The sequence below is a fragment of the Aliivibrio kagoshimensis genome (assembly GCF_050337105.1).
Taxonomy (GTDB): domain Bacteria; phylum Pseudomonadota; class Gammaproteobacteria; order Enterobacterales; family Vibrionaceae; genus Aliivibrio_A; species Aliivibrio_A kagoshimensis.
The window spans coordinates 1-57,671 of sequence record NZ_JAKJSQ010000011.1; the positions used below are offsets into that span (position 1 = coordinate 1).

At 43.0% G+C, this 57,671-nt stretch carries 52 protein-coding genes, 1 tRNA gene and 1 pseudogene (1 of these 54 running past the window's edge); 13 read left to right on the forward strand and 41 right to left on the reverse strand.

The annotated features are described in order from the left end of the window. Nucleotides 1–167: 167 nt before the first annotated feature. Complete coding sequence (locus L4C32_RS05705) at nucleotides 168–2,054, reverse strand: methyl-accepting chemotaxis protein (protein ID WP_428195899.1); 1,887 nt, start codon at nucleotides 2,052–2,054, stop codon at nucleotides 168–170. A gap of 277 nt (nucleotides 2,055–2,331) precedes the next feature. On the opposite strand from L4C32_RS05705, the gene L4C32_RS05710 reads away from it, so the two are divergent. After that, nucleotides 2,332–2,682 carry a putative quinol monooxygenase gene (locus L4C32_RS05710; RefSeq protein WP_428195900.1) on the forward strand — a complete coding sequence of 117 codons (351 nt, stop codon included), beginning with the start codon at nucleotides 2,332–2,334 and terminating at the stop codon, nucleotides 2,680–2,682. A gap of 74 nt (nucleotides 2,683–2,756) precedes the next feature. Here L4C32_RS05710 and L4C32_RS05715 read toward each other — a convergent pair whose 3' ends face one another. Beyond that, a complete protein-coding gene (locus tag L4C32_RS05715; protein ID WP_428195901.1) occupies nucleotides 2,757–3,776 on the reverse strand; it encodes an outer membrane beta-barrel protein in 1,020 nt (339 codons plus the stop codon). Between the two features lie 199 nt (nucleotides 3,777–3,975). Between L4C32_RS05715 and L4C32_RS05720 the strand changes: the two genes are divergently transcribed. Beyond that, the gene (locus tag L4C32_RS05720; protein WP_428195902.1) at nucleotides 3,976–5,862 is read left to right on the forward strand and encodes a DUF294 nucleotidyltransferase-like domain-containing protein; all 1,887 of its coding nucleotides are present in this window, start codon (nucleotides 3,976–3,978) and stop codon (nucleotides 5,860–5,862) included. Continuing rightward, entirely contained in the window at nucleotides 5,862–6,578 is a 717-nt protein-coding gene (locus tag L4C32_RS05725; protein ID WP_428195903.1) for a 3'-5' exonuclease, read from the forward strand. The genes L4C32_RS05720 and L4C32_RS05725 overlap by 1 nt, the downstream gene beginning before the upstream one ends. 73 nt (nucleotides 6,579–6,651) lie before the next feature. Here the strand turns inward: L4C32_RS05725 and L4C32_RS05730 are convergent, their stop codons facing one another. Further along, nucleotides 6,652–8,229 (reverse strand): BCCT family transporter, encoded by a 1,578-nt coding sequence (locus L4C32_RS05730; RefSeq protein ID WP_428195904.1) that lies wholly within the window; start codon nucleotides 8,227–8,229, stop codon nucleotides 6,652–6,654. A gap of 142 nt (nucleotides 8,230–8,371) precedes the next feature. On the opposite strand from L4C32_RS05730, the gene L4C32_RS05735 reads away from it, so the two are divergent. The 3 genes from L4C32_RS05735 (at nucleotide 8,372) to L4C32_RS05745 (ending at nucleotide 12,054) form a co-directional block, all read left to right on the forward strand. Continuing rightward, nucleotides 8,372–9,361, forward strand: a complete 990-nt coding sequence (locus L4C32_RS05735; RefSeq protein ID WP_428195905.1) for an AEC family transporter — start codon at nucleotides 8,372–8,374, stop codon at nucleotides 9,359–9,361. A gap of 292 nt (nucleotides 9,362–9,653) precedes the next feature. Next, nucleotides 9,654–11,177 (forward strand): YjjI family glycine radical enzyme, encoded by a 1,524-nt coding sequence (locus L4C32_RS05740; protein WP_428195906.1) that lies wholly within the window; start codon nucleotides 9,654–9,656, stop codon nucleotides 11,175–11,177. A gap of 1 nt (nucleotide 11,178) precedes the next feature. Then, the gene (locus tag L4C32_RS05745; RefSeq protein ID WP_428195907.1) at nucleotides 11,179–12,054 is read left to right on the forward strand and encodes a YjjW family glycine radical enzyme activase; all 876 of its coding nucleotides are present in this window, start codon (nucleotides 11,179–11,181) and stop codon (nucleotides 12,052–12,054) included. Here L4C32_RS05745 and L4C32_RS05750 read toward each other — a convergent pair. From L4C32_RS05750 to L4C32_RS05760, 3 genes and pseudogenes are all read right to left on the reverse strand, one after another. Then, nucleotides 12,051–12,980 (reverse strand): LysR family transcriptional regulator, encoded by a 930-nt coding sequence (locus L4C32_RS05750; protein WP_428195908.1) that lies wholly within the window; start codon nucleotides 12,978–12,980, stop codon nucleotides 12,051–12,053. The two genes, L4C32_RS05745 and L4C32_RS05750, sit on opposite strands and share 4 nt — an antisense overlap. Before the next feature lie 33 nt (nucleotides 12,981–13,013). Then, a pseudogene (locus tag L4C32_RS05755) lies at nucleotides 13,014–13,283 on the reverse strand (hypothetical protein); the annotation flags it as partial. Nucleotides 13,284–13,414: 131 nt separating this feature from the next. Further along, a complete protein-coding gene (locus tag L4C32_RS05760; protein ID WP_428195909.1) occupies nucleotides 13,415–16,573 on the reverse strand; it encodes a beta-galactosidase in 3,159 nt (1,052 codons plus the stop codon). A 267-nt stretch (nucleotides 16,574–16,840) separates the two neighbouring features. Between L4C32_RS05760 and L4C32_RS05765 the strand changes: the two genes are divergently transcribed. After that, a complete protein-coding gene (locus L4C32_RS05765) occupies nucleotides 16,841–17,926 on the forward strand; it encodes a LacI family DNA-binding transcriptional regulator (protein WP_428195910.1) in 1,086 nt (361 codons plus the stop codon). Here L4C32_RS05765 and L4C32_RS05770 read toward each other — a convergent pair. From L4C32_RS05770 to L4C32_RS05790, 5 genes are all read right to left on the reverse strand, one after another. Next, nucleotides 17,923–18,429, reverse strand: coding sequence for a GNAT family N-acetyltransferase (locus tag L4C32_RS05770; RefSeq protein WP_428195911.1), 507 nt, complete (start codon nucleotides 18,427–18,429; stop codon nucleotides 17,923–17,925). The two genes, L4C32_RS05765 and L4C32_RS05770, sit on opposite strands and share 4 nt — an antisense overlap. A 130-nt stretch (nucleotides 18,430–18,559) precedes the next feature. Then, on the reverse strand, nucleotides 18,560–20,560 hold the full coding sequence (locus L4C32_RS05775) for a methyl-accepting chemotaxis protein (protein WP_428195912.1): 2,001 nt from the start codon (nucleotides 20,558–20,560) through the stop codon (nucleotides 18,560–18,562). A gap of 205 nt (nucleotides 20,561–20,765) precedes the next feature. Then, nucleotides 20,766–21,239, reverse strand: coding sequence for a methylated-DNA--[protein]-cysteine S-methyltransferase (locus L4C32_RS05780; protein WP_428195913.1), 474 nt, complete (start codon nucleotides 21,237–21,239; stop codon nucleotides 20,766–20,768). A gap of 1 nt (nucleotide 21,240) precedes the next feature. Beyond that, the gene (locus L4C32_RS05785) at nucleotides 21,241–21,549 is read right to left on the reverse strand and encodes an ArsR/SmtB family transcription factor (RefSeq protein ID WP_428195914.1); all 309 of its coding nucleotides are present in this window, start codon (nucleotides 21,547–21,549) and stop codon (nucleotides 21,241–21,243) included. Nucleotides 21,550–21,621: 72 nt separating this feature from the next. Next, nucleotides 21,622–24,180 (reverse strand): DUF294 nucleotidyltransferase-like domain-containing protein, encoded by a 2,559-nt coding sequence (locus L4C32_RS05790; RefSeq protein ID WP_428195915.1) that lies wholly within the window; start codon nucleotides 24,178–24,180, stop codon nucleotides 21,622–21,624. Between the two features lie 363 nt (nucleotides 24,181–24,543). On the opposite strand from L4C32_RS05790, the gene L4C32_RS05795 reads away from it, so the two are divergent. From L4C32_RS05795 to L4C32_RS05805, 3 genes are all read left to right on the forward strand, one after another. Further along, nucleotides 24,544–26,004 (forward strand): DUF3360 family protein, encoded by a 1,461-nt coding sequence (locus L4C32_RS05795; RefSeq protein ID WP_428195916.1) that lies wholly within the window; start codon nucleotides 24,544–24,546, stop codon nucleotides 26,002–26,004. A 176-nt stretch (nucleotides 26,005–26,180) separates the two neighbouring features. Further along, a complete protein-coding gene (locus L4C32_RS05800; RefSeq protein ID WP_428195917.1) occupies nucleotides 26,181–27,101 on the forward strand; it encodes a permease in 921 nt (306 codons plus the stop codon). 143 nt (nucleotides 27,102–27,244) lie between these two features. Next, complete coding sequence (locus L4C32_RS05805) at nucleotides 27,245–28,258, forward strand: CNNM domain-containing protein (RefSeq protein ID WP_428195918.1); 1,014 nt, start codon at nucleotides 27,245–27,247, stop codon at nucleotides 28,256–28,258. A gap of 68 nt (nucleotides 28,259–28,326) precedes the next feature. Here L4C32_RS05805 and L4C32_RS05810 read toward each other — a convergent pair whose 3' ends face one another. From L4C32_RS05810 to L4C32_RS05880, 15 genes are all read right to left on the reverse strand, one after another. Beyond that, a complete protein-coding gene (locus L4C32_RS05810) occupies nucleotides 28,327–29,172 on the reverse strand; it encodes a DUF6279 family lipoprotein (protein ID WP_428195919.1) in 846 nt (281 codons plus the stop codon). A gap of 140 nt (nucleotides 29,173–29,312) precedes the next feature. After that, nucleotides 29,313–29,804 carry a fasciclin domain-containing protein gene (locus tag L4C32_RS05815; protein ID WP_428195920.1) on the reverse strand — a complete coding sequence of 164 codons (492 nt, stop codon included), beginning with the start codon at nucleotides 29,802–29,804 and terminating at the stop codon, nucleotides 29,313–29,315. 158 nt (nucleotides 29,805–29,962) lie between these two features. Beyond that, nucleotides 29,963–30,385 (reverse strand): helix-turn-helix domain-containing protein, encoded by a 423-nt coding sequence (locus tag L4C32_RS05820; protein WP_428195921.1) that lies wholly within the window; start codon nucleotides 30,383–30,385, stop codon nucleotides 29,963–29,965. A 4-nt stretch (nucleotides 30,386–30,389) separates the two neighbouring features. Continuing rightward, complete coding sequence (locus L4C32_RS05825; protein WP_428195922.1) at nucleotides 30,390–30,707, reverse strand: type II toxin-antitoxin system HigB family toxin; 318 nt, start codon at nucleotides 30,705–30,707, stop codon at nucleotides 30,390–30,392. A gap of 138 nt (nucleotides 30,708–30,845) precedes the next feature. Continuing rightward, nucleotides 30,846–30,933: transfer RNA gene (locus tag L4C32_RS05830), tRNA-Ser, on the reverse strand. An 88-nt stretch (nucleotides 30,934–31,021) separates the two neighbouring features. Next, nucleotides 31,022–31,576 (reverse strand): GNAT family N-acetyltransferase, encoded by a 555-nt coding sequence (locus L4C32_RS05835; protein WP_428195923.1) that lies wholly within the window; start codon nucleotides 31,574–31,576, stop codon nucleotides 31,022–31,024. Beyond that, nucleotides 31,576–32,010, reverse strand: coding sequence for an SRPBCC family protein (locus tag L4C32_RS05840; protein ID WP_428195924.1), 435 nt, complete (start codon nucleotides 32,008–32,010; stop codon nucleotides 31,576–31,578). The genes L4C32_RS05835 and L4C32_RS05840 overlap by 1 nt, the downstream gene beginning before the upstream one ends. 39 nt (nucleotides 32,011–32,049) lie before the next feature. Continuing rightward, nucleotides 32,050–33,087 carry a hypothetical protein gene (locus L4C32_RS05845; RefSeq protein ID WP_428195925.1) on the reverse strand — a complete coding sequence of 346 codons (1,038 nt, stop codon included), beginning with the start codon at nucleotides 33,085–33,087 and terminating at the stop codon, nucleotides 32,050–32,052. A gap of 74 nt (nucleotides 33,088–33,161) precedes the next feature. Next, a complete protein-coding gene (locus tag L4C32_RS05850) occupies nucleotides 33,162–36,164 on the reverse strand; it encodes a DUF3857 domain-containing protein (protein ID WP_428195926.1) in 3,003 nt (1,000 codons plus the stop codon). 110 nt (nucleotides 36,165–36,274) lie between these two features. Then, nucleotides 36,275–37,528 carry a tetratricopeptide repeat protein gene (locus L4C32_RS05855; protein WP_428195927.1) on the reverse strand — a complete coding sequence of 418 codons (1,254 nt, stop codon included), beginning with the start codon at nucleotides 37,526–37,528 and terminating at the stop codon, nucleotides 36,275–36,277. Next, nucleotides 37,525–38,151: an energy transducer TonB gene (locus L4C32_RS05860; protein WP_428195928.1), complete on the reverse strand. Its 627-nt coding sequence runs from the start codon at nucleotides 38,149–38,151 to the stop codon at nucleotides 37,525–37,527. The genes L4C32_RS05855 and L4C32_RS05860 overlap by 4 nt, the downstream gene beginning before the upstream one ends. Next, nucleotides 38,148–38,555, reverse strand: coding sequence for an ExbD/TolR family protein (locus L4C32_RS05865; protein WP_428195929.1), 408 nt, complete (start codon nucleotides 38,553–38,555; stop codon nucleotides 38,148–38,150). The genes L4C32_RS05860 and L4C32_RS05865 overlap by 4 nt, the downstream gene beginning before the upstream one ends. Next, entirely contained in the window at nucleotides 38,546–39,079 is a 534-nt protein-coding gene (locus tag L4C32_RS05870) for a MotA/TolQ/ExbB proton channel family protein (RefSeq protein WP_428195965.1), read from the reverse strand. The genes L4C32_RS05865 and L4C32_RS05870 overlap by 10 nt, the downstream gene beginning before the upstream one ends. A 2-nt stretch (nucleotides 39,080–39,081) precedes the next feature. Then, a complete protein-coding gene (locus tag L4C32_RS05875; protein ID WP_428195930.1) occupies nucleotides 39,082–40,422 on the reverse strand; it encodes a MotA/TolQ/ExbB proton channel family protein in 1,341 nt (446 codons plus the stop codon). Then, the gene (locus L4C32_RS05880; RefSeq protein ID WP_428195931.1) at nucleotides 40,422–41,210 is read right to left on the reverse strand and encodes a DUF3450 domain-containing protein; all 789 of its coding nucleotides are present in this window, start codon (nucleotides 41,208–41,210) and stop codon (nucleotides 40,422–40,424) included. Before L4C32_RS05880 ends, L4C32_RS05875 begins: the two co-directional genes overlap by 1 nt. Nucleotides 41,211–41,499: 289 nt before the next feature. On the opposite strand from L4C32_RS05880, the gene L4C32_RS05885 reads away from it, so the two are divergent. Beyond that, nucleotides 41,500–42,081: a UPF0149 family protein gene (locus L4C32_RS05885; RefSeq protein ID WP_428195966.1), complete on the forward strand. Its 582-nt coding sequence runs from the start codon at nucleotides 41,500–41,502 to the stop codon at nucleotides 42,079–42,081. A gap of 59 nt (nucleotides 42,082–42,140) precedes the next feature. Here the strand turns inward: L4C32_RS05885 and nadA are convergent, their stop codons facing one another. The 15 genes from nadA to aspS form a co-directional block, all read right to left on the reverse strand. Beyond that, entirely contained in the window at nucleotides 42,141–43,184 is a 1,044-nt protein-coding gene (gene nadA / locus L4C32_RS05890; protein ID WP_428195932.1) for a quinolinate synthase NadA, read from the reverse strand. A 117-nt stretch (nucleotides 43,185–43,301) separates the two neighbouring features. Then, nucleotides 43,302–44,108: a tol-pal system protein YbgF gene (gene ybgF, locus L4C32_RS05895; RefSeq protein WP_428195933.1), complete on the reverse strand. Its 807-nt coding sequence runs from the start codon at nucleotides 44,106–44,108 to the stop codon at nucleotides 43,302–43,304. Between the two features lie 24 nt (nucleotides 44,109–44,132). Then, on the reverse strand, nucleotides 44,133–44,678 hold the full coding sequence (gene pal, locus L4C32_RS05900) for a peptidoglycan-associated lipoprotein Pal (RefSeq protein WP_428195934.1): 546 nt from the start codon (nucleotides 44,676–44,678) through the stop codon (nucleotides 44,133–44,135). A gap of 35 nt (nucleotides 44,679–44,713) precedes the next feature. Continuing rightward, entirely contained in the window at nucleotides 44,714–46,069 is a 1,356-nt protein-coding gene (gene tolB / locus L4C32_RS05905; protein WP_428195935.1) for a Tol-Pal system beta propeller repeat protein TolB, read from the reverse strand. A 71-nt stretch (nucleotides 46,070–46,140) separates the two neighbouring features. Continuing rightward, a complete protein-coding gene (tolA, locus tag L4C32_RS05910) occupies nucleotides 46,141–47,208 on the reverse strand; it encodes a cell envelope integrity protein TolA (RefSeq protein ID WP_428195936.1) in 1,068 nt (355 codons plus the stop codon). An 18-nt stretch (nucleotides 47,209–47,226) separates the two neighbouring features. Then, the gene (locus tag L4C32_RS05915) at nucleotides 47,227–47,673 is read right to left on the reverse strand and encodes an ExbD/TolR family protein (protein ID WP_428195937.1); all 447 of its coding nucleotides are present in this window, start codon (nucleotides 47,671–47,673) and stop codon (nucleotides 47,227–47,229) included. 2 nt (nucleotides 47,674–47,675) lie between these two features. Further along, complete coding sequence (tolQ, locus tag L4C32_RS05920) at nucleotides 47,676–48,359, reverse strand: protein TolQ (RefSeq protein ID WP_428195938.1); 684 nt, start codon at nucleotides 48,357–48,359, stop codon at nucleotides 47,676–47,678. Next, on the reverse strand, nucleotides 48,349–48,771 hold the full coding sequence (gene ybgC / locus L4C32_RS05925; protein WP_428195939.1) for a tol-pal system-associated acyl-CoA thioesterase: 423 nt from the start codon (nucleotides 48,769–48,771) through the stop codon (nucleotides 48,349–48,351). Before ybgC ends, tolQ begins: the two co-directional genes overlap by 11 nt. Before the next feature lie 193 nt (nucleotides 48,772–48,964). After that, nucleotides 48,965–49,072, reverse strand: coding sequence for a cytochrome bd-I oxidase subunit CydX (cydX, locus tag L4C32_RS05930; RefSeq protein WP_428195940.1), 108 nt, complete (start codon nucleotides 49,070–49,072; stop codon nucleotides 48,965–48,967). Nucleotides 49,073–49,096: 24 nt separating this feature from the next. Continuing rightward, nucleotides 49,097–50,233 (reverse strand): cytochrome d ubiquinol oxidase subunit II, encoded by a 1,137-nt coding sequence (gene cydB / locus L4C32_RS05935; protein ID WP_428195941.1) that lies wholly within the window; start codon nucleotides 50,231–50,233, stop codon nucleotides 49,097–49,099. Between the two features lie 14 nt (nucleotides 50,234–50,247). Further along, nucleotides 50,248–51,837 carry a cytochrome ubiquinol oxidase subunit I gene (locus tag L4C32_RS05940; protein ID WP_428195942.1) on the reverse strand — a complete coding sequence of 530 codons (1,590 nt, stop codon included), beginning with the start codon at nucleotides 51,835–51,837 and terminating at the stop codon, nucleotides 50,248–50,250. Between the two features lie 425 nt (nucleotides 51,838–52,262). Then, the gene (ruvB, locus tag L4C32_RS05945) at nucleotides 52,263–53,267 is read right to left on the reverse strand and encodes a Holliday junction branch migration DNA helicase RuvB (protein WP_428195943.1); all 1,005 of its coding nucleotides are present in this window, start codon (nucleotides 53,265–53,267) and stop codon (nucleotides 52,263–52,265) included. Between the two features lie 12 nt (nucleotides 53,268–53,279). Continuing rightward, on the reverse strand, nucleotides 53,280–53,903 hold the full coding sequence (gene ruvA, locus L4C32_RS05950) for a Holliday junction branch migration protein RuvA (protein WP_428195967.1): 624 nt from the start codon (nucleotides 53,901–53,903) through the stop codon (nucleotides 53,280–53,282). Nucleotides 53,904–53,972: 69 nt separating this feature from the next. Further along, complete coding sequence (gene ruvC / locus L4C32_RS05955) at nucleotides 53,973–54,494, reverse strand: crossover junction endodeoxyribonuclease RuvC (protein WP_428195944.1); 522 nt, start codon at nucleotides 54,492–54,494, stop codon at nucleotides 53,973–53,975. 121 nt (nucleotides 54,495–54,615) lie between these two features. Continuing rightward, the gene (aspS, locus tag L4C32_RS05960) at nucleotides 54,616–56,382 is read right to left on the reverse strand and encodes an aspartate--tRNA ligase (protein WP_428195945.1); all 1,767 of its coding nucleotides are present in this window, start codon (nucleotides 56,380–56,382) and stop codon (nucleotides 54,616–54,618) included. A 282-nt stretch (nucleotides 56,383–56,664) separates the two neighbouring features. Between aspS and cmoA the strand changes: the two genes are divergently transcribed. Both cmoA and cmoB read left to right on the forward strand, forming a co-directional pair. Further along, nucleotides 56,665–57,393 (forward strand): carboxy-S-adenosyl-L-methionine synthase CmoA, encoded by a 729-nt coding sequence (cmoA, locus tag L4C32_RS05965; protein WP_428195946.1) that lies wholly within the window; start codon nucleotides 56,665–56,667, stop codon nucleotides 57,391–57,393. Nucleotides 57,394–57,480: 87 nt separating this feature from the next. Continuing rightward, nucleotides 57,481–57,671, forward strand: partial view of a tRNA 5-methoxyuridine(34)/uridine 5-oxyacetic acid(34) synthase CmoB gene (gene cmoB, locus L4C32_RS05970; protein ID WP_428195947.1) — the beginning only. Its footprint extends 781 nt past the window's final position; only the first 191 of its 972 coding nucleotides appear in the window; it begins with the start codon at nucleotides 57,481–57,483; its stop codon lies off the right edge, out of view.

Below are 57,671 nucleotides of genomic sequence, written 5' to 3' on the forward strand. Positions count from 1 at the left end.
ATTCTTTACTATTCAATTAATTAGATAACGTCATTTTATTTTACTCAATAAGAGCAATAAGTTAGGGCAGAAAAAATTATATTATCCCTACCCCATACTATGCTCACTGTTGCACTAGTGAATAATAATGCACATTCGAGTTAATTCAACATACTTGACCTTTTCGGTTAAATGGCAAAATGATTGACCCCCTCCTCAATGGTCTGACTGATTTTAGAAAGTGAGTCACTGGTTTTGACGTTCTTATTTGCCGATTCAAATGTGTGTTCTGTCGAGTCCGAGATATTGACTACATTACGTGACAACTCTTCAGAGACACTAGTCTGCTCTTCTGAAGCAGCCGCAATCTGCATGTTCATATCAGAGATTCGAGAGATTGCACAAGATATTTTAGCCAGTGATTCTCCCGCTTCTTCCGCTTTATTCACACTTTGAACGCTAATCATACGACTCTCTTTCATGGTCTGTACGGCGCGCTTTGCTCCCTCTTGCAAACTGGTTATTTTCGCGTTTATCTCTTCAGTACTTAATCGTGTTTTACCCGCTAGGTTTCGCACTTCATCAGCAACGACGGCAAAACCTCGTCCTTGTTCACCAGCTCGGGCAGCTTCAATCGCTGCATTAAGCGCCAGCAAGTTGGTCTGCTCAGCAATACCTGTGATCACCTCAAGCACAGAACTGATTTCAGTTACTTCATGCTCTAAATCATCAATCACTTTTTCTGCCGAATCTAAACTTTCTGCCAATCCTTTAATGGTTTGGACTGCTTGTCCCACTACATGATTAGTATGCTCACTCTCATCATCCGCCTCTTTTGCGGCATCTGACGCGCCTTGTGCATTTGTGGCAATCTCACTCGACGCTGAGCTCATTTGTGCAACGGCCGCCGCAACCTGTTCTGTCTCTTTTCGTTGTTTGTCCATCTCTTGCTGACTCCCAATGGAGTCTTGGTTAATAGTGCCGGCAATTACATTCATTTGATCTGAATTAATTTTGAACGCTTTCATCATCTGATGGATGTTTTCCACAAAAGAGTTAAAGCTTTCGGCTAACTGCCCAATTTCATCACGACTCTCTATCTCAAGCCGCTTGGTTAAATCTCTTTCGCCTTCTGCCACATTTTGCATTGCTATTTGTAATGTTCTTAATGGCTGGGTTAATTTCATCAATAACAACCACACTACAAGCATCGATATTAAAATGATGATTGGCGTGAAAAGTACCGAGAGATTAAATATGTCGGATATGGTGCTGTAAGCATGTTCTTTATCAATTTCAACGGCAATGTACCAATCGACTGTTGGTACCCCTTTGATAGGATAAAAGCCCACCAATAGCGGTTTGTTTTCTATGTTGACCTCTTGTAATTCTTCAGTGAAAGTGAGTTTCGTTTGGCCATATAAATCACTGATGCTTTTACCATTGAGGTTTGGATCGCTGTGCACTAAAACCACACCTGTTTTTGAGACAATATAGGCATGGCCACTGCCAGAAAAATCCAATGATGACAAGGTTTTTACTACGTGACCTAAGGAGAGATCTGCCGCTGCCACCCCGATAAATTGTTGACCATTTTTAACGGGAGTTGCCGTTGATATCAACACAGTATTGGTTGAAACATCCATATAGGGTTCAGTATATGATGAGGACATCGCTGCTTTCGTTTCAATGTACCAAGGGCGTTTCCTTGGATCGTAGTCGGCTGGCAGGAACTCTTCCGGATCATTCATTATCATATCCCCAGCCTCACTACCCAAATAGACCGACACAAAATCTCCTGCTTGATAGATCAGCTTCAAGCCATCAATATTCATCTCTACATCTATGTTATCTGTTTGCACAGCGATCGCTTCCATTGATCTGAGTTTGCCGTTTAACCAATTAGCAATATTGTTCGATGTCATTTGAGACATTTCATGTAAATTGGTCTGTAGACTTTGCTTAGTATGCTCCTTAACCACCTGATAATTGGCGACTGAAAGTGAGGCGAGTGCTAAAGCAACAATGAAGCAGGTGACTACTGTCATTTTTTGTGCAAAATTTAAACTTTTCATACTTATCCTTACTGTATAAAAGGTATTCACTATTACGCAGATAGATGACACTGCGCATTTCATAAAGAGAACAAATAGATTTATACCCTTACAAAAAGTAAGTCATTAGGGGTGTTCGGATTATGCGGCTTTGGTACAAATATGCATCAGGTTGAAATGTATGGGTAAATTTTATTGCTTTAGAGTGTGAGAGTGTTCAATTTTTAATTCATTACTTTAGCCATTTACTTYCCCATATTGGTTTACACTGTCTATTTATCGATAAAAGGTCTCTCCAATGTCTACACGTGTTTATGTTTTAGCTCAATTTCGCCCCAAGTTGGGCAAAGAGTCTGAGTTGTTTGAAGTATTGAAAGCGTTAGAACCTGATGCTTATCGTGAACAGGGGTGTATTCAATATATGCTGACTCGACAAATTTCGCACCCAAGTGCAACACAAACGGATTACCCTATCGTTTTTAATGAGATATGGACTGATGGTGAAAGCTGGGCAGCTCACGGTCGCCGTAAGCAGATTCAACATTTTTTTGAGACCCAAGTGGTCGCTGAAGATGGCTTAGTTGATGATGCTATTGTTACTGCTTATACCGATGAAGGTTATGACTACGATGCCCCTGTATTTATTTAACAACGCATAACCCAGGCAAAAAAAGAGCGCACACTCTGGTACGCTCCTATTGCTCGGTTTGCTTACTATTTTTCTTAGAATTCGAAACTTGGTACCGTGATCTCTACACGACGGTTCTGCTTACGACCCGTTAATGTTTCATTGGAGGCGATTGGATTATTTTCCCCTTCACCTCGGTAGGTCAGTTGATCCGCCTTTACGCCTTTCGAGATAAAGTAGTCCGCAATGGATTTAGCACGATTCTCTGAAAGTACCTGATTCTTCTCTTTATTACCTGACGTATCGGTATAACCAATGATGTCGGCTTTCGCATGACTGTGAGTTAACAGTAAGTTCAACATGTCGTCAAATACACTTTCTGCTGCCGGTGTAAGCTCGTAGCTGTTAACTGCGAATAAACCTGAATCAAACTTCTGTGTGACTGTAGTGATCGTCGCTTCATGAGGCGCTGGAACTACTGCAACGGCTTCTTCAACTTTTTCTTCCACGACTTTCGGAGCAGGCTCAGCAACCATCGGTTCTGGTTCACTCTGTACCGCAGCGGCAACTGGAGCTGCTGACTGACCGAACTTATAAGTGAAACCAATTGAAATTGTGTTAGCGTCCATGTCATCAACGGGGCCATCATCAATATTACTGTAATGTTGGTACTCCGCTCTAATAAACATGGCGTCATTAAGTGCAAACTCAGCCCCTAATCCCCCCATAAGTACTTCATCATCTGCACTGTCATAAGAGACGTGTGCCACACCCAATTTACCAAACAGTGCAATCTTATCAGTCAAAGGAAGAGTCAACTTTGGGGCGAGTGTAAAGGCGTGCATCTTATCGTCAATAACAGCGGTTGTGCCACTGTTTTTGAAGTTGGTTTCATAATCACCTAAGTAATCATAACCAAGCTCTAATGCTAGATATTCACTAAAATCGTAACCCGCGTAGAGGCCAGCACCGATTGAGTCATCGTCGCAGCTTGCACTGGTTTCACATGCGTCGTTTAACCAACCGTAGCTCAGCTTTCCCCCTACGTATGGGTCTGCATTAACCGCTGAAGATGACATAATGAGTGACGCAAGAAGCAGTTTGTTTATTTTCATGACACATTCCTTTGCATAATATAATGAATAGATTGTAGGGCATTTATAGCTGACAATGATACCAAGATACACGCAGACAAGTTAATTAAAAATGTATGAGTATTAATACTAAGAGTGTTAGAAAGGGGTTAGCTGCATATTGAGCAGGGATAACATATACTGTCTAACATCAGTTTATCTCATCAATATCGAGCGAATAATGGAAGTCGAACTACTGGAAATTCGAAACTTCATCAGTCAATACCCCCCTTTTGACCAACTGCCAGAAGATGCACTTATTGAAGTCGCTCAAAGCATTGAGATCTCCTATTATCGAGCTGACAGCATGGTGATAGAGTTTGGCGACAAAATTCATGATCTGTTTATGATACGAAGTGGTGTCGTAGAGATATATCGTCGTACGGGTGAACTCTATAATCGCCTCGATCAAGGAGGCCTGTTTGGTCAGATGGGTCTATTGACCAATAACAAAGTTCGCTTCCCAGCCAAAGCACTCAAAGATACGCTTTTATACTGCATTCCAGATAATATTTTTGAAGAGTATTGTGAGCGATATGAAACCTTTGCGGACTTTGTTGAAGTCGAAGGCAGTATTCGATTGCAACAGGCGGTAGAAGATAACAGTGATGACGCCAACTCATTGACAACATCAAAAGTCAAAACGCTACTGAGTGGAGAGCCTGTTTTGTTACCACCGTCCACCTCAATTAAAAATGTGGCGAAAATCATGTCAGAAGAGAATGTCTCTGCGGCACTGATCAATGACAGTAGCCTGATCAATGAGTTGGGTGACAGTTTTGTTGGCATTATCACAGAAAGAGATTTGTGCGCTAAGGTGATCGCTCAAGGCCTAGATGTTGATACCCAAGTTGCCGAGGTCATGTCAACCGAGCTGATCTCTCTTGATCACAACGCCTACATCTTTGAAGCGATGCTATTAATGCTTCGCTACAACGTTCATCACCTCCCAATTTTAAAAAACAAGCAGCCAATTGGGCTGATTGAAGTGAGTGATATCATTCGTTATGAGTCACAAAATAGCCTTCTATTTGTAAGCAGTATTTTCCAACAAAATAGCATTGAGGATCTCATCCTGCTCTCTAATCAATTAAAGAGCTGTTTTGTTCGTATGGTGAACGAAGACGCCAATTCTCACATGGTTGGCCGTGCGATGTCAGAGATTGGCCGCAGTTTTAAGCAACGCTTACTTGAATTGGCCGAAGAGAAGTTAGGCGCACCTCCTATCCCTTACTGTTTTTTAGCACTCGGTTCTATGGCCCGCGATGAACAGTTGATTGTTACCGATCAAGATAATGCGTTAATTCTCGATAATCAATATCAAGAATCGCTACATGGTGACTACTTTAAGGCACTCTCCGCCTTTGTTTGTGATGGTTTAGCGGCATGTGGTTACACCTATTGCAGCGGAGATATCATGGCGACGAATCCAGAGCATCGCAAAACACAATCACAATGGGAAGCTTGTTTTGCAGATTGGATAGACGACCCCAATCCACAAGCTCTGCTCAACTGCTCCATTTTCTTCGATCTTAATGGCGTCTATGGACGAACAAAATGGGCCGAACAGTTGAACGCTTTCATTCTTAGAAAAGCGAAAAAGAACAACCGTTTCTTAGCTTGCTTAGCCAGAAATGCACTGAACCGCACTCCGCCACTCGGTTTCTTCAAAGATTTTGTCATGGAAAAAGATGGCCGTCATAATAACTCCATCAATTTAAAACGTCGTGGAACGGCTCCGTTAGCGGATCTCATTCGTGTGCACGCATTGGCTATCGGTTCTCAATCCCAAAACTCATTCGACCGGTTAGAGGACATTATTGAAGCGGGAATTTTACCTTCATCAAAAGGCAAAGATCTGCAACATGCGATGGAGCTAATCTCATTAGTTCGTATTAGGCACCAATCGTTAGATATTGAGTCTGAACAGGAGCCTGATAACAACATTGAACCGGAGAACATGTCTGAATTTGAAAGGCGTAACCTCAAGGATGCTTTTCTTGTATTAAGCAGCGCGCAAAACTTCCTGAAATTTCGTTACACCGCCAATAGCATGCAGGCCAAATAATGCATAATTTCACTAACAAAGAGGTGTTGAATTGGAAGGCCTTTTTACAAATAAAAGCGCTGGAAAGCAAAGATAAACGCTTAGCCAATTTCTATAACACTGGCACCTATCAAGGGGAAACTCAACTCAAAGAGATCGAGTTTGTGGCGTTAGATTTTGAAACGACAGGTCTGGATGCGAATCAAAATAGTATCATCAGTATCGGTTTGGTCCCTTTCACCTTGCAGCGTATTGCGTGCAGGCAGGCCAAACATTGGTTTGTGACTCCGGAAGATAAGCTTAAAGAGGAGTCGATCATCATTCATGGCATTACCCATTCTGATTTGAAGGGGGCGCCGGATCTAATACGTATATTAGAACAGCTGTTGGATGAGCTTGCAGGGAAGGTTGTGGTGGTTCACTATCGACGTATCGAACGAGACTTTTTTGATGCAGCGCTTCGAAGTGTCATTAACGAAGGGATTGTCTTCCCCGTGATTGATACCATGCAAATTGAAGCCGATATTCGACAAGCCAAACCGAAGAGTATCTTGAATTGGATTCGAAATGCTCGCCCCGACTCCATTCGCCTTGCAAATAGTAGAACCCGCTATAACTTACCGCTCTACCCCCCTCACGATGCTCTTACCGATGCCATCGCCACTGCGGAACTGCTGCAAGCACAGATCCATCACCATTTCAGTCCTGACACTCCTATTAAGAAACTTTGGGTATAAAAAAACCGAGCGATAAGATTCGCTCGGCCTTTTAAAAGAGGCATCTATTCAATGCATCATCTCTATTCAACCATTAAACAGCACGTTTCTCTGTTCGTAGTCCTAAGAGCAAGCTAACACACATGACCAATAAGATAATGGTGAATGGCAAGGCCGTCGATATTGCGCCAGCTTGCAGCGCTTGAATGGCTTCTGTACCACCAACCCACACTAGAGCAGCGGCAATAGCGCCTTCAATAAAGGCCCAAAAAACACGCTGAGGAATCGGTGCATCCACCTTTCCACCCGACGTGATGCTATCAATAACCAGTGAGCCGGAATCTGATGACGTCACAAAGAACACCAACACCAATACAACGGCTAGTAGCGACAGAATATTACCCATAGGCAGAGAGTCAAACATTTGGAACATAGCAAGAGGCACTTCTGTTAGTCCTTTCTCGCCTAACGTCCCCACTTTATTCACCACTTGGTCAATCGCAACGCCACCAAATACTGACATCCACAACGTTGTAACTACCGTTGGAACAATCAACACTGCAGTTACAAATTCACGGATAGTACGACCACGTGAAATACGAGCAATGAACATACCCACAAAAGGAGACCATGAAATCCACCATGCCCAGTAGAACACAGTCCAACCGTGCATCCACGCTTGGTCTTCACGACCAATTGGGTTACTCAGTGGAATAATGTTTTCAATGTAACCCATCACTGTTGTCGGGATAGTGCCCATAGAAACTGCAAACGTAACCAACGCAACAAACACAACGAGCGCAAGCGCTAATAGCATGTTGACGTTACTGATTATTTTCACACCGCCATCAATACCGCGAACCACAGAAACAACGGCTAACAGCGTCACGAGGAAAATAATCGCAACTTGTAGTGATAAGCCGTTTTCAATGCCAAATACATGGTGGAATCCGCTGGCTGCTTGCTGTGCGCCAAGCCCAAGAGAAGTGGCTAGACCAAATAGAGTCGCAAGCACCGCTAAGATATCAACCACATGTCCAGGCCAACCCCAAGTGCGATCACCTAGAATTGGGTAGAACACTGAACGCATCGAAAGCGGTAAGCCTTTATTGAAAGCAAAAAAAGCAAGAGAGAGTGAAACCACACCGTATATTGCCCATGGGTGAAGTCCCCAGTGGAACATTGTCGCACCCAGTGCAAGTTTGGCTGCTTCTGGTGTATTTGCTGCCACATTAAGCGGTGTTTCGTACCAGCCTGTGAAGTAAGCAACCGGTTCTGCTACCCCCCAGAACATCAGTCCAATCCCCATGCCAGCAGCAAATAGCATTGCTATCCATGACATTAATGAGTAATCAGTTTTCGCTTCATCACCCCCTAAACGAATCTTACCGTATGGGGAAACAATCAGTGCCAAACAAAACACTACGAAAATATTCGCTGACCACATAAAGAGGCCGTCAAAGGCGCCGATGATTTGCCACTTAATTCCGTCTAATGTAGATTTTGAGGTTTCTGGGTCAACCAGCAAAATGGCAATTAAGAAGAGTCCAATTAAGGAAGCGCTGATGCCAAAAACAGGGTTATGAACATCGAATCCCCACTTTTGAATGTTATCTTGGCCGACCGTGTAGTCGGTATTATCAATACTGTATTTATCTTTTCTGGTATCCATTGGTCCTCATTTAGAACAATTTTCATTCAATTTTGTAAATTTATTTTATTTTACGCCAACAGGGTATCACTTATAGATCATAAAATCAGAGAGGGATGACTTTAGATAATAATAGACTCAAAAACAGCGAAATAGTGTATAAATGTTTCTGAACACATTTTTCAGGAACGGAATCGCTTTGAGCTTATACGAACAACTTCTTTTTTCTGCCTCGATTACTGGGCCTATCTGTTTAATGCTCTGTCTGGGCGTAGTATTAAAACGTATTGGTTTAATTAACGAGAACTTCATTGATGTGGCTTCAAAACTGGTTTTCCAAGTCTCATTACCCGCCATGCTTTTTCTCAGCATTATTCAATCTGAAAAGAGCTTCTCTAGTAGTGCCTCTCTTGTTCTTTATGGCCTGATCGCCAACTTTCTATTTTTTATGTTTACGCTTTTCTCAACCAAAATGGCGTTTACAAATAGCAGCAATAATGGCGTAATTTTGCAAGGGGGGTTTCGATCCAATACCGCCGTTATCGCGCTGGCTTATATGGCCAATGCCTATGGCGATCAAGGGGTTGCTTTAGCTGCCGTTTATGTCGCCTCCACCACTCTGCTTTATAACGTACAAGCCGTGATCGCCTTAACCCCCAAAGACTCCAGTAGTGAGGTTAATACCACCGCTCTGATTATAAAAACCTTAACCAAAAATCCGTTAATCATTGCGATTATGTGTGGGGTGATTGTGTATTATCTCTCCATCCCAATCCCAGAAATGGTCGTCGATGCGGGACAATACTTTGCCAATATGACCCTACCACTTGCACTGCTTTGCACCGGAGGATCACTCAATATTCATTCGTTAAAAGAGGACAAAACACCAACTTGGTTTGCTACCGGATTTAAACTGGTACTCTGTCCGATCCTGATCACAGGCGGCGCTTTACTGTTTGGCTTCACCGGAATAGAACTGGGATTGATATTCTTTATGAGTGCAGCGCCAACAGCTGCGGCAAGTTATGTCATGGCAAGAGCGATGGGAGGAAACTCTCTACTAGCAGCTAACATTATCGCATTAACCACCATTGGTTCATTAGTCACCTGCACATTGGGGTTGTTTATCCTTACCTATTTTTCACTTATCTAAGCACAAAAAAAAGGCCAAGCAGAACTTGGCCCAACGCAAAAATAAACGCTATAAAGGAAGTTTTCTCAGTACCAGACAGGTCGCACAACATAGGGGGAAGGCTCCTCTGTCTGACGGAGCATATATAAACATAGATATTCCATTGGGGCATAGAACAGTTCCATTAAAAAAACAGAGAACAGTTAAAAAATTCACTATTTCGATTATGGAAAAGAGTATTTTGTTTAATTTCACTAGTTGAAAAGAGTTAGGCTGAATTATGATTAGACCATATAAAAAATAGGGACTAATCATGAGTCAAGATCGCTTCTACAACATCATCACCGATGCACATCTATCTCCAAAGCAAAAATCTCAATATTTGGCGTTAGAAGCCGAAGCGAGTCTACCTTATCTCGACATTAACCCTACCACTCAACAAGCTATTGATGACGGTATACTGTGTGATATGTTTGAAGGTCATGCCCCTTTCAAACCTCGATATGTATTGCCGGATTACGCCAAGTTTTTAGCTCAAGGTTCTGAGTACCTCGAACTCGATCCTGCTACCAATTTAGACGACGCGATAAATCTGCTGACGATTCTTTATCATCACGTTCCATCTGTTACCTCCATTCCCGTTTATCTTGGTCAACTCGATACGGTGCTCATGCCGTATATCGGCGAATTGACTGATCAGCAGATTTATCAAAAGTTGAAACTGTTTTGGATCATGCTCGATCGCACGTTGCCTGACGCCTTTATGCACGTCAACATTGGCCCAACCGACAACATTATCTGCCGAACCATATTACGAGTGGATGCCGAGCTTAAACAGATCGCCCCTAATTTAACCTTTATGTACGATGCTGATGTCACTCCTGATGACCTGCTTCGCCAAGCGACGGCAAACATCTGCGAATGCAGTAAACCGCATATTGCTAACTACCCAGTCCATGCCAAAGCCTATGATCACAGCGGCTTTGGTATTGTTAGCTGTTACAACTCACTGCCTTTAGCGGGCGGTTCAAATACTCTGGCCCGTATGAATTTAAAAGAAGTGGCTAAAAAAGCCCAAGATAGTACGGACTTTATAACGAATGTATTACCTACATACTGCAACGTCATGTTTGGCTTAATGGAAGCTCGAAGTGCATTTCTGCATGAAAAGTCTAACTTTTTTTCTGGCTTTTTAACTCAAGAGGGATTGATTCACGAAGACAGATTTGCACCCATGTTTGGTATTTACGGCATGGCTGAGGCGGTCAATATGTTGATGGTCAAAGAGAACCTCATTGGTCTATATGGCCACAATGACAACGCAAACTTATTGGGACATCGTATCTCAAAACAACTATCAGAGATTGTCTCGACTACTCCAGTAAAGTATGGCTACCACGGCAGAGCTTTACTGCATGCTCAAGGTGGAATTAGTCTAGATACCGATGTCACCCCTGGTGTACGAATTCCTTATGGAACCGAACCCGACCCTGTCTCTTATGTACAAGCCACAGCAGCACACCATCAATATTATACCTCTGGCATCAGTGATATTTTGACCATAGATGAAACAGTGAAATCTAACCCAGAAGCGATGTTTAACTTAGCTAAAGGCGCTTTGCAGTTAGGCTATCGAGAATTTACCGCCAACGTCGCTTCAAACGATTTAGTTCGAGTGACTGGTTACATGGTTAAACTGTCTGACATCGCCAAATTTGATGAGCAAGGTTCTAGAACCAATACCACCTTTTTAGGGTCAGAAGCGAGTAAAAACACCGGTATTCTAGAGAGAAAGCCACGCGTGGTTGCCCAAGAAATGGCCCCAGTCTGTCAATAAGATGGCAACTGAGCTCAACAGAACAGCCGCGGTCAGCAAGATATTAACCTTCTCATGTGTTGATGGGCCGGGTAATCGAATGGTGCTGTTTTTACAAGGCTGTAATTACGATTGCATCACTTGCCACAATCCGCAAACCATCAATCATTGCGACCATTGCGGTGATTGTGTGGCACCCTGCCCAACGGGCGCACTCAGTGTCGTCAATAGTCACGTGGTGTGGGATGCCTCGCTGTGCAGTCAATGCGATCTCTGCTTGAGTGTCTGTCCCTCTAAATCCAGTCCTAAAATCAGTCACTATACGGTGCGACAGTTGATCGACTTGATCACTGTACACCAACCTTTTTTGAGTGGCATTACGGTATCTGGAGGCGAAGCTACCTTACAGTTGCCATTTATCATTGAGTTGTTTAAGGCGATTAAAGAGTCTGGAAAATTACAGCATTTGAGCTGCTTTATTGATAGTAACGGCAGTTTGTCGCAACAGGGGTGGCAGAGAGTACTCCCCTACCTCGATGGCGCAATGATCGATCTTAAAGCGTGGCAAAAAGAGAGACATCAATGGCTGGTAGGCAAAGAGAATCATCGTGTATTTCACTCTATTAAGCTTTTGGCTAAATACAACAAACTGTATGAGGTACGCCTACTCTATGTTCCTGAGAAAACCGATCTACTGCGCGAGGTTGATGCCGTTGCGGACTATTTGGCTGAATTGCCGAGTGATATTAAGATCCGTCTTAATGCCTTTCAACATCATGGTGTGGTTGGAGAGGCCCTATCGTGGGGAAAATGCAGTGAGCAGCAGATGGAGCAGTTACATGTTAAGTTGGTCAGCCGCTTGGGCCGAGAGGTCATCACCCCTTCTGTATATCTCTAGTTATTATTTGCATTTAGCTTCTGCTTAACTGTGCTCAGTAACCAACTCAACGCTTGTTCGTTCAGGCTCAATCGATTACACACCATGCTGTAGGCCACTTGCCCATAATCAAAAGGCAGAGGTTTCGCGATTAAACCTTGAGCCTGTTTGGCCACTTCAAACCACCTTTTTGAGCAAGTGAAGAGGAAGTCTGAATGTTCACAAATCGTCGCGGCGCTACCAAAATCGGCAACAGTAATCGCTTTCTCTCGAGGGTTATGTTGCTGTTTTAAAGTCTGTTCAAAATAGGGTTGATTCAGCTCTTTATCAATGATCCCAATGTGTTTATAACGTAAGTACGACTCAATCGTTAACGCTTGATCTGCCAGCGGATGAGTTGAAGACATTAAACAGATCATCTCATCTTCAATCACACTCTCCCACACCAACTGTTTCTCATTGGTTAACGGCTGGCTTTTATCATGGGGGAGCACAATCACATCGACCTGACCGCTAAGCAGAGCATCAAAACCGAATTGGTCTTTCGAGTGAATTTCAATCTGCGCTTGCGGAGCTTGTTTTGACACTATTTGACTAATAATCGGTGCGAAAATGTCTAAGGTACTCTCACGCATGGCAAAGGTGAAGGAGCCGGAAAACTCTGCCGGTACAAAGGTAGATTGATGCAATAGCTCATTCATATTGTTGAGAATAGCATGTATTGAAGGCCCAATTTTGACGGCATACGCTGTTGGGATCAGTTGAGTGCCGTCGCGATAGAATAGCTCGTCATTGAGTAGAACTCTTACCTGCGAGAGGGTTTTACTGACGGTGGATGGGCTGCTACACAGAACCTCAGCACTTTTGGTCACGCTGTGGGTCGATAACATCACATGCAGCGCAGTAAGATGTTTAAAACTGATTCGAGAGAGCTGAATAAGATCCATAATCATCCATCAATTGGCGGTAAAAAGTGTGGATTATGCCGGAAGTGGCAACTCTCCATTTAAGGCAAAGCACTCAAACGGGAAAGTCGTCCCCCCTCTGTCACCGACCTGTTTGAATGATACCTCGATTGCACTCACTTCACACAGCCATTGGTTCATTTCTTGTGGTCGAGGAGCAGTAAAAACAGCCGGAGTAAACACACCAACGCCGATCCCTTTCAGCGGATCACGGGCTGACGGATATTCAAAAGCTTTAATGTCCGCCTCTCTCACTGTGGTACCGAGCTGTTGGCAATGCAGATAGTCCTTGGGATCGGTTCACTCTGCTTGATACGAATCTGCGGTTTGATCGGTTCAGCTTCCATCGAAGTCCAAAAGACAAAACGGTAGTAGGCCGACTCGGTTCAAAACGGCGACCAAAACAGAGTGCCACTTTATTGTGGCTTTGCAGTCAGCTCTATTTGGTAGTGATATCGTTTTGCTTGTAGCAAGTATTCAGGGTGTACGCTTGGACTCCATGAATCGTCACCCCCTATGCCCATATGCTGATGGTCAATAGAGACATAAATTTTCCCCTCAGAAACCAATTCATTAGTATGTTTAGCCTGTGTTAATTGCGCTTGGCTGTATCGGTTAACACTAAAGTGAAAGTCACCACGTATACTCAGATTATCTATATTGAGCAGACGAGTATCACAACGTAAACCACTCTCTGATGGAAATAGGTAGGGGGTATAAACATCCGAAATTGGCAAGGTGTAACGGCCAACTTGTGCGGCGCTTAAACGATCTGGGTAGTTCTCAAATGGCCCTCGTCCAAACCAGGAGATCTCTGATTCAGGCTGCTCTGCAAGAGTAAAATTGATTCCAATCCGAGGGAGTGGCGGAACGTTATCACTGATGTTTACCTCGATAGTTAGATTGAGCTCTCCGCTCTCACTGATCAGGTATTGCCAATCGGTGATTGCCTGCAGCTGATCGTGATGGTAATAAGCAAATTTCGACTTAATCACCACGCCACTCGTTTGCTGAATCAGTTGACACTGTACACACTGACGCTGCCACTCTCCGACTCCCGCTTCTGTCCATCTAGATACCCACGCATTTGGATCAACACAATCGGCTTCACTGGTGCCAATATCATTGTCTAACGGGGCACGGTAGAAGTTATCTTGCAGTGTTGAGAGTAACTGCGACTCACCATCTACTTGCCACTGCGCTAACAGACCTTCATCTCTGAGCCACCGCCACTGCTGATTTCGCTTGTTGTCACCATAAGTCACCGTAATCTCATTTTCGCTCTCATCAACAGTAATTTTGTTTCTGTTTACTAACGAACCGATAGACTCAGGTAGACTCAGTGATTGGCTGTTTTTAAGGCTAAACTGCTCACTGGCAACTCGGTGCTTGGCCTCTGTCCACACAGTTGCATCAATGGTTTCAACTTGTAGGTTAAGATGATATTCACACTCTGGTTGCCGTTCAAATTGACACTCTATCGTGACTGACTGCATTGATAGCGGCGCGATATCCAAAGTACTATCTCCTTGTTCAACCACCTTGCCATTTTCAGTTATCGACCAGCTTAGACGCTCATTGTCTGTATGACGAAACAGTGCTTCACTATTGATCTCTACCTCAAAGCATTGGTTATCAGGGCCATTTGATGAGGGAGAGAGGGTAAATTGCAAAAACTGCTGACAATATTTCACCTCTTCAAGCGCCGGGTGGGGAGTTCTGTCTGGAAACATTAAACCATTAATGCAGAACTGTCGGTCATTTTGCTTATCGCCAAAATCACCGCCGTACCCCCAGTAGTGCTCACCCTGTTCATCCCACTTACTGATGCCTTGATCTACCCAATCCCAAATAAACCCACCTTGCAGACGTGGGTAGGCTCGAAACGCATCCCAATATTTGTTAAAACTGCCTAAGCTATTACCCATTGCATGAGCGTACTCACACAGAATCAGAGGCCTCTGCTCTCCCGGCAGTGACAGCCACTTTTTAATTGACCACTTTGGAACGGCTTCAAAAGGTTGGTCTTCATCCACTCGAGCATACATTGGGCAGATAATATCAGTGGCACCGGTGTTGGCTCCGCCCCCTTCGTATTGCACTGGACGTGAAGGGTCAAAATCTTTCGACCAAGCATACATCGCATCGTGAGTACTGCCATGCCCTGACTCATTACCCAGTGACCACAAAATGACAGATGGGTGATTTTTATCTCGCTCGACCATCTGATTGTATCGAGTCATAAAGGCGTGTGTCCAAGCTGGATCCGATGCTAAACGCCCCATTGGAAACATGCCGTGGGTCTCAATATTAGCCTCATCACACACATAGAGCCCCATCTCATCACACAGTTCATACCAACGAGGATGGTTCGGGTAGTGCGCGGTTCTCACTGCATTGAAGTTGTACTGCTTCATCAATCTAATATCTTGTATCATGTCATCTTCGTTTACGGCATGACCGCGCTCAGGGTGATGCTCATGTCGGTTCACTCCTCGAATCATCAACGCCTTACCATTTAAACAGAGCTGACCCTGCTTGATCTCAACTTTACGAAACCCAACTTGATACGCTTCGACATCCATGACTTGACCCTGCTCATCTAACAGCGTGATCACACATCGATAGAGATTCGGAGTTTCTGCACTCCACAGTTTTGGCTCTCGTACATTCAATCGATGGTAGCAGATATCACTCCAGCCCCCTTTTTCATCAATGACTCGATCATTCACCTGCGATATTTGTGCATCAGTAACTGCAATATACTCTTGACCATTACTGTCTTTTTCAAACAACTGAGCCTCTACTTGATAATGCTCAGGGGCGAAAATTCGACTGGTAATATCCAACCAACCATCTCGATAACAGGCATCCAAATCTGGCGTTATGTGGACATCCAGCAGTTGATGATGAGGTTTGGTTAACAGCGTGACATCTCGAAAAATACCACTTAACCACCACATGTCTTGATCTTCTAAATAGCTGCCATCACTCCACCGCAACACCACAACCGTTAACTGGTTGTTGCCCACTTTAAGATAGTCAGTCACATCGAATTCAGCAGGCAAACGACTGTCTTGTGAATACCCCACCCACTGGCCGTTACACCACAGATAAAAAGCAGAGTTAACCCCATCGAAAATTAGGCGATTTTGTTGGGTAAGCTGAGCCGCAGTGCGAGAGAACTCCGTACGATAACAACCGGTTGGATTCTCTTTTGGCACCTTCGGAGGGTTCACTGGAAATGGGTATTTAATGTTGGCATAGATCGGTATATCAAATCCTTGCAACTGCCAATTTGAAGGGACAGACACCGTAGACCACAAAGAGTCATCAGTTTGAGAAGCGTTCGAACTATCAGGTGATAAGATGGACTCAGGTACCATTTCCGGGCTCGAAAATAACTGAAATTGCCAATCACCATTTAATGAGACACGTTGAGGTGACCGCTGCTTAAGTGCATCATCTTGACTCTTGAATCCATGCAGCGGACTGTGCGCTATCATACGGTTCACTTGAATCGATTGAGGATTTTCCCAATCTCGACGAGCCATCACTGCGTTAAATGTTGTCATCTCAATACCTACTTTATTCGGGTTTTATCTGCTATATATTCCCTACTTTACAAGCTAACGTTGCAATGATCTTCACTGTTTTTTATTTATGTGAGCGATCACAATCATTAACTGTATTTTTCTATTTAAATTATAATACCCCATAAATCGCATGAAAACATAAGATATCTTCACATGTGAAAGCTCACAAATTTAGTGTGCACGCAGACATTAACAGATCAATTTTGTTATTATCCATGTCAATAGAAGTAGACCAATGGCACTAAGATGAGTAAGCAGAAGGAAGAATCAATCACGTTAGAGAATGTCGCAAAACACAGCGGCGTCTCGTATCAAACCGTCTCTCGAGTGGTAAATAACGCCCCTAATGTATCCGATAAAACGCGTCGCAAAGTACAAGCATCCATTAATGAGCTGGGTTACGTCCCCAACCGGCTGGCGCAACGTTTGGCCAGTAAAAAAAGCCATACCCTTGGTCTAGCCACTGTGGATATCTCATTGCATGCCGCTGCTCAAATTGCAGCTGGTACTAAACTTGAAGCTAAAAATCAGGGCTTTTCGGTTGTGCTTTCTATTATTGATGGATGTGAAGCTCATGGCTGCCAATCTGCGTTCAATGAACTCAATTCACAGCATGTTGATGGCATTATCATCAATGCGCCACTGGCCCCTCAACAAGCTGAAACACTAAGCCATAACAGCAAACAAACCCCCGCGATTTTTGTCGATGTTCCACCTAATACTCAAGTATTAAACGTGGTGTATGACCAGCATGAGGGCGCATCATTAAGTGCCCAACACCTTCTGAGTCTTGGCCACCAACAGATCGCTATTATTAACGGTCCAGCGTCGTCAAGTACCTCGGCACTTCGCCTGCAAGGAGCCACCGACACACTGTCGGCTCAAGGGATCTCTCCCATTTATGTGGCGGACGGTGACTGGAGTGCAGCGAGTGGATATCAATTGACTCGCTCACTCATTGAGTCGGGGTTGGCGTTTACTGCTATGTTGGTGGCGAACGATCAGATGGCATTGGGGGTGCTAAAAGCATTAAACGATCAAGGATTGAGAGTGCCTCACGATGTCTCCGTCGTAGGTTACGATGACACGCCAGAGAGCCGTTTTTATCAACCCGCACTGACCACAGTAAAACAGGATTTCCACCAGTTAGGAAAAGAGGCAGTATTACGTTTGGTTGAGAAAATTCAGGGCGATTCGCAGCAACCACAAGCTACGCTGCTACGGTCAGATCTGTTGATACGACACAGTAGTGGCCCAGTTAAACAACCCGCTGATATGGATAAACTCGCCGTAATTGACTCGCTGCAGCAGGTGATTCAGAAATTAGGCTAACGTCGCTGATAATGATGATCGGCATACCATTTACCGCCTATTTCGTAGGCATTTTCGACCACATTATGCAGAGAAAATCCGCACTTTATTAGCACGCGTTCAGATCCAATATTACCTTCAGTCACTACCGCATTATACTGGGTGATTTGATGAGTCTTCGTCGCCCACTCCACTAATGCTGCGAGGGATTCAGTGCCATACTGCTTTCCGTGAAACTCAGGCAGCAGTAGATACCCAACTTCTGCAACACCATCAACCAAAGTAAAACCAGTAATGCCGATGGCTTCACCGCTAAGTTTATCGGTAATGACCAAACATAACCAAGTGTCACCATTTGGAGTCCACGGCGATAAACGGGTTTCAAACTTCTCTTTGACTAACTCTACGTCCATTTCATCAAAACAGAGCGAAATAACTTGAGGCTCTTGATGCAGCTGCAAGAACAGCGGCCAATCTTTTTGGGAGATGGGTGTCATCATCAACCGCGTTGTTGTTATTTCCATATAGGGCACTCCTTGGCAAAACGTTAACTTAACACCTTAATATTATTCGCTATTTTTGCAAGGAAAATGTTTGGAATTGATTTAAGAGTCGGTGAAGTGAAAGGAGTACTCCTTTCACTTCAATGGTGAGTTATACCTTAAACTGACTGAGTACTTGGTTCACTTCTAGACCCAATTTATTGAGGTCTTCCGCTGAATCGGTTGTTGCCATTGATTTTTCTAACGTTTTAGATGAAATATCAGACATCATGTTAACGTTAATACTCACCTCATCGGCTGCCACTGCTTGCTGCCCTGCTGCGCTGGAAATTAATCCGATTGAGTCATTGAGTTGGCTAATAAACCCATCAATAGACGTTAACGCCTCTTCCGCTGAATGAACTTGAACCATGGTATCTTCTGAGTCGGCACAGCATTTGCTCATTGCTTTACTGGCCGTTTCTGAGCGTTGCTGCAAACTGGTAATGATCTCTTGAATTTCCGCTGTCGACTCTTGGGTTCTTGATGCTAGTGATCTCACTTCATCGGCAACAACAGCAAAACCTCTTCCCTGCTCCCCTGCTCGTGCAGCTTCAATCGCTGCGTTAAGTGCTAACAGATTGGTTTGTTCGGCAATGCTACGAATCACTTCAAGTACCGAACCTATTAACTCACTGTCTGAACGAACATCATCCACCGTTTTATTGGTATCGCTAAGTTGCTGAGATAACACTTTCATTGAATTGGCGGCTTCTAAGACAATTTCAGCACCTTTTGACGCGGTATCTGCGGTTGATTGAGATAGATTAGCGGCTTGGTCTGCACTGTGACTCACCTCTTTGGCACTCGCCGACATCTCAGTCATTGCCGAAGCAGCTAATTGCGCTTGCGATTGCTGATCTCTTACTTCATCCTGAGTATCAATAGCGGTTGTACTGAGCGCCTGCGATGAATGATGCATACTCACTGATACGGTATTTAATCGCGTAATTGAATTTTGCAACTTCTCGACAAATACATTAAATGATCGGCTTAACACACCAAGCTCATCCGTCCGGGTTTCATCCAAACGTTTTGTTAAGTCTCCTTCACCAACTGCAATTTCATCCATCGCTTCGGTCACTTCACGTAGTGGTTTACTTAGCAGTCGATTAATAACAAGGATAATGACCGAACACGTCACAACGAATAGGATTAATATAACAATAATCGAGAAGAATAGGGCTTCTTGGACTGGGCCGGTAATGGTCTCTTTAGGTACCATAAACCCTAAATTCCATTTTAGATCTATGCTCGAATCTGCTAGCTGATCGACCAATACGATGTACTCTTGATTATCATATCTAACGCTCGTGATGGTCTCGCTGTTTCGATTTGCCTGTTGCATCAAATCAGAAAAACCTGACGACTTAGGCACCAGTTGATCAATTTGATTCAGAGTCGGCAGCTTACTCATATCAAGATTTTTAGCGGTATCAGGAAACGAGATAATATGCCCATCATTGGTAAACAGAAAACCGTAACCAAGCTGCTTATAGTGCATCTTATCAATCAGATCTCGTTTGATCGCAGAGCCCAGGATATCAATGCCAAGCACCCCGACTAGTTTATTGCCTGAAGTTTTGACTACCGTTTTAATTGACGTAACAATGCTGCCATCATTGGCATCAATTTCAGGTCGAGTAATGAACATTCTGTTTTTATCTAACGCTTCAGACCACCATGGACGCTTACTCGTATAGTAGTTGGCATCATTGTAACGCCCATCAAGGTCGAAATATTCGTGGGTATTGGCCGGAGCAAAAAATACTGATTTAATCATTGGGTCTTGTGCTGAAATCGCTCTGAACTGATTCACAATACTTTGGTAGGTTTCATCACTGTCAATATCTGAACCACGCTCATCGTAGTTGCTAAACCAGTTGGTAATAAACGGTGAAACTTGCAGCGTTGTAACGACTCTTGATCGCGCTTTAAAGAACTCATGGATGCTGCTAGACGTTTGATCATTAATCAATCTAACCTCTTGTATTACTTCACTTTGAACCTGTTCTGCCCGTTCGCTGATCAATACGTAGGCGGTGACAATTGAAATGCCAGCCAGTAAACCAGATACGGCAAACACTACTTTCTTAGCAATCGAATTCATCATTTTCATCTGCTTTTTACATCCATTTCAGATCAATAAAGTGGTAAACCCTCTACAAATTGGGTTTAATTTGATGAACTTTACTACTTTATCGACATTTTGTCCTTTCTGTTTACTTGATAGAGTGCACAATAATATATAAAAAACGATGAATAAAAAAACCGCAATACAGTAAGCATTACGGGTTTATCCATACATAACTCTTTGATTAATAAGCGCCTTCTAGTTTCAATAAGGTCTCTTTGATCTCCAAACCACCAGCATAACCCGTCAGGCTGCCATTTTTACCTATTACTCGATGACATGGCACAATAATCGAGATTGGGTTTTTTCCATTTGCCCCCCCCACAGCCTGTGATGCTTTTGGGTTCCCAACCGCAATGGCCAGATCTTTATAACTCCAGGTCTCACCAAAAGGGATAGTCGTGAGCGCATGCCACACCTTTTGTTGGAATTCAGTACCGATTGCTGCTAATGGTATTGAAAATTCACGACGTTTGCCGCTAAAATATTCTCGAAGTTGAGTCACTGTTAGCTGCAAAATAGGGTGAGTGTCGGTTTGTTCACCGAGATCACTTAACTCAAATGAGTGATTCTCACACCACACGCCCAATAAACCGTCATCATTTGCATGAACCGTCATAGTGCCAATTAAGCTGTCAAACTGGGTGTAAACTGTCAAGTTATCCCTCCTCTTCGCTGCATTTCTCATCAAAACAGCACTCTTCTTGTAGAAAGCCGATCACTGCAGTTAGCTTTTCATATTCAGCGACACAATAAAGCGTACGTCCTTCCCGGCGTTGCGAAATTAACCCAGCCGATGCCAAACCAGAAACATGATGGGACAGTGTTGAACCAGGAATATCAAGTTTGTCTTGTACCGTTCCAACCGCAACCCCTTGGTAGCCTGCGCGAACCACAATTTTATATATGCTTAAACGAGTAGGATGACCCAACTCTTTCAATGCTTTCGCAACAATCTCAATATCCACGGCTCACTCCTTTATCTGCTTATATTTCGATGTTACTGGAAATGATTATTTTTGCCAACAATTAACGTCATCCTATAGAAAATCAATCGCTACTTTTTCATGAAATATTGAAATTCGGTTCAATACATTTTTTAAATTTTTCTGTTCCAAATTGGTGAGATCGCTAATCGCTAATACATCATTCACTTTTCGCAAATCCGTATATTCAATAATCTGGTTCATAAACCGTAGATGCCAAATATGATCAAAGATATATACCATTTCACGAAATGTTTTAGCATCGATCTCTTGTGCGGCTAGCAGTCCTCTTAATCGCCCCATCGTATTGACCTCTCGAATATCAAGCTTAAGCGCGTAGAGCCTGCAAAAAACCTCCATCGGCCGTAAACACTCCTTTAAATTGAGTGACGCTCTACCTTCATATTCTTCTGTTTTTATCTCGTCAGACGAATTCAGTGGCACTTCGTATGACAAGCAATTTTGAGCATAGGTGTATAAAAATTCAGGATGCTCTCGCAGTAGCTGCTGGAAATAAGATTGAATCCCATCGACTAACACAGCATCACCATACGTTGAGCGGATATCAAAAAAGACATTGAGTTCAAGAATCGACTCTGGTGATGCTTGTTGTATCCAATTACTGAAGTTCTCTTCCCACTCTTTTTGACTCAAGCACCATTGATGGTTAGAGGCCATGATCAAACCATCACAATAGCTATATCCTGCTTGATTAAGCATTGCACATACTTTTTCTGCCAAGTGCAAAAAATAGCGTCGAATAGATTTCAAGTCTGCATCGTCAGGAGTTTCAAAAACAATGGCGTTATCCTGATCTGAAAAAAGTGTCATGTCATGACGGGCATTACTACCAAACGACATAAATGAGAATGGCACTGGAGGCTCACCAATATCTTTAATTGTCAGTTCAATAAAGCGGCAAATTGCTGCATTATAAGTACTGCCAATCAGACGTCGTAAATAGTCTGGTCGGGTACCTGTTTCTATCATCTCTCGAATTAAATCTGGGAGTTGATTAAGAGACGCCACCACTTTTCCATGGCTGGCACCTTTTCCTATCTCAGTAACAATATTGCAGCTTATTTTTTGATAATCCGTGATTTGATTTATGCTGCCATAACTACCCCCATATATCTTTCGAACAATGGGACGGAATGAAACGACATGCCCGAGCTTTTCCGACAAAAAAATCTTTGATGTACTCAGAATGATATCAATCTGCTTCCCGGCTTTAGTTTCTAGCTGAGCTTCAAACTCCCCCGGCTCACTCTCGTGACTAAATAGCTTTGAAAGATGATCGCGTACTTCGGTATTTTGAGGAATGTCAGAAAAAAGCTCGTTCCAAATAGAGTATGACTTTAGCTCGATATCTGTGTAGCCAAGCAACTGATGCAGTCGGCTATTTGAAAAAATAATCTTACCATCAGCTTCCAGTATGTAGCCTTCATTAGAAGACTCAACTAAAGCACGGTATCTATTTTTCGCTTCATGTAACGCCATTTCAGCACGTTTTTTACGGTTTTCAATCACTTTAGATTGAAAAATAACATACCCCATTAACCCCATGAGCCCAAACGTAATGGCAAAGAACACACGATAAAGAACGCCTTCTAGACGATCAATTCCCTGTTGAACATCATCAAAATAGACCCCGGTACCAATGATCCACTGCCACTCTTCTACCCCCCTTACATAGGTCATTTTAGGAGCAGTAATAGTCGGATCATCTTTAAACTGCCACTGATACTCCAAGAACCCATGCTGCTCAGCCTTAACCAGTTTGGATATCTCGACAAAAACGGGGAATCCTGTCGTGTTTTCACTGTCGGTGTAGTAGGTTAAATCTTGTCCTTTTAGGTCGCTACGATATGGGTGCATCACCATTTTAAGATTCATGTCAGTAATAAAAAAGTAATCTTTATTTTCGCTACCGTAGCGCATCGCTTTAATATCTGCGGCAGCTTGGGACTGAGCATTTTCTCGGCTTAATTCTCCTCGTTGCTCTAATTCAATATAACGATCGACTATGCTCACCGCTGACGAAGTAAGTTCTTTCAACATTTGGCGTTTTTGCCCTAACATCGAATCCTCAACAAGAGGGACAATCACATAGATGATTGAGGTAATAAACAGCACAATCGCAGTAATGGTGGGCAACACGATTCTAAAGCTAAAACTGGCAAGTGAGTGGTGGCTATCTTGTTGGGATGTGTGAAGGCCATTAAAATAATCCGCTAATTCGTTGGCATCAAGAACCTCGCTTAACTCTTCGCCATGCGTTGATTCATGATATTTAGCGGTGAATGTCCCATTTTCAAAATCGGCACGAGATGGCAAGTAACCGTCGTAATCATCTCGCACGTGGGCTTCAAACACATTCTTGATTTGCTGGTTAGTATACTTCCCGCCAAACTCTTTAATTGCCTCTGAAAGTGCTTCTTTGCAATGGCGAAAACGACGATGATCATAGGGATCATACTCTATTTTCCTTCCCATTCTTAAAGAGTGATCACTGCCATTGTGGTCAAAAAAACCATCCACCCATTTATGGATATCTTCACCCCGAATACCAAATAACTCTTCCGTTCGAGTGGCATGTTCAGATATTTTCATTTTATAAATAACCCGAAAGTAATATTGACAGTATTGGGAAAAATGTGCGCTTGCCAACAAGTTTATGCGAAAGATGTATATTACACGTCAGTTTCATTCGCTAAATTAATCCAAATCAATAATTAAAACAACTACCTTACCTAGAATGTGCTTGATTGTTAAATCAAGCTGTACTGGGAGGTTTTTTGCCTCACTTTTAATCTTCATCGAGATAAAACAGCCATCATTTCCCTCTTTATTTTATGAATAGAGATGCATGGTAGCGTCTGGGACGTCGCATTTTACTGGTCGAAGGCCTGTATACCAAGCGTAAGTGGAAATAGGTGTTACTGAAAAGCTCGAGATCCTACAAGGAATAACACCATGTCTAAAAAGAGCACGACTTTTTATAGAGATATGCGCCGAAAAGCGCAAGAATTTGAAAATAGAGAAGATTTTCTCAATCATGATCTAAAGATCATGAACTTTAGACGTTGGGGGATTCATTTACCCAATCGTGATTACAGCATAGAAATAGAAGACTTTGTACCTGCTCTAGCCGCCACAATCGGTAAAGTGGTTATGGTAACTGCCATGGTTGCGGTGTTTGCTGCACAGTTTGGACTATCACCTGAGTTTGTTGCAGAAAACGTTCGTTATGAACTGCTGATTGCGGGCGGCCTGTTCGTTATTCTGTTCTCAGCCATCCTCAACCCTAACTCTAACTTGGCCGGTACGCATGGGCCGATGATACCACTCATCCCCCTCATTGCCGCAGCTGGAGGACACCCGTTGGCACTCGGAATCATGGTCTGTCTGTTTGGCTTACTTTTAGCCTTTACAAAAGGGGGGTCGAAACTGATGACTCTTACGGGGGTTGGTGTACGAGGAGGCCTCTTAATCTATTTAGGGGCAGTGGGACTCATTGGTCAAATTAATAAGACCGAAGTGTGGGCTTCAGGCAGTGATCAAAGCTATATCTCATTTGCCGTTATTGGTGTGACAGTGCTGGTCTACGCCTATCTGGCCAAAATCAATAAGCGCTGGTTAGCCATTCCATTGTGTTCTGCACTTGCAGGCATTGTTGCTTACGTATTGGGTGCAGAATTTGCCTTTACAACAGCACCGGGACTGCCGCATTTCAGCCCATTTTATTGGTGGGGTGAAAATACCGGTTGGCAATTAGGTTGGCCAAACATGGCGCACTTTATTGCGGTAACGCCTTTCGCTCTGTTAGCTGTGGCGATGTGGTCTCCTGACTACCTTGGTCACCGTGTTTTCCAAGAACTTAACTACCCTAAAGAAGCAAAGGGTGTGTTGATGAACGTAGATGACACCATGATGGTTGCCTCTGTTCGTCAAGGTGTTGGTGCACTATTAGGTGGTGGTAACTTAGCCTCATCTTGGGGCACCTACATGATCCCTGCAGCGATTGCTAAGCGCCCTATTCCAGGCGGTGCAATGCTGACCGGTATTATGTGTATCCTAGCATCCGTTTTGGGTTACCCAATGGATTTGGCGATGTGGGAACCCGTTCTACGCGTTGCACTGATCGTGGGTGTATTCTTGCCTTTACTTGAGGCTGGGATGCAAATGATCCACAAACATAAAGATTCGCTTAGTGCTGGTATCTGTATTTTCGCTTGTGCGTTTGTAAACCCAGTATTTGGATGGGCAACAACAATGCTGCTCGACAATATGGGGCTTATTGGCGACCATGAACGTGCTAAAACACTTTCGGCTAAAGATAAATACCTGATTCCTGGTCTTACATTTATCATTAGTGTCGGTTCGTTAGCGCTTGTAGGACAACTTCCTGGTATTCCTGCAATCATTGGTAACTAATCGAAAATTATCCAAGGGCGCTGATAACCTATCGCGCCCTTTCCACTTTTCACTTTCCACTTTTCACTTCATTTTTTATTTCAACTTTTATATTTCGATATTTCTAGAAATAAATTGACAGCACTAATGCCCGGGCGTATATTTCGGCTATTCCGGAAATATAGAGATCGATTATTATGTTCCAAATTACTCAACAAATGGTGATGGACACCTTAAACATGTTTGCATTTTTAGCCGTAGAACTCACCGTGCTATTTCTATTAATCAGCTATCTTGTCGGGGTATTGCAAGAGTATATTCCACCAGCAAAGATCCAGAATATCCTTAGTGGCAAAAAAGGCAGAGGTTACATTGTGGCGGGTTTATTGGGTGCTATAACCCCATTCTGCTCATGTTCAACCATTCCATTCTTAAAAGGCTTGCTGCGCGCTAAAGCAGGGTTTGGCACTATGATGGTGTTCTTATTCGCAAGCCCACTGTTAAATCCTATTATTATTGGGCTGTTTGCTGTCACTTTTGGTCTAAAAGTCACCCTGTTCTATTTTGCTATCGCGATGGGCGTTTCTGTTATTGCAGGTTACACCTTAGAAAAATTGGGGTTTGAAAAATACGTAAAAGAGACGGCCTACATAGCGCCACCAGCAAGCAGTTGTGGCTCCAGCTGCAGTGATAAGAAAAAAACCGTACCAAACAAGTGGATGAACATTTGGGTGACCACTTGGAGTGATTTCAAAAAAGTACTACCGTATTTAATCGGAGGTATCGCACTGGGTTCAATGATCTACGGTTTTATGCCAACTGAATTTGTGGCAAGCATTGCGAGTGAGAATAACCCATTTGCTATCCCTGTCGCCGCCGTGATTGGTATTCCATTGTATATTCGTGCTGAAGCGGTAATCCCATTAAGTGCAGCATTAGCTGCAAAAGGGATGAGCCTAGGGGCTGTTATGGCCTTAATTATTGGCAGTGCAGGTGCAAGCTTAACAGAGGTGATACTGCTTAAATCGATCTTTAAAAATCAGATGATTGCAGCGTTCTTGGTCGTGATTCTTGGTATGGCCATTAGTGCTGGATTTCTATACCAATTCATTTTCTAAAAGGTTCGGGCGAGTAATCTGAGTCTGCCTATTACCCTCCCTTTTAGATGCAAATATATTTGCATTCCATGATTGGAATTCTTTGCTAAACAGTAAATTTCATGCTACTTATCAGATTCAAAATTTACTCTTAGAAGAACCCAATGACACTGTTAATTATTTACGCTTCAATATCGATCATCGTTTCGTTCGTATGTTCAATTTTGGAAGCCACGCTACTCAGTATGACACCGAGTTACATCGCTAAAATGAAGCGTGAATCGCCAAAACTGGCCACAAAACTCAGCAAACTAAAAGAGAACCTAGATCGTCCTTTAGCCGCTATTTTAACCCTTAATACGGTCGCCCATACTGCCGGAGCTGCTGGCGTCGGTGCTCAAGTCACCTCTATCTATGGCAGTGCTTACTTAGGTATTGCCTCTGCGGTAATGACGGTCCTCATTTTGGTTTTGTCAGAGATCATCCCAAAAACCATGGGCGCGACGTATTGGCGTCAACTCGCCCCCTTAAGTGTCAATATTTTAAATATCATGATTTTCGCTTTGAAGCCTTTCATCATCGTATCAGAGCTGATTACTCGACGGATTGGCAAAGGTCATAGCCACGACATTGATATTCGTGAAGAGATTATTGCGATGGCGCTCGTCGCCAAAGAGACCAACGATATTGATGAAGATGAAAGCCGTGTCATTTGCAATATTCTCGATCTGCATAACATCAGGCTTAAGGAGATCATGACCCCTCGCGGTGTTGTCACCTCCATCGATGCCAATATGAATGTGCGCGATTTCGAAACATTCATATCAAACATGCCCTTTAGCCGCATCCCTCTGCTAAGCAATGATGAGCCATTTGGTTATGTACATAAATCCGACATATTGCATCATGACGGCGATACAAAACTGTTAACGCTTGCCAAACCGGTAGAGGTCTATTTACCCACACAAAATGCTGAGCATGTCTTTAATGAGATGTTACGTTCACGCAATCACCTCGCCACTATCTATGACGAACTCGGTACGTGGTTGGGGATTGTGACAATGGAAGATATTTTAGAGACCATTCTAGGCCGTGAGATTGTTGATGAAAGTGACGTCAATATCGATATGCGTAAAATGGCCAAATCGAAGTGGAAGAAGCGGTTAAAGAAATCATAAAACAATGAAAAGTGATCCACTTTTACTTCATAGAGCGCTGTAGTCTGAGCGCTCTATCTCCCTCTTTATTACAATAATCCCTCTAATTCTGCCTTTATCGTATCCAGCTCCTTATTCAACGTTTTTCGTTGTTGCTCATTCAGTGAGTTGATCAGCGCTGTTAGTGTCACTATCCACAGCTGTTCATTATGATCAATCTTGTCTAGATACTGCTGTGAGCGAAAAGCATCTGTACGCAAAATAGAATCTGTTAACGACTGCTCAAATGCGGATTGATCTTGACGCCTTGCATAGGCTTCACTCACGGAATGTGCCCATGTTCTACGAAACTGAATCCAATCATAAAAGGTAGGTTGAAGTTGAACGTTGGTAGTATTGAGTAACTCTCTTTGAACGGGTGTCAGCTTGCCGATAAATCCCTCGACCCGCTTCTCTATCTTCTCGAACCTATCCGCTAAGCGTTGTTGCTCGCTTAACGCTTCATATTTCGCCACTCTTTCACGATTTTTCTCTTCCGAAGCGGCTAAAAACATCGCTATTTGTTGATCATTTAACGAGTAGGCCAACCTAACCAAGCCAGGCTCACTGCGAATTAATAACTTTTGCCAATACCCTTGAATAGCGTTGAGGTAACTGGCTATATCTGTTTGGTCTAAGCCATTATTGATATCACCTTGAATCAACATAATATGAGTGAGGTAGTTCTGCAGCTCTACCCCTCGGTGCCACTCTAAAAAGGTGATTAAGTCAGCATCAAACTCACTCTCTTGCTCCTCAGTTAAGTTAACGTAATCATCTAAGTACCAATAGGTAAGCCAATTTAGATTGTTGTAGATGACGGTCGTCGAGCAGGCAGAAAGACCAACCAAAAGAAAAACCAGAAAGAGTCCACGATAGGTAGTGTTTTTAATCAACATCATCTCCGAGGGAAGTCGTCATCCATTCAAACGCAACAAAAGCTGCATTGACTAAAACTATAACCCATAGACACTATGTCTGTCGGTTTTAGTCATAGTAAATGCAACTCTTACTATACAGACTCTCTGGCAAGGGGCTATTTCGGCAGTAGGACAGTATCAATAACATGGATAACACCGTTACTGGCTTTTACATCAACCATAACCACATTGGCGTCATTAATCATTACCTTACCACCATTAACCTTAACCATGACGTCTTGTCCTTGCACGGTTGTCGCACTCTCAATCTTCACCACATCAGCAGCATAGACCTTACCTGCAACCACATGGTAGGTAAGAACGGCCACTAGCTTATCTTTGTTTTCAGGTTTCAACAGCATTTCAACCGTGCCTTCAGGCAGTTTTGCAAATGCGGCATCTGTTGGTGCGAACACAGTAAACGGCCCTTTACCTTTCAGTGTATCAACCAACCCAGCTGCCTTTACCGCCGCGACCAGGGTATTAAACGATCCATTGGTTGCGGCAACATCCACAATATCTTTTTTCATACCACCAGCATGAACCATCGTATTCATTGCAAATGTTGCGATCATAATCGTAAATAGTGTTGTGATTTTTTTAAGCATAATTTAACCCTCATTAAAAACGTTTATATTTATCTCTCAGCAATAAATACGCGCCTTATCGAGAACTGGATCACTTTAGGTAAGGGTTTTCTTTCTTGGGTTCTAAAACGAGAAAACCCCAGCATTTCTGCTAGGGTCTTGAATGTGGCTTAGTTTAATTAATCAATGAACATGGATACTGGCACACCGAAACGAGCCGAAAGCGCCTTAATATGCTTTAGCGTCAGAGAACGCTTACCGCTTAAGATCATCGACACCATAGACTTCGTACCAATCTCATCTTTCAAGTCACTTAATGTTAATTTATGCTGATCGATAATGACTCTTAACATCGCGATACCAGGCTCTAACTGTTCAATCGCTTGATTGAATTCACTAAATTGCTCAGCTTCATCCTCATACTTCTCAATCACCGGAAACATCAGATCTATAACCGGCTTATGCGCATCATAATCTTCAATGAGCACCTCCATAGTGGCTAACAGCTCGTGATATTGACTTTCAGAAGTAATACCTGTTATCCAAGGCATCTCTTCATTGACTTGACTGGCGGCCTTATCTAGTACGGCTATATCTAACATCGTCTCACCTCTTCAACTTCTTCTCACGGTATTGCTTAGTTATTCTGTCGTATTCCGCATGACTAACAATATTTTTAATAAAGCATCGATTTCCTACAAACTCAATAAATGCAATCAACCTCAAATTATTGCCACCGATATCAATTACCCACCACTTATCGACGTACTTAAAATTGTCTAACGACGGAAATACTTTCCTTAGTTCATCAGGGCTTTTTGCTTTACTCGCTTTTAATACTTTATAAGTAGCATCTAAAACATCAGCATCGTTTGGGTAAAGCTTCTTCGCATTTTCAAAAGGTTGTTTACTTATAACGTGCATGCATTTACCCGCTTGTTCACTATATGTGAACACTATACCTCAGCTAAGTGTAGTTCACAATCTGTGAACCAAACGAAAATGGTGTAAATAATGCCCTAAAACGAGAAAACCCCAGCATTTCTGCTAGGGTTTTGAATGTGGCGGTGAGTGAGAGATTCGAACTCTCGGTACGTTGCCGTACACACACTTTCCAGGCGTGCTCCTTCAGCCACTCGGACAACTCACCGTATCGTTAAACAGCATTACTGCAAACGAGGCGCTAATTTAATGATTTTATGGGGCTTGGTCAAGTCTTCTTTGTTAAAAAATAGCAGTTATGAGTTCAACTGGTTATTTAGTGACTTATCTTGCTTCAACATAGCTAAAATCACCGTATCCCACCACTGTTCTTTAAAGTATCGGTGTTCAAAAAACCGGCCTTCAATACGCATACCTAACCTTTTACACAGCAAAATTGCCGCTCGGTTATCGGCAATGGTTTCAGCGTAGATACGATGCACATGCAGCTGATTAAAACCATAATCGATGAGTGCTTGCATCGCTTCTTGGGCATAGCCTGAGACTTGATATTCACGCGCTAGACCGCAACCGACTGACGCTTGTCTATTACCTTCGATTCTTAGCCCACAAACGTCTATAAACTCGCCGCTCTGTTTATGAGTGATTGCCAAATTGTACTTTGTGCGTGGTTGTTCTTTAGATTGCTCAATAAACATCTCAACCAGTTGACTGGCCTTCTCTATTGAACAGTCATCTTCATCATAGAAACGTTGATACTTGGCGTCTTGAGATAGCTGAATATATGCCTCTTCATCATGCTCATTCACGTTCCGAAGTATCAATCGCTCTGTTTCGATGAAAAAAGTCATTAGCTTTTTGCTTCAACGTACGCTTTTAAGCTACCTAGCAAGAAGCTCCAGACGCTTTCATCCATCAGGTTATACATCTCTTTGGATTGGATGTTGCTCTGTTCCAGATGAATCAGCGTAGAGCCATCTTGTGCTTCTAAGCGATAGCTAATCACTAAGTGGTTCTCAGGAAGCCGCTCTGTGCCGTGATTATCACTCCAGTAGCGGTAACGATATTCAATCGGCGGTTTGATCGCTTCAATCACACCATAGTCAGTAAAGGGCTGCTCGTTCACTTCCCCGTGATAGTGCACTTCTGAACCTAACTGCCAATCTGATACCACCTTTTGTAAGGGATAATATTGAACAATTTGTTCGGAATCAGTCAGCGCCTTAAACACCGTATAGGGCTTGGCATTGACTAAAAGTGTTTTATTGATGGTGTAGGTTTCCATTTATCCACTCCTTTGTACTTCACGTTCTCTGATGTAGCGCTATTGTTGGGCGACAAACTCAATATTGCGGTGGTTATTATACCAAAGGGTTTGTCGTTCTTTCTCAGTCTTATGTTTGGTCTCGATTGGATAGCCATCGATATCGGTAGGCACCGTAAATGACATATTTCGACTTGAGTTGGCACTGAGTGGGGGTGAAAAAGTTACTTCTCGCCAAATACCCACCTGATAGAGATCGACTTCCAATGATGCCAGTGATTTGTCACTGTTATTAATGACCACAAAGTCTATCTTTCCATAATCATCCTGCCACTTGTCTTGATCCCAACGAAAATTCTCCGTTTTAATCGAGTTTATATCCTTAATCTCTTGATCTTGAATTCGCTCGGTGACTCTTAAGTATTCGGCCTCTGTCGCTGCTTTCTTCTCTTTTTGCTTAGACGATTCATAGTCATAATAATAGCCACTCACGGTATCCCCAAGATCATTGCTGTACTCATTAAGTATCGAGACTTGAGGTGCCATAAAAAACCCAAACGTAAATATCAATGCAGCAATCACACCGTGTTTAAAGCTCTCTCGGTTTATCGAGTAAACGAATGTTGATACAAGCAGCATTGCACCAATGAAAAAGTAATGGACCTCTGGTTTCGACATGAGATAGCTAACAATCAAGCCCCCACTTGAACCGACTAATAACGGCGTTATCCATAAAAAATTACTTTTGGTTTCATTTTTGTCTTGATTCACTTTTTCTGCTGTTGTCTCTTTTTCTTCTCGTTTTTCACCTAATTTCACATAGCTAAACAGACTTTTCTCTGGGTCTGGCGCGCTGGTAACATCAAGTGTGAGCAAATCAGCATCATCGTGACATAACCGCTCACCAATAATTGGTAGAGGATCGCAAGCTGTGCCTGCTAGTTCACTGTGCACCACTCTTTTTCCCAGATTGGTATTCACAATACCAATACTGTCACCGACAGAAATCTCATCTCCAACCTTCACCGACAGACTTTCAATGATCATATAATCGATATGTTCAGGCAGATGGCTAGGTCTAAAACTGATGATTGGCATTACGCACTCCCTCTAAACTCATTGTCGCTATCCTTAGCATTTTTACTCTCAACTTTTGTTAACAATACTGTAACTTATATTTTAGCACTGTCCCACTTCTGCTTGAGAGTTTTGACGAACTCTTTATCCAACTTCTCTTCAGCAGAGACGTAAAGGATGAACTTGCTCTCATCCTTTCGAATAATGGTAACCGTCGTATTCTCTTTGGAGCCATTCGAGTAGTTAACATGAATATCCTTTATTTCAGATAATTGCTCGGTATGCATGTAAAATTTTCCATCCTCTTTCCAATAGGAGAATACCTGATTATCTGTGAATCCATTCCCATCTTCTTGAATGTTCCACAACGAATCGCTGTAGAACATGACGACATCTTCCGTTGCTGGAAATACGTTTTTTCTGTGCATGAATTTCAGGTCATGACTCCACAAATGCTTACCGCTAATCGCCTCTCCTGTCGGCACCAAATGGGATTCGTAGGCCAGGACAACAATAAGCGTCGGGATAAACAGTATTGAAAGTAAGTTGTGACGGAGTAACCATCTTGAATTGTAGCGATACGCTTCGCCTTGATCACTGTTGATTTGATTGATGTAACTGGCCAGTGGAAAAATCAGTAGCCCTGTCACAATCAGTACTGGCAGCCAAAAATAATCCACCTCACTTAAGAAGATAATGATGAGATAAAGTAACGCGAGCGGTACGGCCAGAAAACTGGAGATAATCCGATTTTCTCCGAACCTATTTTGGCTGTCCTTAACTAAGTATCGAAACAGTGACCAATAGAGAAATTGATTAAAAAAAGCACGTACATAAGGCAGAATCGAAGGCTTCACTTCTGCTTTGATATAAACCCAGTTACGATAAAACCAGTAGTAGGGATAAAAACCGCACGTTACGAGCGTTAAGAAAAAGATTTTAGTAAGAGAAACAGGATAAAAAACCACCTCATCATGGCTTGGCATCACTCTGGCATCCATGCGCCAATTAATAACGATAAACACCATCGTCACGGCATACACAACCAGTAACGCTAAGAAAATAATAGGTACCCAATCCGTATTAAGGTCCCCCTCATTGCTCGGTGTCTCTTCTGTAGTAGCATCAGGTTTAAAATACTCAACGATGCCATAGTTACTGTGCTCAACTGATCGGGTTCGAGCAGCCAAATAGTTATCAAACTGCTCGACCAATACTCTGTCGGTGCGAGAGTTATATTCATAATTTAAAACCAATTTTTTGGCTTGCTTATCAAAATTAACTTGGCGTTTATAGTAGAAAAATGGATTGTCTTCGATAAATGTTTCGTCTTCGAAGCTCCAGTTATCTGATGCAAAATAAATGTTGATGGTGCGTTTAATGTTTCTAGGGTGCAACAGAGCATAAGGTGATTGCCGTGCTAGTTGATCCGGCTTGCTTAACTCTAGATTGATACTTGTGGGATAAAATGCCCCTTCAAAGTACCTTTCCTCCTCATTTCTCACCCAGAACTTAGGCAGCGCAAACGAGCGCTTCATCACTACCTCTCCTGAGTGACTGTTATCCTCTATCGATAATTTGGCCGTTGCTTGAACCGACTGGTAATAGTCCTCCCAAAAATCGACATACTGCTTTTGTAGGTCAGCCAAACCATACTCTGCAAGCCGATAACGTTGACGTTCTGACTCTAAGCCATAAAAAAGAGCTGTCGAATTGAAAGTCACTTCATCATGATTCTCTTTGCTCAGGTCAAACGTGTCATTAATCACTACTGAGGCATGTCGCAGCTGTTTACCCATCACCTCCAGATCACTCAAACCCGGTTTAATGGTTAAGGCATACTGATAGTTCGGCTGGAAGAGGTTATCCAAATTCCCTTTTTGGTACTGCCTCGTGGGATCCAACCAGTAGGCTTTGCCTAAGTATTCAACTTTTACGATCACATGATTAAACGCATTAATCATCGCTGGATATTCAGCAAGCTGACTCTGATTTGAAGTATGAACCAGAGCTGGATAGGCTTTTATTCCAAACTGTTCCAGAATCGATATCAGTAGTACCGCTTTGTCTTTACAGTCACCGTACCTGCGTTTTAAGGTCTCAGTTGCCAAGGAGGGTTGGTGAGAATTGATACCCGTTTCAATCCCAAGGTAGCGTATCTCACTTTGTACATACATGAGTGCCTGGGCTATCTGCTCAGACGGATCTGTGCTGTGTTGACGGATCTCATCGGCAATGGCTTTTATTTTTTCATCTTTAGAGAGTGCTTTTTGATACAAGGGAAGTGACCAATTGACCACATCTTTCCAACTCGGCATCTCAGTGAAAAACACCTGCCCATAGGGGTTATACCAATCTGGAGTTTCGCTGTTTGAAAAAACTAACCTAGAGTCCTCTGCAGCGACTGAATACTCAGTAAATGAACCTGTTTGTTTCTGTTTAATGTCAACATCAGTGCGCAATGTCGTCACATTAAGGGGCGCTTTTTTACCCCATAATAGACGAGTAAACTGCTGATGAACGGGAACTGACCAATTGACATATTGACGATGAGAAAAAAATCCTCCGTAAACAGGGTTCTCTCCTTCCAGCGTATAACTGTAATCAATGATATCGCCGACTCGTACGTCGTTTAAGATAATGCTTGCCGTTAATCGTCCATCATAGATCAATTGATCCAACTCTGTTTCTCTTTGAATGATGTTGATGTCGGCATCTGGCAGTTTGTTGATCACCTTTCCATCTCGGATTAACTGTAGATGATGAAAAGAGAGAGTTTCATAGCTAGGATCAAACTCAATGGCAATTTGAGAGCTCTCTTCTAATCCCTGCTGATTGATGATCAAATCGGCATAATGCTTGTAAAAGGCCGTTTTTTCACTCTTCGATACTTTGATCTGCTTATCGACCAGCAAATAGTAGACCCCTCCCACCACGTCGTCATAGGGAATATCGTCTGGCTGAACTGCAGCTTTCACTTCTACCCATGCTGGTAACGGGCTTTTTTTTACCTCATTGTGATTACTGGCCCAAACCGGATGAATAAGGCTTGTTACCACAAATAAATACAGAATATAAAGTAAGCGCTGACGTTTCATAGTGTTCTCAATATCGTCACCACAATCGGCCATGACGAGGTTAACCCATAAGTTTTGCGTATATATTACACAATTCTTATCGATGTATAACTATGAATCAATGTGTTACATCACAACTCTGACTTGAAAGAGGTGTTAAGAAGGTGCTGCTTATTTTGGAGATAAGTGACCCAAGACTTGGCAGACTCTGACGGGAACTGTTCATTAAAGCGCTTTGCTGCTAGCAACGCTTTTTCATACTGATGCAGTTTGTAAAGTACTCGAATGTGTACCAGAGCAAACTGCTGTGGGTCTGCGTAAGTTTTAGCGCTAGTTAATGTGTTCAAACTGGATTGATAATTGCCCTGCTGCAGCTGTAACTTTGCAAGGGGCCAACTGTGTTTAGCGTTGATCGAGTTTAGCTCTGTCCATACCTTAATTGCCCTGTTCCACTCTTTTGCTTGTTGCCAATAAGTGGCTAGATAAATGAGTTGCTGTTCTGTGCGGGTTGTTGGAAAAGCCTGCATCATCTCATCACTGATACGGGCTGCTCGCTCTGGCATTTTTTGCTGTGCATACAGCTGACTGAGCGCTTTGTAATCACTGACTCTAAACGCAACACCTTGCTGCTTGGCGAGTGAATAGGTAATCAACGCTTCAGACGACCTTTTTAACTGAAATTGCACCGCGACTTGCTGTCTCCACCAATTGGGTTCATTGGGCTCCATATTAATCAGCATTGCTAATGTCCGCTCTGCACTCTGCCAATGCTTTACATTCAGTTGTGCCACAACGGTTAATTTCAGTACTTGTAGTTGATCATTTCGGTCAGCTGGTTGATATTTATTGAGTGTACTAAGCGTTTCTGTCCAGCGTTGCAGTTGATAATTTGCTGTCGCTATTCGCAAGAAAATTTCGTTATTTTTCTGCTGCTGTTTGGCGTTTTTATCTTTTCCTTTCGATTCAAATGACGATGCTGTTAGCTGCTGATAATGCCCTATTGAACGCTTATACTGCTGCTCTGAGAAAAGAATATCGGCTAACATTCGCTGGGTTTTCCATTGCGATTCAACTGACAGTGCATGTAGTGATATCGCATTTTCCAATGCAATAATTGCCTCATTCGGTTTGTTATCCCGCCACAAATAAACACCTAAAACACGGCCAACAAATGCCTGGTCATATTTTGATGATGGCTTATGTTCGGTAAGAATAGTGATGGCTTGCTCAAGCTTATCTTGCTGTTGCAAAACCGTGGCTTGTTGAACCTTAAGCGCCGTATACCTATTTAATTGTTGCGCATTGAGAGTAAAACTCATCACAAAAGCGCCGAACAGCAGTGTCGCGGTTAATAGTAGTCTGAATATTAGGGTTAATATACTCATTGGTTAATTTTAAACTCAAATTTTTTCTTCTGATTTAACTGTTTTACCGCTTTACCATTCACAAGTTTAGGCTGATATTTGGTCTTTTTAAGTGCACGTATCGCCGACCGCACAAATATTTGCGAAGGCTCTACCTCGACCACGGTGATATCTTGTGTTCTGCCTTGCTCATCGATATTAAACGCCAGTGTCACATACCCTTGCATACCCCGTTTCAATGCTCTTGGAGGATATTTAGGTTCCACTTGATACAGAGGAATGGCTTGTTGATTCTTTTCTAATCCAACCAAAGAAGGCATAGAGATAGCCACACCAAAATCGGTTACTGCTGCGATAGTAATACTCGGCACAGTGTTGGGTAGTGAAGCAACCGACACCGAACTTTGTAATTCAGAATTCAATGCTAAAGATTGCGGCTGTTGAGGCGTTTTCGGCCTTTCGGGCAGGGCTCTCTGTCTACGCTGTACATCAACTTCGGAGTCCATTGCGTAAACATCAAACAGAAGTGGTGAAGCACTTCTTACACCTTGATTGTTGGGCTTCTCGACAATATTGGCCATAAGTACGAACAAGATAGCTGTCATTGCCAGAGCAATCGGCATGGATATCAGCAGACGAATCACGACTTAGGATCCGTGGCAATGGCGATTTTAGATATACCCGCTCCTTTCGCAGCATCCATCACTTCAACAACCGTACCATTGTAGGCGTGCTTGTCTGCTTGAATCACTAAACTGGCTTCGGGAAGATCGCTGCTTAGATGCTCTAACACCGCTTGAACCCGTTCAATATCTACTCTGCGCTTATCAATATACACATCGTTTGCTGCGGTAACAGCCACAAAAATACCCGCCTCACTTTGACTGCTTGAGTGACTTGCTTGCGGACGATTCACCTCGACCCCCGACTCTCTAACAAAAGAGCTGGTGACGATAAAAAAGATCAACATGATAAACACAATATCCAGCATCGAGGTGAGATCAACTTGTGCTTCTTCTTTCTGTTTTGCTTGGCGTATTAAGCGCATGCGCTGCTCCTTAACTGCTGTTCAAGTCGTAACTCGCGTCGATGTATCGTTTTCGATAATCTCGAATGAGCAAACAGCCCCGCTAAGGCAGCCACCATTCCGGCCATGGTTGGTAACGTGGCCATTGAAATGCCCGCCGCCATCAATGTAGGCTCACTACTGCCCTGTAATGCCATCATATCAAACACTGTAATCATTCCGGTTACCGTACCAAGCAAGCCTAGCATCGGGCATAGGGTGACCAGTGCTTTAATAAAGTCCAAATGTTGGTTAAGAGATAGGTGTGCTTGTTGAATAACACCTTGCTTTTTAGCATGTGCAAACCAAGATTCATGCTCTGTTCTTAGTTGCCATTGAGACAACCACTGCTTTTTCATCTTAGGATAACCCCACAATAAAAAGACAATCCGTTCAATAATCAGAGTCCAACTTAACGCTACCACGGCGGCTAACCACCATAGAACCATACCTCCCCGAGTCATGAACTCACTGAGTGCGTTGAGATGAAGGGAAAGTAAATCCATCATCACAGTGTCGCTTCTGCTCGTTCAGCGACTAGGCTAACACTCTGTTTTTCTAGCGTTCCTTTGATGGCCTCTGCGCGGCTGGATAACAGGTTATGAGCGAGCAGCAGTGGCATTGCCGCAACTAAACCTAACACCGTGGTCATTAAGGCCATAGAGATACCGCCAGCCATCACTTTAGGGTCGCTGTTGCCAAACTCTGTGATGACTTGGAAGGTCTCAATCATACCTGTCACCGTTCCTAGTAACCCTAACATAGGAGCGATTGCTGCCATCAGTTTCAGCATCGAGAGTCCCTGTTCCAGTCCTTGTTGCTCATCGATGATTGATTCAAGAAGCCTTAGCTCTAGCGATTCGATTGTCTGCTCTTTTTCACGCGTAAAGACTTTTAAGACTCTTCCTAACGGGTTATCCGTTATTCGGTCAGGATTTTTAAGTTGTTTGGTGATTTGCGTTTGAACTTTTAATAGAACAACACCGCGGTATAGCGTAATCAATAAACCGATAATAAGCAGTGCGATAATAATCTGACCAACTACCCCACCCTGTTCAATTCGCTGTTTGATTGTAGGTTGAAACTCAAATTGTGCTAAAAGCTGGCCACGAGTCGGATCAAGCAATAACGCTGATGCCGCAGTGATCGATGTTGATGTTGGTACTTCGTTAGGCTGAGCGAGATAGTCCGTTGCCTGACCCTGCACTGAATCCCAGTTCAAATAACCATTGGTACCCACTAAGGCTAGATCACCTAAACGAATAGCTTGTATAACGGCTTGAGTACCGTTGCCGTCAATATAGTTAACATCAACCGCTACGATCTCCCCACTTGAACGAACCTGTTGCTCCATCACTTGCCATAATGAAGTGAGTAGATCCAGTGAAGGGAGGGCATCAGTACTGATAACTTGTTCAACCGCTTCCATTGAGCGAGTCTGTTCGATTGTTGCAAAAGAGTGCTTGAGATCTGTATTTACCTCTTTAGCCACCTGTCTTACTACTCCAAACATCTCTCCTAAGCTGCCCGTTTCTAGTTGAAGTAGCTGCTCTTTTTCAGCCAGTTTTTTTTCGTTTGCACTAAACTGTTCAGCCAAATTCTGGTTTTGCGCCTCAACCGCTTTGCTCATTTTTTCTAATTGCTTTAATGCCGCTTTCAGTTGAGCTTTGGTCTGTTTACTGCTCGTTTCTCGGCTTGCATTATGCTGGCTCTCTGTCTGTTGATTCGCTCTGGCTTTATTATCCAATTGAGTAATATCACTAGCATAGGATACTGAGTGTAGGGTTAGAGTGAACACGGTAAACAAAATGGTTGCGATAGACGGCAATTTTAGATTGGTAAGGTTCATTACTTGTTCTCCCAATGTGTTGCCACCGGTAGGGAGAGCGGTAAAGATAGAAGCTCAGGGGCCTGTTTCTTCTCTGCAATAGCGAACGCTTTATCCACAGAAAATACTTGTTCCACATTAAGCTCGTTCCACTGTTGCTGTTGTTTAGAGTAAAACCAATGCTGTTGGTTGTTCATGCTACGCGCCACTAAAACAATTCGCCCTAAATGCAACAGTGATACTTGCCTCACCTCGCCGTTTTTCAGAGTGATTTCATCATTATAAATTCCCATTTTAGTGCCGTAATCAATTTCGATTTGATACGCTTCTAATAGGCGACGATATTTTTCAGCTTCACTCACATCGGCGCGTTTCATCAGTTGATTAAGTTCATCCAATCGTTCATAACGCGAGGTGATTCTCACTGGGATATCTGTGTCTATCATCTGTTGTAACGCAAACAACATGTGATACATCAATGGGACGATACCCTGTTTGGTCACCTTAATATCGTCGATTTGTTGTTCTAAGCTGCTTAGCTCACTGTTTTGACTCGCTACTAAGTTTGCTAAATGTTGCTGATAGAGCGTTAAATTGTTGAGTGCTACTTTCTTTTGCTCAATTTGCGCTTTGAGTTGCTCTATCTCTTTGAAATCTCTATCAATCACGGATTGGCTCTGACGAGACTCTGCATTCGTTTGGCTTTCAATATCTCTGGCTTGTGAAAGTGAGTCAGCATATACAGGGGGCATGTGCATTACAGTGACTGATACCAGTAGTAACAATATCATTGCGTTAAAACGATTCATTTGTACTGTTCGTTGAATTTTCATGTGAATAATTTTACTGCCATCAAAGATAAACGAATGTATTCGGCATCACTAAAGCTAGCGCGCAAATAAGAATAGGTATCATTACCGTTTTTGAAAAAATTGCAACCCTTACTTTGAGTTATTACTCTCATTGGGATCCAAGTGCTCAATAGTAAATCAAATTTCGTTATTGTAATAACTTTTGTGAGTCATCTACGTGTGAGGCTGTTAGAATTACACCAAAATAATTTAGAGAACGTTATCAATGAGCAGCACATTTACCGACATGGATTTAGCCAAAATACTGAACACTGAAGAGTTTTCAGAATCACTTCTTCCCCTTGCACAGACTCAAGGCTTTATCGTTTCTATGGCTTCTGCACCCCTATTAATTGATCCCGCGGAGTGGTTAGCCTTTTTATGGGGCGGTGAGGAAGTGTCTCCTTTTACCAGCCAGGAGCAACTCGAACACTATGCCAATCACATTGTTAACCTGTGGAATCAGTATCGTGGTGAGCTCCTATCAGGCGAGTGGGTGTGGCCTGAAGCGTGTCAGTTAGACGAAGCGGATATTGTAAGTGCAGACACTCGTCATTTTACTGAAGGCCTGCTTCAAGGTTGGCAGTTGACCCGTGATGATTGGGAGACCTTCATGCCTGAAGAGAGTGAAGATAATGCACTGCTAGGCGGGGTATTGCTTTCTGTTAGTATGTTATTCGATCCCGAAACAGCATTAGCAACACTGTCTGCTCAGGGTATTGAAGGGCTTGATGAGTTTGAACTTATTTACAATGGCATGCCTACCATGTTGTGCGGATTAACTCAAAAGGGACACATCTTGGCTCAAGAGAGTGATGACCAACAATAATCGATAGAAATAAAAAAGCCTGATTAAACATCAGGCTTTTATTTGATTCTATTGACTATTTAGTTTTGCAAATTGGCCGCAAAATCTAACATTCGATTCAGTGGAATCAGTGATTTGATGCGTAACGCCTCATCCACAAAAATTTCATGCTGCTCCCCACCTTCGGTTAACGCCGATTCAATCGCTTTCAAGCCATTCATCGCCATCCACGGACAGTGAGCACAACTTCGACATGTCGCGCCCGCTCCGGCTGTTGGTGCTTCTATCAGCTCTTTTTCTGGCACTAACTGTTGCATCTTAAAGAAGATACCTTTGTCAGTCGCCACTATCAGCTTCTTTTGTGGCAGTGATTTCGCTGATTTAATCAGCTGACTGGTTGAACCCACGGCATCAGCCAAAGCGACAACGCTGGCTGGAGACTCAGGGTGCACCAATACCGCGGCGTCAGGATGCAGCGTTTTTGCCGTTTTTAATGCTTGGGCAGAAAACTCATCGTGAACAATACACTCACCTTGCCACAGCAGCATCTCAGCGCCAGTTTGATTGGCAATGTAAGATCCTAAATGGCGATCCGGACCCCAGATGATTTTTTTATCTTCACTGTCTAACTGCTCAACAATTTCCAGTGCAATGCTTGAGGTGACCACCCAGTCAGCTCTTGCTTTTACCGCCGCTGAGGTATTCGCATACACTACGACCGTATGGTCAGGGTGTGCATCACAAAACTCACTGAATTTATCAGCAGGGCAGCCTAAATCGAGAGAGCATTCCGCCTCTAAGGTTGGCATTAAAATGGTCTTTTCAGGGGTAAGGATCTTTGCAGACTCTCCCATGAATCGAACCCCGGCAATGATCAATACTTTGGCTGGATGACGGTTGCCAAATTTAGCCATTTCAAGCGAGTCTCCGACAAATCCGCCAGTCTCTTCAGCTAAAGCCTGAATTTCAGGATCCGTGTAGTAATGCGCAATTAAGACAGCATCTCTCTCTTTTAGCAACGTCTCGATACGAGCTCTGTAGGCCTGTTTTTCGTCCGTTGATAGAGGGATTGGTTTTGGGGGAAATGGGTAAACGGTGTCGACGTGATCTAGAATATGACTCATTGCTCTGACTCATGGAGTTAATACAAGTAATCCGAGTAGTATATACTCAAAGTTACCTAAGATACACCCAATAAAAAAGGCCGCAAAAGCGACCTTTATGAATATAATGAGGCATTATTATAACTTTTTAAGATTGTCTGCTGCTTGACTGGCCGTGGTGCTTTTCGGGTAGTCATCAACCGCAAGCTGATAATATTTCTTAGCCGCTTCATTGTTGTTATTTCTACGTGCGAGATCACCCAATTTTAATAACGCATCAGCGCGTTTATTGGAGTCGGCAAATGAAATAACTTGTGCAAAGTTCTTGGCAGCTTCTACATCATTTTTCTGAGCAAAGAATAATTGTCCTAACCAATAGTTGGCATTAGGCGTAAACACAGACTCAGGGTAAGAGGTTAAGAAGGTTTCAAATGCTGAAATCGCACCGGTATAATTTTTGTCTTTTAAGATTAAATTAACCGCAGCTTGATACTCTTCATTTTCAGAATTGCTGGTTGCATAAGATCCTTGAGCAGAGCCTGAATCGGTTCCAGAATCTTCTGACACCGTTGATTCCGCTGCTGGCTGGCTTCTAACTGCTTCTAACTCTCTGTATAGATCGCGTTGGCGCTCTAACATCTGGCCTAAATCGTAGCTATTACGTTCAACGTTTCCTCTCAGCTCTGAGAGCTCTGTAGCAATCTCATCAAGCTGTTGTTGCATCGCCAACTGTACCCGATTACCACTTTTTAATAAGCGCTCTAGCCTTTCAATACTAGATTCAGATGAGCGTTGGGTTGGTGTGACAGATTGATTACTTGAGGGTGTGCTGGTTGTCGTTGCGTTCGAATTCAGATCGGAGACAGGTGCAGGTTCGGCAACCACATGGGCTGCCGAACTCACCAGCAACAAAAGCGGTAAGATACGCTTTACGTTACTGTTCATATTAAGATTAACCAAAGTTACAAATTAGTATACAAGTACTGCACGACGGTTTTTCGCGTATGCTTCACTTGATTGACCCATCTCTAGTGGCTTCTCTTCACCGTAGCTTACGATAGAGATTTGGTCAGCCTGAACACCTAGAGTTTCAAGGTACTTAGATACTGCTGCTGCACGACGCTCGCCTAGTGCGATGTTGTACTCAGGAGTACCACGCTCATCAGCGTGTCCTTCAACAGTTACTTTTAAAGAGCTATCAGCACTTAGGAATGCAGCGTGAGCAGCTAGCATCTCTTCGTAGTCTGAAGAAATTGTTGAGTTATCAAAGGCGAAGTAAACCGTTTGCTCTTGACGTAGCGCTTGTTCTAGAACTTGCTGCTCTGTCATCGCGGCTTCTTGGTCAACTGCAGTAACGACTGTAGTATCGGTACCGTTAGTGCCGTTAGTTGCTGCTTCGTTAGTTGTTGCTTGGCCATCAGTTCCGTCAGTTGCGCTATCGCTAGAGCTACATGCCGAAAGTGCAATTACAGGCAACGCAATTAGAAGCCCTTTAAGAAGTTTATTTAGTTGCATCATATTTTCCTTTTTATCCTAAATATATTTTTTTGCTATAAAAATGGAGACCAAGCAGGCGCTCTAACACGCCCATTTGTTGCTGGTAATCGCGCTTTAAATCGTCCATCAATTGAGACCATAGAAAGAACGTTTTCTTTATTGTACATGGAGCTGTAAATCACCATCCCACCATTAGGCGCAATGCTAGGTGATTCATCCAGTAATGTTTTAGTTAATACTTGAAGTGCACCATTACGCAAATCAAGCTTGGCTAAATTAAAACCAGAATTAGAACGATTAACCATAATCAGATAACGTCCATCAGGAGTAAGTTGTCCTCCCAAATTTTGGCTACCTTTCCATGTTAAACGCTTTGTTGAACCATCTGCTAAATTTACTCGATAAATCTGAGGTTTACCACCCCGATCTGAGGTAATTATGAGAGACTTACCGGATGGATCCCAAAATGGCTCTGTATTATTGGCTCTTCCACGTGTTATTTGACGCATTTTTCGAGTTTTGAGGTTTAAAATATAAACCTGCAGACTGCCACTTTTCGAGAGCACAATCGCCAACTCTTTACCGTCTGGAGAAAAACGTGGCGCTCCATTATGGCGAGGGAAAGAGGTAAGCTTCTCTCTTTTACCGGTGTAAATATTCATGAGAAAGATTTGAGCTTGTTTATTCTCAAAGCTGACATACGCTAATTTACTGCCGTCTGGAGACCACGCTGGGGACATGAGCGGCTGTCTTGATTTTAAGACAAGACGTTCATTATAACCATCATAATCTGCAATTCTTAGTTGATATGGGTATTTTGCTTTATCGCTGACCACCACATAAGCGACTCGGGTCAGGAATGCGCCTTTTTCACCGGTTAACTTTTCGTACACCAAATCTGAAATACGGTGTGCATACTTGCGAAGCTGTTTTTCAGTTATCTTTGCAATATTGTTAACTAAAACATGATCATTACTTAACGCGAGAGAACCGTCACTGGTCAAGCCTTTGCTGCTTCCCTTGGTTAACTTGCCACGAACCACATCAATCAGCTGATATTTAACCACATACTTTCCAGTAGCCACATCTTTGCTGATGCTACCAGTAACCAGTGAGTCTACCCCCATTGAGGTCCACGCAGAGTAATCGACCTCTTTGTCGCTGTAAGGTGTTTGCGGCATTTTACTGGTTGAAATTGGGCTGAATTTGCCACTTCGTTGTAGATCAGAAGAGATAACCCCTGCGATATCTTGGGGTAACTTGCCTGGGCCCGTCCATTTGAACGGCACAATACCGATGGGACGTGCTGAATCGATACCCTCTGTTATAACCAGCTGTAACTCCGCTTTTGCCACTTGGCTAAAGCTCAAGATAGTAATAAGCAATCCAATTAATAATTGATTAAGCACATCTATTTCCTTATTCCTTGATTAAACACAATCTACGCTGCCTATTAAGTTTCTGTTCAAATTTTCATAAATCATTTATTTGGTTCAAAAGTCATGCTTACACTTCTCAACTCTTTCATTACTTCTGGATCATCTGATATGGGGAAGGTTCCAACTTTTGTCACAGCTCTTTTTAATGCCTGACAAAGTGTTCTGTCTCCCTGCCCATTAACATCGATAACAAAACCTGATGCTGAAAGTTTCATATTCACCCGACATTTTTTACCAATAAAACTGGGTTCAATCAAAAAATTTTGTTGAATCATCTGAGTGTATATCGCACCGTATCTTTCCCTTTCGCTGGCGATGTACTTCTGTTTAGCACTGCTATTTTGCTGTGTTTCAGACTCTAAACCCGCAAAAATATCACTCAATGCGGCCTCTTTGGCTTTACGATCTGCTTCTGCTTTTGCGGCTCTGGCTTTCTCTTGCTCCGCCTTCTTCACAGCAGCAGCCGCTTCTTTCTCTTTCGCAATACGTTGTGCTTCGGCTTTTGCGGCGCGTTCATTCTCTTGTTTCACTTTTTCAGCGGCTACTGCAGCGGCTTTCTCTTTCGCTACTCGATCGGCTTCTGCTTTTTCAGCTTTAACCGATGCCGCTTTAGCCGCTTTCTCTTTCTCTATTCGTTGCTGCTCAGCTTTGTTTGCCGCTTCCTGCTTACGCTTACGGTCTGCTTCTGCTGTTGCTGCTAGCTTCCGCTCTGCATCGGCTTTTTCTTTGGCTATTTTTTGTTCTTTTTGACGCTCAATCTTTTTCGCTTCTGCTTCACGAGCCGCTTTGTCGGCTTTTACTTTATCGGCTTTAAGCTTACGAATTCGTTCCTCTTCGGCTACACGATTTTTTTGCAACTCATCGGCTTGTTTGCGCAATTTATCAAGACGATCTTGCTCAACCTTCTGGGCTTTATCTCTCTGTTGTCGAATTGTTTTGGCTTGTTGAGCCACTGCATTAGGGTCAATCACTACAGCTTGAATGGTATTTGGCGTTGCTTTTCTATCAGACATAGAAAAATCACTACCCCATAATAACAGTGCAAGTAGCACCAAATGGAGTATGACTGAAACTGTCAGGGCGACGCTGTAGTTATTATTCTTCTTCATCGACTGCTTATCGCTTTACTATTCCTTTAAATCGGTCAACAGACCCACTTTCGTGATACCTGCTTTACTCATTTCATCGAGCACCAATACGATCTCTGCATAAGGGGTACTTGCATCTCCCCCAACAGCAACCGGTGAGTTTGGATTAATCTGTAATTCCGCTTTTACTCTAACGACAAGATCATTCATGGTTAAACCACGAGTCACCTCTTCATTGTTGACACTTAATCCTAATCCGCCTTGTTTATCCACTTCGATAATAATGAAGCTGGCTTGAGTATTGCCATCGGCCAAATCAATAGCTGATTTAGCATTAGTCATATCGGGTAACTCAACGTCCACTCCTTGAGTGACAAACGGGGACGTCACCATAAAGATAATCAATAGTACCAACATCACATCGATGTATGGCACTACATTAATCTCTGCCGTTAATTTTCTCTTTTTAGGTTGATAACCTGCCATGATTATTCCTTCGCAGACATCGCCTGACGATGCAAAATACTTGAGAACTCATCCATAAACATGGCGTAATTGTGTTCAAGTTTAGATACTTTGGTACTTAATCGGTTATAGGCGATAACAGCAGGAATAGCAGCAAATAAGCCCATCGCTGTTGCAACCAGTGCCTCCGCAATACCCGGTGCTACCATGGCAAGTGTCGCTTGTTTGACTGCTCCTAACGCGATGAAGGCATGCATGATTCCCCACACGGTTCCAAACAATCCAATATAGGGACTAATTGAACCTACGGTGGCGAGAAAAGGCAGATTGGTTTCTAGCTCATCGACTGCTCTTGATACTGCCACACGCATTGCACGGTCAGTTCCATCCATAACCGCTTCAGATGATGAACCATTGACTCTTCTTAAACGGGCGAACTCGTTAAAACCTGCATAGAAAATTTGTTCAGACCCCGTAATGCTCTCTTTACGAGCACTCACTTCTTTATATAATTTGGAAAGATCGATACCCGACCAAAACTTATCTTCGAAGCGCTCTGTATATTCAGCGGCTTGTGCCAATACTTTTGACCGTTTCATGATCATTGCCCATGAAACAATGGACATTCCTAAAAGGATAAGCATTACGACCTTTACCAGTAAACTGGCTTGTAAAAAAAGATCGAGAATTGATAATTCACCTGTCACTGGTCATCTCCGACATGATTTCGTTTGGAATTGCTTTGGGTTTCATTTTGCTCACATCGATACAGGCTACCTTAACAGCAGCTTTACACAATAGGGCATTCTCAGAATTGACTAACTCCTGACAAAATGTGATTGATGCTTTGCGTGTTTCTGTTAAATATGTTTTCACGGTTAATTGTTGGTCTAATTTAGCACCGATAAGGTAGTCAATATCGATATGCCTAACCACAAACCCTAAATGTTGTTTTAATAGTTCCTGTTGAGAGACGCCAATAGATCGTAAAAGTTCCGTTCTGGCTCGCTCAAAATAGTTCAGATAGTTGGAGTGATAAACTACTCCCCCAGCATCTGTATCTTCGTAATAAACCGTTATTGGCCATTCAAAGGTTGGTCCTATTTGATTCTGACTCATCAACATATCACCAAATATAACTAAAAATCTGTGACCACTATACCTGATATAGTGAATAGTAACGAAAGCATAAGGTAAAAGTTTGTTAAATCACATCAATTTAATTCATATTGAATATAAAAAAGCAGCCGATTGAACAAAAGTTCAACAAACTGCTTTATAGGTAAGTGATGTCTAGATGTAAACAGGGAAATTATTCGCTGTCGTTATCCATCATCTCGGTATGTTCTAACCAAAGTGCATTAATAATTGCAAATGAGCACGCTAATAACACACCCAGTATCCATGCGAAATACCACATAGTTGGCTCCTTAATCTGAATTTTTTAATAGAGAGAGTTTTTGTTCTCTTCAATAAATTTACTGTCAATACGTCCGAACATCTTGTAGTAAGTCCACGAGGTATAGGCCAAAATAATTGGCACCATCACCGCCGCCACTGCGGTCATGATTGAGAGAGTCAACTCACTCGACGTGGAATCCCACATCGTTAGACTGTGTGATGGATTTAAGCTCGATGGCATCACAAATGGAAACAGTGCGAAACCGAATGTGAGTATCACCCCAGCATTGGTTAAACTTGATGTAAAGAAAGCAAAACCTGACCAGTTAAATCGAGTTGCCATCACGGTAATGAGCGGCATTATTACCGCTAACGAAGGGGCAATCCACAGTAATGGGTAGTTATCATAGTTTAGGAACCATGCACCAACTTGTGTAACAACCTCTTTAGTGAGCGGGTTGGAGGCCGCATCAGTCACTATCTGGGAGGTAATTACATACCCTTCCATCGAGTGAACCCAAAAGCCTGCCATCACAAATAGAAGCGCAACCATTAATCCACTGATCTGCGTGACCACTTTGGCTCGTTGGTAAAGCTCGTCTGTTGTTTTCATCTGCAGCCAAGTTCCTCCTTGCATGACGAACATGAATAGGCTGATCACTCCACATAACAGTGCAAAAGGGTTAAGCAAAGCAAAAAAGCTACCATGATACTTAGACATCATTAGGTCATTAAGCTCAAACGGAACCCCTTGCATCAAGTTTCCGAAAGCGACACCAAAAATGATTGGTGGGACAAAGCTACCAATGAAAATCGCGCCATCCCAAGCACTTCTCCAACGCTTATCTTCAATTTTCGAGCGATAGTCAAAACCAATTGGTCGAAACCACAATGCCGCGAGAGCGACAATCATGGCAAAGTAAAAACCTGAGAATGAGGTGGCATACACCAGTGGCCAAGCCGCAAAAAGGGCACCACCTGCTGTCACTAACCAAACCTGATTTCCATCCCAATGAGGCGCTATCGAGTTGATCATCACACGGCGTTCGGAGTCGGTTTTACCTATGATCGGGACCAAAGTGCCCACTCCCATATCAAATCCATCTGTCACCGCAAAACCAATCAGTAATACTCCAATCAGTGCCCACCAGATAAAGCGTAACATTTCATAATCAAACATTGTTAACTCTCCTATTACGCTTCAACTTGACGATCGAATTTAGATTCCGCATTGTCACTTTGTTGCTCAAAGTGATAACGACCTGTTTTCAGACTGCTTGGTCCTTTGCGTGCAAACTTAACCATCAAGTATGCCTCTGCGATTAAAAACACCGTATACAATGCGATGATCGCACCTAGCGATGCCCAAATCTGTCCTGCCGTTAATGCTGACGCTGCTACATTGACGGGAAGAATCTCACCAACTGCCCAAGGTTGACGACCATATTCAGCCACAAACCAACCCGCTTCAATGGCGATCCAAGGGGCGGGAATAGCAAACAACGAGGCTTTGAGTAACCAGCGCTTCTGTTCGATTTTTTGACGACAAGTTTGTATAAACGCCGCGCCAAAAATAAACAACATAATAAAGCCTAAGCCAACCATAATTCTGAAACTAAAGAAAAGTGGCGCGACTTGTGGAATGGAATCGTCAACCGCTGCCATGATATGTTCTTCGGTAGCATCCACGACATTATCTGTGTATTTCTTAAGTAATAACCCATAACCTAAATCGTGTTTAATGGCGTCAAATTCGGCTAGATTCTGCTCTGTTCTATCACCCGATCTGAGTTTTTCTAACAAGCCATAAGCGACCATGCCATTACGGATACGAACTTCATGTTCATCTTTAAGATCACGAATACCGGTGACTTGTTTGTCTAGCGAGCGTGTAGCAATGATGCCCATCGCATACGGTATTTTGATCGCGTAGTCCGTTTCCATCGTCTCTTGGTTTGGGATACCAAATGCCGTAAAGGCTGCCGGCGCTTCTTCTGTATGCCATTCAGCTTCTACCGCCGCTAACTTCACTTTTTGTACGTCACCTAACTCATAACCAGACTCATCGCCTAAAACGATAACGGATAAAATCGAGGCGATACCAAATGAAGCCGCAATAGCGAAAGAGCGACGTGCAAACGCAACATCTCGTCCTTTGAGGAGGTAATAGGAACTGATGCCTAAAACAAACATCGCACCACAGGTATAACCCGAGGCTACTGTGTGTACAAACTTAACCTGTGCAACAGGGTTAAAGATCACTTCACTGAAACTGACCATCTCCATCCGCATGGTTTCAAAGTTAAACTCTGCACCCACCGGATTTTGCATCCAGGCATTGGCAATCAGAATCCACAAAGCGGAGAAATTAGACCCTAAGGCTACTAACCAAGTAACGGTTAAGTGCTGGCGTTTAGATAACCGATCCCAACCAAAGAAAAACAACCCAACGAAGGTTGATTCTAAGAAAAAAGCGATTAAAGCTTCAATCGCCAGTGGTGCGCCAAAAATATCCCCAACATAGTGAGAATAGTATGACCAGTTAGTGCCAAACTGGAACTCCATTGTTAGACCAGTTGCGACACCCAGCGCAAAGTTAATGCCGAAAAGTTTACCCCAAAATTTGGTCATGTCTTTGTAGATGACTTTATCTGTCATCACATAGAGTGACTCCATGATCGCCAGCAAAAATGCCATACCGATGGTTAATGGGACAAATAGGAAGTGGTACATTGCTGTAAGTGCGAATTGAAACCGCGATAACTCAACAACGTCTGTTAGCATGATAACCCCTTTTGTATCAGGCTGCGTACCTGTTATACATAGTTCAGTTCATGAAAATAGGCACTAAATAGTGCGAGAAGATTACTACATTTTGAGAAGTGAGCCTTCTCATGTTATAGATTTGTATGCGCTACGTTAGAATATTGTTAAGCTCAATCTAATGTAGCTTTGGCTAATATTACGCTTATGGTATTGGAGGTCAAACATTTTTTGTGAGAAGCAATGCTGATCTAAATCAACTTGTAAGTCGCATTAATCAATCCAATCGAAGACAGTTGATCTAGATCAATTTACAGGGGATTGTTGAATAAAAAATAGGCGAGATTAGTGTGACCGGAGTCAAAATTGTAACGGCTGAGATTCTACTGAACTGTTATTGAGAAAGCCAGCCAAATAATTTCGGCTAGCTTAGCTTTTATAAATATTTAGCGCTGCAAACCAAAATGAAGATAAGCGTGATCGGTGGCAATTCGCCCTCTTGGGGTTCTTTGTAAAAAGCCTTGTTGAATGAGATAAGGTTCAATCACATCTTCTATGGTGTCTTTCTCTTCCCCAATCGCTGCTGCTAAGTTATCCAAGCCAACTGGCCCACCAGAAAACTTCTCCATAATCGCCAATAACAACTTACGGTCCATATAGTCGAAACCTTTACTGTCAACATCCAGCATATTAAGTGCTTTATCGGCGACATCAGGGCAAATTAACCCATTAGCCTTTACTTCTGCATAATCTCTTACACGTCTTAATAGTCGGTTAGCAATACGAGGTGTTCCACGTGCACGACGAGCCACTTCTAATGCGCCATCAGATTCCATTGATAAATTCAGGCAACCAGCACTGCGCTCTACAATGTACTGCAGATCTTCTACGTTGTAGTACTCCAACCTCTGAACAATACCAAATCGGTCTCGTAAAGGAGATGTCAATGAGCCCGCTCTTGTTGTCGCACCTATGAGTGTGAATGGAGGGAGATCAATTTTAATAGAACGGGCTGCTGGCCCCTCACCTATCATAATATCCAATTGATAATCTTCCATGGCCGGATAGAGTATCTCTTCAACTACTGGGCTAAGGCGGTGTATCTCATCAATAAAGAGAACATCATTCTCTTCAAGATTGGTAAGTAGTGCCGCTAGATCGCCCGCTTTCTCTAATACTGGCCCTGAAGTGGTTCGTATGTTCACCTCCATCTCATTGGCAACGATGTTGGCTAAGGTGGTTTTACCTAAACCAGGGGGGCCAAATATCAATAGATGATCAAGGGGCTCATTGCGCATTTGCGCCGCTTTAATGAAGATCTCCATCTGACTACGCACATGGTCTTGACCACGGTATTCATTCAGCTTTTTGGGGCGTATCGCGCGATCGATAATATCCTCTTCTTTAAAAGTCGGATTATCAACGGCAATCAATCTATCTGCTTCAATCATAACTATTCCAATTTAGACCATGGCTCGAAGCGCTTCTCGGATGAGATCTTCGCTGCTCATTCCTGGTTTAATAACCTGCGATATCACTTTTGCTGCTGGCAGTGGCTTGTAGCCGAGAGAGACCAACGCACTGATCGCTTCCTCTTTTGAGTTCTCTGGTTTAGCGACCGCCATCTCTTGATTATCTGCCAAGAACTCGTCGCTAACGGGAGTAAAGAGATCCCCTTCTCCCCAACCTTTTAATCGGTCTTTCATCTCTACGACTAAACGTTCCGCCGTTTTCTTACCGACACCGGGAAGTTTCACCAATGTAGAAACATCTTCGCGCTCAACACAACCGACAAATTGCGCTGCCGTCATTCCTGAAAGAATCGCTAATCCAAGTTTTGGTCCAACGCCATTAGCTTTAATCACTTCACGAAATAGCGCACGTTCTTTAACGGTGTTAAACCCATAGAGGAGTTGAGCATCTTCACGCACCACAAAATGCGTGTAGATAATCGCTTCTTGGCCAAGTTCGGGTAATTCATAAAAACAGCTCATCGGCATTTTCACTTCGTAGCCTAAGCCACCCAGTTCAATCAATACCTCTGGAGGCTGCTTTTCTACTAACTTGCCACGTAAACGACCGATCACAATAGACTCACTTCTCTTCATTTATTAAGTCATGAATAATAATGAATTACTGGTTAGATATCCAGTAATTTAACGATATCGCCCTTTTTTTGCTCCGCTTGCTTTTCCTGCTAATGCTACCAAGGTTTTATTTACGTTGGCATGACAAATTGCCGCCCCTAAGGCATCCGCAGCATCTGCTTGAGGCTGGGCTGGCAGTTTTAGCATGCTGGTCACCATGTGTTGTACTTGCGCCTTATCTGCACTACCAGAACCGGTTACCGCTTGTTTAATGAGTCGTGCCGCGTATTCGTACACGGGAAGATCGGCATTCACCGCCGCAACGATGGCGCTGCCACGAGCTTGACCTAACTTTAACGCCGAGTCGGCATTTTTAGACATGAATACCTGTTCAATCGCAAATTCATCCGGTTGAAATTGCGTAATGATCTCGCTCACTCCAGCATAAATTTGTTTAAGACGTCCTGGTAACTCTTTTTCAGAGGTGCGAATACAGCCACTGCCTAAGTAAATAAGCTGCCTACCATTTTGTTTGATCACCCCATAACCAGTGATGCGAGAGCCGGGATCTATCCCAAGAATAATGGACATAAAGACCTAATTTTCTAATAACAGTATGATTGTAATTCTATTTGCAAAAAAAAAGCAAAGTCACCGTAGTCACTTTGCTTCTATTGAATCGTCAACCTTTACAATACGACAAGGGTTAACTCTATTCTGCTTTTTTTGATACTTCTATTGCAAGCTCATCCAGAGACGCTGGGTTTGCTTTGCTTGGCGCATTAGTCAGTAGACATGATGCCGCGGTTGTTTTAGGGAACGCAATCACATCACGAATGTTGTCTGTATTACATAACAACATAGCTAAACGGTCTAAACCAAACGCTAAACCTGCGTGAGGCGGCGTACCGTACTTCAACGCTTCAAGTAAGAAACCGAACTTATCTTGCTGCTCTTGCGCGTCAATACCTAGAATACCAAACACTGCCTTCTGCATATCTGCATTATGAATACGTACTGAACCACCGCCCACTTCATAACCGTTAATGACCATATCGTAAGCATCAGAATTTGCTGCCGCAGGGTTTGCTGCTAGCTGTTCAGCAGTTAAACCAAGTGGCGAAGTGAATGGGTGGTGCATGGCGTGCAGGTTACCCTCTTCATCTTGCTCAAACATTGGGAAATCAATCACCCAAAGTGGCGCCCAAGCATTTTTATCCGTTAGCTCTAAATCATCGCCAAGTTTCACTCGAAGTGCACCCATCGCTTCATCAACAACACGTGAAGTGTCTGCGCCAAAGAGAATAATGTCGCCCGTTTGCGCATTCGTTCGCTCAAGAAGTGCATTAACCACCTCTTCATTTAAGAACTTAGCCACTGGAGATTGAACACCTGCAAATCCTGCCTCACGGTCGTTAACCTTCATCCATGCTAAACCTTTAGCGCCATAGATGCCGACAAAGTTTCCGTACTCATCAATCTGCTTACGAGAGAGCTTAGCGCCACCCGGTACACAAATTACTGCAACACGTCCTTTTTCATCATTAGCAGGACCTGAGAAGACTTTAAACTCAACATCTTTGACTAAATCTGCGACGTCTACCAACTCTAATGGGTTACGCAGATCCGGCTTATCAGAACCAAAACGGCGAATCGCTTCAGAGAATGGCATGATCGGGAATTCACCCAGTTCAACGTCCAGTAACTCTTTCCACATGTCATGAACTAAACGTTCAGTCACTTCACGAACCTGCTGTGACGACATGAACGAGGTTTCGATATCTATCTGAGTAAATTCAGGCTGACGATCAGCGCGTAAATCTTCATCACGGAAACATTTTACGATCTGGTAGTAACGATCAAAACCAGACATCATCAGCAATTGTTTGAACAGCTGTGGTGACTGTGGCAATGCGTAAAAACTGCCTTTATGTACACGGCTTGGTACTAAGTAGTCACGGGCACCTTCAGGTGTCGCTTTGGTAAGTACCGGTGTTTCGATGTCCAAAAATAGATTTTCATCTAAAAAGCGACGTACAAAACTAGATGCACGAGCACGCAGTTTAATGCGGTCGCTCATCTCTGGGCGACGAAGATCAATGTAACGATACTTCAGACGCTGCTCTTCAGAGTTAATTTGGTTAAAATCGAGCGGCAAAGGCTCCGATTTATTAATAATATCTAGACCTGTTGCGTAAAGCTCAACTTCACCAGTCGCCATATCTTTATTAATTTGGCTATCAGGACGTGCACGAACTTCACCCGTAATGCGGATACAGAATTCATTACGAAGTTGGTTAGCTTCTGTGAAGATCTCTTTCACATCTGGGTCGATAACTACCTGAACAATACCTTCACGATCTCGCATATCGATAAAGATAAGGCCGCCTAAATCACGACGACGGTTTACCCAGCCGCAAAGTTCTACAGTTTGTCCTGCCAGGGACTTGTTCAGTTGACCACAATAATGGCTGCGCATGATGAATTTCCCAATCATAATAGTTATACCAATCAACAAACCGTTCAAAACATGATATTGGTCTGTTGTTATCAATCTGTTTATTCGCATAAATTTGATTAAATAAGCAGCAATTTGCCGCTTTTGATGAAAAATCAAACAATTCGAAACAATAGCTAAACATTATAAAGGAAATAGCTTACAGATAAAGACAATCCCCATATTTTTATCTACAATGTTGCCTCTCTTTTCGATGGACGCGATAAGAGTTAACATTTATGCGTTTGCTTGAAGAGAATAACCATGAAAAACCACGATAATATCTTTGCAGCCCCAATTGATAAAATGGGCGATTTCACCTTCGATGAGAAAGTGGCAGAGGTCTTTCCGGATATGATCCAACGCTCGGTTCCCGGCTACAGTAATATCATTTCAGCGATTGGGATGTTGGCTGAACGTTTTGCCAAACCGCATTCCACGGTGTATGACCTCGGCTGCTCTTTAGGCGCGGCGACCCTATCCATGCGTCGTCATATCAAACATGAAGGGTGTAAAATTATTGCTGTCGATAACTCTTCTGCCATGGTTGAACGTTGTCGATTACACATTAATGCTTACCGTTCAGATACCGTGGTCGATGTGGTTGAAGCGGACATCCGTAATATTATGATTGAAGATGCAAGTGTTGTGGTGCTTAACTTTACTTTGCAGTTCCTCTCCCCAGATGATCGCTTAACCCTGCTACAAAAAATTTATAAAGGGCTGCGCCCTGGTGGCATTCTTATTTTGTCTGAAAAATATGTGTTTGAAGATAATGAGGCGAATGAGCTGTTGATCGACCTACATCATGACTTCAAACGCGCCAATGGTTATAGCGAATTAGAGATCAGTCAAAAACGCAGTGCCATCGAGAATGTAATGCGCCCTGATAGCATCGATGTTCATAAAGCTCGCTTTAAAGCGCTAGGTTTTCGTAGCAATGAAGTGTGGTTTCAGTGCTTCAATTTTGGTTCCATGTTTGCCATTAAGTAACCTGTCTACTGTTACAAAATATTCATGTGGTTGTTGATGTTTCTACAATCACTCACCACTTACACTCGATAACGAATGACTGAATCTATGTTTGATTTCTCTGACTTTTACCAACTGATTGCTAAGAACCGATTAAGCCCTTGGTTGAATACTCTACCCTCACTACTTACCCACTGGCAAAATTCCGAGCATGGCGACATGCCCAAATGGCTTCGAGTGCTCAAAAAGATATCGACGGATAAACCGGATAACATCGAGCTGAAAAGTGAAGTGAAAAT

Bases quoted from the DNA above. Each gene is read 5' to 3' on its own strand.
- L4C32_RS05875 (WP_428195930.1), bottom strand. From the start codon at position 40,422: ATGAACCTTACCAATCTAAAATTGCCGTCTATCGCAACCATTTTGTTT.
- L4C32_RS05800 (WP_428195917.1), top strand. From the start codon at position 26,181: ATGTTCCAAATTACTCAACAAATGGTGATGGACACCTTAAACATGTTT.
- L4C32_RS05865 (WP_428195929.1), bottom strand. From the start codon at position 38,555: ATGCGCTTAATACGCCAAGCAAAACAGAAAGAAGAAGCACAAGTTGAT.
- L4C32_RS05815 (WP_428195920.1), bottom strand. From the start codon at position 29,804: ATGCTTAAAAAAATCACAACACTATTTACGATTATGATCGCAACATTT.
- L4C32_RS05775 (WP_428195912.1), bottom strand. From the start codon at position 20,560: ATGATGAATTCGATTGCTAAGAAAGTAGTGTTTGCCGTATCTGGTTTA.
- L4C32_RS05835 (WP_428195923.1), bottom strand. From the start codon at position 31,576: ATGACTTTTTTCATCGAAACAGAGCGATTGATACTTCGGAACGTGAAT.
- L4C32_RS05745 (WP_428195907.1), top strand. From the start codon at position 11,179: ATGGCAACTGAGCTCAACAGAACAGCCGCGGTCAGCAAGATATTAACC.
- L4C32_RS05750 (WP_428195908.1), bottom strand. From the start codon at position 12,980: ATGGATCTTATTCAGCTCTCTCGAATCAGTTTTAAACATCTTACTGCG.
- L4C32_RS05720 (WP_428195902.1), top strand. From the start codon at position 3,976: ATGGAAGTCGAACTACTGGAAATTCGAAACTTCATCAGTCAATACCCC.
- cydX (WP_428195940.1), bottom strand. From the start codon at position 49,072: ATGTGGTATTTCGCATGGATACTGGGTGTGTTATTAGCGTGCTCATTT.
- L4C32_RS05850 (WP_428195926.1), bottom strand. From the start codon at position 36,164: ATGAAACGTCAGCGCTTACTTTATATTCTGTATTTATTTGTGGTAACA.
- L4C32_RS05825 (WP_428195922.1), bottom strand. From the start codon at position 30,707: ATGCACGTTATAAGTAAACAACCTTTTGAAAATGCGAAGAAGCTTTAC.
- L4C32_RS05880 (WP_428195931.1), bottom strand. From the start codon at position 41,210: ATGAATCGTTTTAACGCAATGATATTGTTACTACTGGTATCAGTCACT.
- L4C32_RS05795 (WP_428195916.1), top strand. From the start codon at position 24,544: ATGTCTAAAAAGAGCACGACTTTTTATAGAGATATGCGCCGAAAAGCG.
- L4C32_RS05770 (WP_428195911.1), bottom strand. From the start codon at position 18,429: ATGGAAATAACAACAACGCGGTTGATGATGACACCCATCTCCCAAAAA.
- L4C32_RS05710 (WP_428195900.1), top strand. From the start codon at position 2,332: ATGTCTACACGTGTTTATGTTTTAGCTCAATTTCGCCCCAAGTTGGGC.
- ruvB (WP_428195943.1), bottom strand. From the start codon at position 53,267: ATGATTGAAGCAGATAGATTGATTGCCGTTGATAATCCGACTTTTAAA.
- L4C32_RS05820 (WP_428195921.1), bottom strand. From the start codon at position 30,385: ATGTTAGATATAGCCGTACTAGATAAGGCCGCCAGTCAAGTCAATGAA.
- L4C32_RS05855 (WP_428195927.1), bottom strand. From the start codon at position 37,528: ATGAGTATATTAACCCTAATATTCAGACTACTATTAACCGCGACACTG.
- L4C32_RS05705 (WP_428195899.1), bottom strand. From the start codon at position 2,054: ATGAAAAGTTTAAATTTTGCACAAAAAATGACAGTAGTCACCTGCTTC.
- nadA (WP_428195932.1), bottom strand. From the start codon at position 43,184: ATGAGTCATATTCTAGATCACGTCGACACCGTTTACCCATTTCCCCCA.
- tolA (WP_428195936.1), bottom strand. From the start codon at position 47,208: ATGAAGAAGAATAATAACTACAGCGTCGCCCTGACAGTTTCAGTCATA.
- pal (WP_428195934.1), bottom strand. From the start codon at position 44,678: ATGCAACTAAATAAACTTCTTAAAGGGCTTCTAATTGCGTTGCCTGTA.
- L4C32_RS05805 (WP_428195918.1), top strand. From the start codon at position 27,245: ATGACACTGTTAATTATTTACGCTTCAATATCGATCATCGTTTCGTTC.
- L4C32_RS05760 (WP_428195909.1), bottom strand. From the start codon at position 16,573: ATGACAACATTTAACGCAGTGATGGCTCGTCGAGATTGGGAAAATCCT.
- L4C32_RS05870 (WP_428195965.1), bottom strand. From the start codon at position 39,079: ATGGATTTACTTTCCCTTCATCTCAACGCACTCAGTGAGTTCATGACT.
- L4C32_RS05840 (WP_428195924.1), bottom strand. From the start codon at position 32,010: ATGGAAACCTACACCATCAATAAAACACTTTTAGTCAATGCCAAGCCC.
- L4C32_RS05765 (WP_428195910.1), top strand. From the start codon at position 16,841: ATGAGTAAGCAGAAGGAAGAATCAATCACGTTAGAGAATGTCGCAAAA.
- L4C32_RS05915 (WP_428195937.1), bottom strand. From the start codon at position 47,673: ATGGCAGGTTATCAACCTAAAAAGAGAAAATTAACGGCAGAGATTAAT.
- aspS (WP_428195945.1), bottom strand. From the start codon at position 56,382: ATGCGCAGCCATTATTGTGGTCAACTGAACAAGTCCCTGGCAGGACAA.
- ybgF (WP_428195933.1), bottom strand. From the start codon at position 44,108: ATGAACAGTAACGTAAAGCGTATCTTACCGCTTTTGTTGCTGGTGAGT.
- L4C32_RS05730 (WP_428195904.1), bottom strand. From the start codon at position 8,229: ATGGATACCAGAAAAGATAAATACAGTATTGATAATACCGACTACACG.
- L4C32_RS05790 (WP_428195915.1), bottom strand. From the start codon at position 24,180: ATGAAAATATCTGAACATGCCACTCGAACGGAAGAGTTATTTGGTATT.
- cmoA (WP_428195946.1), top strand. From the start codon at position 56,665: ATGAAAAACCACGATAATATCTTTGCAGCCCCAATTGATAAAATGGGC.
- L4C32_RS05940 (WP_428195942.1), bottom strand. From the start codon at position 51,837: ATGCTAACAGACGTTGTTGAGTTATCGCGGTTTCAATTCGCACTTACA.
- L4C32_RS05735 (WP_428195905.1), top strand. From the start codon at position 8,372: ATGTTTCTGAACACATTTTTCAGGAACGGAATCGCTTTGAGCTTATAC.
- ybgC (WP_428195939.1), bottom strand. From the start codon at position 48,771: ATGAGTCAGAATCAAATAGGACCAACCTTTGAATGGCCAATAACGGTT.
- ruvC (WP_428195944.1), bottom strand. From the start codon at position 54,494: ATGTCCATTATTCTTGGGATAGATCCCGGCTCTCGCATCACTGGTTAT.
- L4C32_RS05715 (WP_428195901.1), bottom strand. From the start codon at position 3,776: ATGAAAATAAACAAACTGCTTCTTGCGTCACTCATTATGTCATCTTCA.
- L4C32_RS05885 (WP_428195966.1), top strand. From the start codon at position 41,500: ATGGATTTAGCCAAAATACTGAACACTGAAGAGTTTTCAGAATCACTT.
- L4C32_RS05740 (WP_428195906.1), top strand. From the start codon at position 9,654: ATGAGTCAAGATCGCTTCTACAACATCATCACCGATGCACATCTATCT.
- L4C32_RS05845 (WP_428195925.1), bottom strand. From the start codon at position 33,087: ATGCCAATCATCAGTTTTAGACCTAGCCATCTGCCTGAACATATCGAT.
- cydB (WP_428195941.1), bottom strand. From the start codon at position 50,233: ATGTTTGATTATGAAATGTTACGCTTTATCTGGTGGGCACTGATTGGA.
- L4C32_RS05725 (WP_428195903.1), top strand. From the start codon at position 5,862: ATGCATAATTTCACTAACAAAGAGGTGTTGAATTGGAAGGCCTTTTTA.